Source organism: Nitrosomonas sp. JL21 (assembly GCF_009833095.1).
Lineage (GTDB): Bacteria > Pseudomonadota > Gammaproteobacteria > Burkholderiales > Nitrosomonadaceae > Nitrosomonas.
The window spans coordinates 1-56984 of sequence record NZ_QRCB01000028.1 but is presented as its reverse complement, the minus strand read 5'-3'; the positions used below and the strand labels follow the sequence as shown (position 1 = coordinate 56984).

Sequence of the window (56984 nt, the reverse complement as noted above, 5' to 3'; positions counted from 1 at the left end):
GGAATGCGTCTCCACAATTTGACCATGTTCATCCTGAATAAGATAAGTGCGATTGCCATGCAATACCCCCGGTTTACCCGTCGATAACGTCGCTGCATGCTGATGCGTATCGATGCCCCTGCCGGCCGCCTCGACACCAATCAAGCGGACATCAGCGTCATCAATATAGGGATAAAATAATCCGATCGCATTCGATCCTCCGCCGACACATGCAATAAGCGCATCCGGTTGACGCTGGAAGTCTTCTTGCATTTGTATCTTCGCTTCATTGCCGATCACAGCCTGAAAATCCCTGACCATCATCGGATAAGGATGAGGCCCGGCCACTGTGCCGATGATGTAGAAGGTATTTTCGACATTCGTAACCCAATCCCGCATGGCTTCATTCAGCGCATCCTTTAATGTCCGCGATCCGGATTCCACGGGAATGACCGTTGCGCCGAGAAGTTTCATGCGATATACGTTGGTCGCCTGACGCTTGACGTCCTCGGAACCCATATAGACAACACATTCCATGCCGTAGCGCGCCGCCACCGTGGCGCTTGCCACGCCATGCTGACCCGCTCCGGTTTCAGCAATGACGCGTTTTTTGCCCATGCGTCGCGCCAATAATGCCTGTCCGATAGTATTGTTGATCTTGTGTGCTCCCGTGTGATTCAGATCTTCACGTTTCAACAATATCTGTGCTCCGCCCAGATGCTCCGACCATCTTTTGGCGTGATAGATGGGACTCGGCCGTCCAACATAATGCTTTAATTCATAGGCAAACTCGGCCTGGAAATCTGCATCGTTACGGTAAAATTCATACTGCTGTCGCAGATCTTCCAATGCTGAAATCAATGTTTCAGCGACAAATATGCCTCCATACGGCCCAAAATGGCCATTTCTTGTGGGAAGATCATAAGCATTCACAATTGTTTGACTCCTTGCATGAAAGCAAAAATTTTCTTTTCATCCTTGATTCCCTTTGCAGCTTCGACACCGCTGGAAACATCGACTCCCCAAGGTTGAGTTTGTCTGATCGCTGCGGTCACATTCTCTGGATTCAAGCCACCGGAAAGAATGAGCGGCAAAGGCAATTGCCTGGGGAAGAGTTGCCAATCAAAAGTATGACCGGTGCCTCCCGGCATATTTTCGGCATAGGTATCAAGCAGCAACCCTCGCGCGCTCGCATAGCGTTGAGCGTATTGTAGCAAATCTGTCTCAGGCCTGACTCGAATTGCTTTGATATAGGGTTGGGAGAATTGAGCACAGAATTCAGGAGTTTCATCACCATGAAACTGCAGCAAGTTCAACTGAGCAACGCGAGCGCTCTCTTCCACCCAGCGGATATCCGGATCGACGTACACACCGACGGTACATACGAAGGGCGGGATTTCAGCACAGATCTGGCGTGCTGAATGAGGGTCAATATACCGTGAACTGTGCGGCCAGAAAACGAAGCCAATGGCATCAACGCCGGATTGCACTGCAATCCTTGCATCCTCGCTCCGAGTAATTCCACATACTTTTACGCGTATCGACATAAAAAACCAGCCGTCATCTTGAATTATTCATTGGCATCGACAAGTCTGGAAAAATCGGTGTTTCAGCAATTTCCGGTATCGACCAGCCGCTATCATATTTCACTCCAGCCAAGTACAAACCAGCAGGAGAAAAAGTGGGGGCTGCGTAGGTACGGTTGCAACTACTCAGCAACTCATGCATCCACCCGGGAGGATACTTTTCTTTGCCGACATACACAAGGCAACCAATGATATTTCTGACCATATGATGCAAAAATGCGTTTGCACGCAGATCAAACAGGAAGAAATTTCCTTGCTGAATAATGTTCAAGTGCGTAATGGTTCGGATAGGTGATTTGGCTTGGCATTCAGCGGCACGAAAAGCGGAGAAGTCGTGTCGGCCAATGAGATAATTGGCTGCGATCTGCATTTTCTCAAGCTCGAGCGATGAGTGATACCACCCCACTCTGCCATGATGAATCGCTGGTCGAACCGATTGATTCAGTAATACGTACAAATAGCGCCGCTCGACTGCGCTATATCGGGCATGAAACTGATCGGATGTCTCGGTCGCGCACAGCACTGCAATATCAGCAGGTAACAATGCGTTGACGCCTCTCACCCAGGCGGTGATGGGACGCTGCGCCTGAGTGTCGAAATGAACGACTTGGAAAAGTGCATGAACCCCTGTATCCGTGCGTCCGGCGGTGATGACCCTAATTTTCTCCTGTGCTATGCGCGATACAGCAGCTTCAAGCGCATCCTGTATCGAGCAGCCTTCAGGTTGACTTTGCCATCCACAGTAATGACTGCCGTCATATTCTAAAACGAGAACTATCCGCACAAATAACAGAATACCGTGTCATATCCGCTACCATGCAATAATGAAACAGGCGTCATTGCACGATTTACAAACTCTTTAATAATTTTCTGGCCGCTTTCTTTTGTTTTCCATCACCATCACGAATAACCTCTTCTAGCATTTCTTTGGCCCCTTCTTTATCATCCATTTCCTGGTAAGCCTTGGCCAGATCCAGTTTCGTCTCAACTTCTTGCCATTGCTCGCTTTTGGCACCTGAGTCCGCTGCTTCGTTTTTATCGTCAATCGAACCAGCATCCTCTTCCATATCCAGGCTGATATCCGCCAGTCCAAGATCGGGTAAGGTTGACGATGATTTAGATGAGGTATCCTGCTCTTCAGCATCTTGGAATTGGTCAACGTCATCCGTTTTCACTGCCAGCTTCGGTTCATCAGAATCGCCAGCAGCAAGATTCTCCGCTGTTTCCTCATTCGGATGAGTATCGTCCGTCAGATCAAAATCCTGACGCACAGGTTCATATTCAAGAGAATTTTCCTGCTCCACAACTATTTCATTCGGTTCTTCAGAAGTGAATGGCTGCTGAGCCTCCTCGAGATCCGCGCTAGTCTCATAATCGGATGCTTCGATAGATGGCAAATGTTCTACCGGTTCGTCCGATAACTCAATGCCACTCTTCAGACCACGACCGGCAACTGATGGACTATCAGCCAGATCTTTGTGAGGTTCATTCGCATCATCCGCTAGGTCAAAATCAATCGCATTCGGAAAATCAGCAGAAGCCTCTTCTTTCTCAGCATCGATAACTGCGTGATGGTTTGCCATGAAGTCTTTTTCATCATCGATGGAGATAGATGATTCGGGCTCCGTATCGGCTTCTCCTTCCCTCGAAAAATCATATGCAGACGTATCCGATGATGCATCAGTTTCAACCATTGCTCGAGTTTCACGGCCATCATCCGAAAAATCATGATGAGAGAAAGCCGCCGCAGCCCCCAAAGCCCCAGTAGAATATAAATTTTTAGCAGGTTCATCTTCATACTCATCTTTTTCAGGATAAGTATCCAGATCTTCCTCGATCGAATCTTCGAGTTTTTCCTGTCCCGCAAAGGCATGACTGGAGGCTGCCTGGGCGGCAGCCATCGTGGCCATTCTTGATTTCATCTCAGAAGAAAAATGGGAATTGTCTTCCTCCAGTTCTGCTTCTTCATTGAGTCGGTCCCGACGTTTCTTGAGAATCAACAGAACAACCAATAACAACGCAATCGCGGCAGCTCCGACATACTCGATATGAGCAAAGATCTGGTCGGTCAGAGAATCCTCATCTTCTTCCTGCACCGGAACCGGCTGAGATTGTAACGCATTGGCATCGGTAACTGCTTGAACAGGCGGTTGTGACACCGGTGGGTTTTGCTCTTGCTCAGGTAAAGCGCCAGTAGTCACTGCGGCACTCGCTTCCGGAGCAGGCTCAGTCGTTTCCACAGCTTTTACTGGAGGTTTCAATTCCTGTTTGACTTCTTGAGAAGACACCACTCCTGCCGCCTTGCTCTGCGCTTGCGCCAGAACTGAGTCTTTCAATTCCAGCAGATGCTTCATATTCGCGATGCTCTTTTCCAGCATCGCCACGCGTTCGTTCGCCTCTTTCAGCGCGAGATTACGCGCAATCGCATCTTCCTCCATCATGCGCAACCGGTCTGCCAGCGCCGACTCAGAACTCTGCCCCTCTTTGCTCGCTAATTGAGAGCCGCTTGATAATCGCAATACCTCTGTCGGCGCTTCACGAGATGAAACCGATTTTTTATCAATCGTAGTAGTGATTTTTCCTTGATCAGATTGACGGATACTTGCTGCCTCCGACTCACCCGAGGTTGCAGACATTCTGCTTTTATAGTTATGCCAGTCCGCAACTTGCATTCTGATTTCTGAGCGTGCAGTTGAGGAATCTATTGCATCCACTTCGTTTTTTTCAGGTATGCTCAATACTGCGCCGACCCGGAGCAAATTCATGTTATTTGCAATGAAAGCTTCCCGATTCGCCCGATAGAGCGCTACCAGCATCTGATTGAGATCGACGCCAGCGGGTAGAACCTGGCGCGCAATGGAAGATAGGGTGTCACCTCGCGCTACAGGCCCATAGGTATTCTTGTTCAGTGAAGTTGCAGCGCGATTGGAGGGTTTGCTTGTTTGCTGCTGGCTTTTCTTATCGTTGACTGTCTGTTCTGAATTTGTTTGTGCAACCACTGGAGCGGAACTTACCACGGGAGCCGCAACATTCTGAGCGTTTACTTCGACAGGATCCAACAACACGGCATATTCGCGCAAGAGCCGACCTGAGGCCCAGTTCAACTCTAGCAAAATGTTAAGAAAGGGATCGTTGACTGCCTGCGGTGAAGTAAGCTTTATGTAAGGACTGCCATTGGTTCTTGATTCGATTGAAATTTTGTAGGTTGAAAAGCTGGGCTCGTAATTGACGCCGGCTTGAGTGAATGCCTCTCGCGATGCAATACTGGCTTTTAGAGATGAAATCTCATCATTACTGGCGGTAACGATGTCGATTTCAGCACTGAGCGGTTGTCCCAGCGCTGAATTAAGCGTTAATTTGCCGAGGCCCGCTGCATGGAGTGCAGCCCATGGCAACATCAGAATGATTACAAACAAGCTTACTCTAAAAGAAGTCTTATACACTGAAATACCCTCTTTAGTTTTTAGAAAAATAAATATCGGCAGGCTAGCATTGTAAGGTAATCACATAAATTGAGATTATGCCTCGAATTATAGGTCAATTCATTCTGATATATCCTTTTTCATTTACTAATTTGCTGGTAATTACCTGAGGGGGTTGTAAATTTTCAACACACTTAGTGCTCGACCAGTATCCGTAGCATCCGACGCAAGGGTTCCGCAGCTCCCCACAACAGTTGATCGCCCACTGTGAAGACCGATAAATATTCCCCACCCATCGTCAATTTACGCATGCGGCCCACCGGTATCGACAAAGATCCGGTCACGGCGGTTGGTGTCAATTGCGCCGTGGTGGCTTCACGTTCATTGGGAACAACATGCACCCAATCGTTCGACTGAGCAATGATTTCTTCGACTTCGTCCAGGGGTACATCTTGCTTCAATTTAATGGTTAATGCCTGACTGTGGCATCGCATTGCGCCGACCCGGACACAAATCCCATCCACGGGTATCTGCCGGTCAGTCTGGCCAAGAATTTTATTGGTTTCGGCCTGACCCTTCCATTCTTCACGGCTTTGACCATTGGCGACTTCTTTGTCGATCCACGGAATCAGGCTACCCGCCAAAGGGACACCAAAGTTTTCAGTGGGGAATTTCTTATCACGTAATGTTCCCGCGACTTCCCGGTCAATATCAAGAATATTGGATGCAGGATCGTTCAGCAAATCCTTGGCGACTCTATGCGCTTCTCCCATCTGCTGCAGCAGCTCACGCATATTTTTCGCGCCGGCACCGGATGCCGCCTGATAGGTCATGGCGCTCATCCAATCCACCATTCCCTTTTCAAAGAGACCACCCACCGCCATCAACATCAAGCTTACGGTGCAGTTCCCACCGATGTAATTTTTCACGCCATCGTGCAGCGCTTGCTCAATGACTGGCTTATTGACCGGATCCAGAATGATCACCGCATCTTTTTCCATGCGCAAGGCCGAAGCCGCATCTATCCAATAGCCCTGCCAGCCGGATTGACGCAGTTGCTTGAAAATTTGATGGGTATAATCCCCGCCTTGGCAAGAAATGATGATATCCATCGAGCTCAATTGATCAAGGTCGAAAGCATCCTTCAGTGGAGGGATTACTTTGCCAATTTCCGGACCGGCACCTCCTTTTTGCGATGTCGTGAAGAAGACCGGATCAATCAGCGAAAAATCATCTTCTTCCCGCATTCTTTGCATGAGCACGGAACCTACCATTCCTCGCCATCCCACAAAACCAACTTGTTTCATCTTGTATATCTTCTCTTAAAATTGACGAACAATTAATCAAATAAAACTTTTTGGGTGATCCTGAAAAACGATTGCGTTCGATCTTGCTGCATTGAATTCAGGCTTGGCATATTCCGCGATTCATTCACGAACCGCTCATATTAAATCTAATTCCGTTTTACCTGGTTCACGCACGCTTTTTTTGGGATTCCCTATGAATATTAATTCACTTCATAAAATCTTCATCAGCGATATAACGCGGTAATTTCGCGGCTTATCTGAAAATACCATCAATCAATTTTGCTCATGAAACACGATGATTACAAGAATGACAGCACAGCATCGCCCATTGCCTTGGTTCCTATCAATGTCATGCCGGATTCGTTGATATCCTTGGTTCTGAAGCCAGCAGCCAAAACTTTCTTGACAGCATTCTCTATGCGCTGCGCAGTTTCTTCCTGATTAAATGTGTAACGCAGCATCATCGCAACCGACAAAATCGTAGCGAGCGGATTAGCAATATCTTTACCGGCAATGTCCGGCGCAGAACCATGAATCGGCTCATACAAACCTTTATTGTTTTCATCCAGCGATGCCGAGGGCAGCATGCCGATCGATCCTGTCAACATCGAAGCTTCATCGGATAAAATATCACCAAACATATTGCCGGTAACGATGACGTCAAACTGCTTGGGGTTGCGTACCAATTGCATGGCAGCATTATCGACCAGCATATGCGATAACGTAACCTGTGGATACTCTTTTGCCACTTCTATGACGATATCGCGCCATAATTGCGTGCATTCCAGCACGTTCATTTTGTCAACCGAGCACAGCCGATGTTGCCGCTTAGCCGCCGCTTTGAAAGCGACATGCGCAATTCGACGTATTTCAGCTTCGCTGTATATCATCGTATTGAAACCGACGCGCTGATGGTCGCGCATCTCGATACCGCGCGGCTCACCGAAATAAATGTCACCGGTCAATTCCCGCACGATCATAATGTCCAGCCCAGCCACGACGTCGTATTTCAGGCTGGAAGCATTCGCCAGTTCCGGATACAAGATTGCCGGACGCAAATTGGCAAACAAATGCAGCGCTTTGCGAATGGCCAGCAAGCCTCGTTCAGGTCGTTGATGTCGGGGCAGTGCATCATATTGCGGACCGCCCACTGCGCCCAGCAAGACAGCGTCTGCCTCACTCGCCAATTGGTGAGTTGCTTCAGGGTATGGCTCGCCGGTAGCATCCACTGCACATCCACCAATCAGTCCATGCTCCAACTCGACATCCAGCCCATTTTTCTTCAACGCATCCAATACGCGCACTGCCTGCGCAATGATTTCCGGCCCGATGCCATCGCCTGCCAACACAGCAATCTTCATCATATCCTTGTTTTTTTATAATGCGCTACGCAAACAACCAAGGTTGCTCAGTGCGTCGTTTTTGTTCAAATTGTTTGATTTTTTGCGCATGCTGCAATGTCAGGCCAATCTCATCCAATCCATTCAGCAGGCAGTGCTTACGAAACGCGTCCACTTCAAACACATAATTTTGATCGTCAGCAGTCACAACTGCCTGTTTTTGCAAATCCACCGTAAGCCGATACCCTTCTTTTTGCTTTACTTCTTCAAACAAACGATCCACGATCGCAGCATCGAGAACGATGGGCAGCAGACCGATCTTGAAGCAGTTATTGAAGAAGATATCTGCAAAACTCGGGGCGATAATGACGCGGAATCCATAATCCTGAAGTGACCAAGGCGCATGCTCTCGGCTCGAGCCACAACCGAAATTTGCCCGCGTCAACAATATTTCTGCGCGCTGATACCGCGGTAGATTCAACACAAATTCCGGATTTATTTGCCGTTGCGCCGAATCCATGCCCGGTTCACCATGATCCAGATAACGCCACTCATCAAAAAGATTCTGACCAAATCCAGAGCGCTTGATTGATTTGAGAAACTGCTTAGGAATGATGGCATCGGTATCCACATTGGCGCGATCCAACGGCGCCACCAATCCTGTAAAGGTATCGAATTTATTCATTGAGTTAAGTGATAATTAATAGTTCGAAAGGGCCGGATTGAATTTTTCTGGTCATTTTGCAAATCCGCTCAACCCGCGCACATCGACAAAATGCCCGGCGACCGCAGCCGCTGCGGCCATGACAGGACTTACTAAGTGAGTCCTGCCGCCCGGTCCTTGCCGGCCTTCGAAATTCCGATTCGACGTCGAAGCGCAACGCTCCCCCGCCACCAGACGATCATCATTCATTGCCAAGCACATGGAACAGCCGGGTTCGCGCCATTCAAAGCCTGCCGCACGAAAAATCTTATCCAACCCCTCTTGTTCAGCCTGTTGCTTAACCAATCCAGATCCTGGCACGACCAACGCTTGCTTGATATTGGCTGCAATATGCTTTCCGTTGATAATCCCTGCCGCTGCCCGCAAATCCTCGATGCGTGAATTGGTGCAGGACCCGATGAATACCTTGTCGAGATAAATCTGCTGAATTGGCGTATTGGCCTGCAACCCCATGTAATCAAGCGCGTGCTGCATGTCGTGGCGCTTGACTTCATCAGCGATAAGCGCAGGATCAGGCACTTTCCCATCGATCGTCGTCACCATCTCCGGAGAAGTTCCCCATGTCACTTGCGGGCTGATGTCCGCGGCCTCTAATGTTACGGTTCGGTTAAAAACGGCATCCGCATCGCTGTGCAGCGTACGCCAATAAGGAACTGCCTGCTCCCACAGATCGTCGCGGGGCGCGAACGGCCGTCCTTTGATGTATTTGATCGTGGTGTCATCCACAGCCACCATGCCGGCCCGCGCACCTGCTTCGATTGCCATATTGCACAGCGTCATGCGGCCTTCCATCGAGAGTGCGCGTATAGCGCTGCCAGAAAACTCGATCGCGTATCCAGTTCCACCCGCCGTGCCGATTTCGCCAATGATAGCCAGTGCAATGTCCTTAGCAGTCACGCCGAATCCCAGCTCACCTTCAACTGAAATACGCATCGACTTGGATTTTTTCATCAATAAACATTGCGTCGCCAATACATGTTCAACTTCCGAGGTACCGATACCGAATGCCAGACAACCAAATGCGCCATGCGTACTGGTATGAGAATCGCCACAGACCACCGTCATCCCAGGAAGGGTCGCGCCCTGTTCGGGCCCAATCACATGCACGATACCCTGACGCACATCCTGCATCTTGAATTCGGTAATTCCCAGTTCATCACAATTCTGATCGAGCGTATCGACCTGCAGGCGCGAAATGGGATCGTGAATACCATGACTGCGATCGGTGGTAGGTACATTGTGATCGGCGACTGCAAGAATGGAATTAAGTCGCCACGGTTTCCGCCCAGCCAGTTTTAAACTCTCGAAAGCTTGCGGACTGGTCACTTCATGAACTAAATGGCGATCAATGTAAACCAAAGCCATGCTGTTTGGATCAGCAGATTCTGTATGTACCACATGCTGATCCCACAGCTTGTCGTAGAGCGTTCGTTTCATGCAAATAGAAGTATTCGAATAGAGAAATAACGCGTAATTATCCCATAAAGTTTACTTGCACAACACACTTGGCGCTGAATGCCCCTTTACTGATCGGATGATTTCATTTTCAGCATGATTAACATCATTCCAGCTAATGCCGCTGCAGCGCTGATCAGGAAAGTCGTGTCCGCGCCCAACCAATCCCAGGTATAGCCGCTCGAAACGGCCCCCAGGGCACCGCCCACGCCATATGCCATACAAGTATAAATTGCCTGTCCTTTGGCTTGATGACGGCCACGGAAAAAATGATGAATGACCATCATCGCACTGACATGATGCGCACCATACGTGACTGCATGCAAAATTTGAGCAAATACGATGATGACCGGCCATTCGATGCATTGCCCTATCAGCACGAAACGGAGAATCGCGCATAAGAAGCTAAACATCAGAATATGCTTCAAGCTGAAACGCCGCATCAGCCACGGCATGATGAAAAAAATGCCGATTTCGCACATGACCCCGATAGCCCACAGCCATCCGACAAACCCTTTGTCATAGTCATGCTCAACCAGATAAATGGAAAAAAACGTATAGTAAGCGCCATGCGCGAACAACATTAATAAGCTCGATAACAAAAAAGCCATCACATTCGGGCGCAGGCAAATTTGGCGTACCGAATGCAGCCCGGCGGCATGGGGCAGGATATCTTTTTCTGGGATATGATAAGAAAATATCACTATGCCCGCCTTGAGCCCCAGAACTATCCACAGAAGCCCAATGATTTCAATCTCCTCCAACAGATAACCGATCCCTACCACAGCCAGCACAAACCCAACCGAGCCCCACGAGCGAATGCGACCATATTTCTCGGTAAAATCCCCCAGATGTGACAGTGTGATCGTCTCCATCAGAGGCAATGATGCGCTCCAGAAGAAACTCATCAGCGACATCACCAGAAAAACCCATAGAAAGGAATCACCGACGAAGAATCCGCAGTAACTCAAAAAACCACTGACCGCAGCTATTTGTACAATACGCACCCGTTTTCCCGTATGGTCAGCCAACCAACCCCATACTGCGGGAGAAAACATCCGCGTAACTAATAGCAATGACATCAACACACCAATCTGTAACGCATCAAACGACAGCGACTGCAGATACAGACTCCAGTAAGGTGAAAACGCACCTATAAAAGCAAAATAAAAAAAGTAGAACCCCGAGAGGCGCCAGTAAGGAATGAACGGCATACACCCATCAAAAATAGTTTGGAAAGACAATATCTTGCTAATTGAAAACCGATTGGAGTATTAACATGTGGTAAGCGTCACATCGGTCTCTGGCGTAAGTGCAGAGAAATTCACATCCAGCCTGGCACTTTCGCGATCTTGATTTTACAAGAAATCAATTCATTGATTTGTTTGAAAACGAGCAACAACACAGTGGATTTATTCGATTTAACCCTAATTCTCGAGGTTAAAATCCACATTTATCGTATCCTTTCAAGATAGAGAAACAGGCAATTGCGTTTCTTGACAAAACGCACAGCATCTCTATAATCCACCCTTTGTTTCTGATGTGGTCTAGTCCGCACGGAAACGTCATAGTGCGGGAATAGCTCAGTGGTAGAGCACAACCTTGCCAAGGTTGGGGTCGCGAGTTCGAGCCTCGTTTCCCGCTCCATTCTTATTCAGAATGGTTCTGATGAATTTTTTGCTGAAAAACGAGTAGCTTCTCACCTACTTTTTTCCGTAAATTACACATCGTTTAAAAGTCATATCTCATGGCGGGGTGGCAGAGTGGTCATGCAGCGGCCTGCAAAGCCGTCTACGCCGGTTCGATTCCGACCCCCGCCTCCATCCGTTGTTTTTGAATGGATTTTCAGCGCCCCTCATTCGGTTTCGTTAAATTTCAGAACATTAGAAAGAATGCAGTTCGCAGCATAAGCTGGTAATGTAATACACCCCAAGCTCCGTTTTCCTCCGCGCCTTATCGATCGAAAAAAACCTATTCCATCTTCTACAATGTTGAGTTAGAAACCGAACAGATATGCTTTGAAAGGATCGTTACACTGACATTTTAATCACAGGAGTAAAGATCATGGAAAAAAGTAAATTCTTTTTAAGCTTGGTGCTGGTCGGCGCTTTTCTCGCAGCAGGATCAGTCGTGGCAGAAGATAAAAGCCCTGATTCAGAGTCTAGCGTAGGGGAATTTGTCAAAGATTCAGCCATCACGACTCAAATTAAAGCCAAGATACTGACAGAAAAAGAAATTAATTCTCTGCACATCAAGGTTGATACCGATAACAGCGGAATTGTGGTACTCACCGGCGCAGTGAAATCAGCCGCTGAAAAAGAACGAATTCATGACCTCGCCCATTCGGTAGAGGGTGTTCGCAAGGTTATCAACAAGCTGACCATTGATCCGGAGCTATTCAAATAAACCGGCAGCACGGCGGCGTTGTGGAATAATGCTCTGAGCTTTCGAATCAAAGCCGCCTCCATACAATTAGTCGGGGGGGAGAGAAATTGCTGAAAATCGCTTGGTGACTCAGGTTTCGATCTTCTCTTTCAAAGCTTATAACCAACTGAGCATCTCCCTCCAATCTCGCCTTATTAGACCCCTTCTCGCTGTCTCCAGAGCTTGCCTAATATTTAACGCGTGCACGATAAGTGAGTTGAGCTTCGCTCTCCGCAGCAATGGTCACTTTCCACTCAACCAGCCCGGCGCCCAGTTTAGAATGCGGCAAGGATTCCGAAATCATTTCCCAGTCTCCCGGCATCGGTTCTTGAACCTTTACCATGACTTTTTCCTTTTTGGCATTCTTTAACGTGATTTGGTAAGCAGTCTCAAAGATGCTGGCGTAACGCGGAGTCCCTGCAATTTGCTTGAAATCGGTTTGTATTCGATCGGCGGTGATATCAAAGGCATTCCCCATTTTGAGGCGAACTAATTCGTTCTTGGGTGTATGGTTGATATGGTCTTCACCAACGAATTGCTGATTATCGAGCGCATCTTTTTTATACACGCGAATAATACCCTTAGGCAGAGGAATTCCCATTCCTTCGCCCTGATTACGGAACTGAATGAACACATGGACAGCGTGCTTCTGATGCAGCAAATCATGTTTACCTGCGTAATAATAATCTGCGCCTTTCAATATGTACTCCTTGCTGACGGGCACACGGGTAGCTGACATCAACGCAATTTGCTTGGTCTGATTTTCCGCCAGTGTCGTCGGATAGGGTACGGTATACAGATGATAATCGAAAAATGTCTCTGCCTTCATCTGCGCTACATCGGCAGATTCTGCCGTCAGAGCCATCATTTTCCGAGCAAGCGGTGGCTCGGATTGAACCTGATTCACATCGCCGGCAACCAGCTGCAGTTTTGCAGCGTGATACGCGATCCCGCTCCGGTTCGTTAGAGTGACCAAGCCATTCAGATCCAGATGATCCTCGGTGTTGTTCAAAGCCGCCACATAGTCGGCATGCCAGGATAACCCATGGGTCAAATAGGACAGTTCTAATTCGTGCTTGCCCGATGAGGGGCTCAGAAGCGATAGCAGCAAGGTGGGTTGGTCGCGAAGATGATGAGGCACTCCTGGAAAAACCAGCCGCCCTGGCACACCTGTTTCAATGCGATCATTAAATTTCAGAATAATGCCTTCATTGGTGGACAAAACCATGGCCGATTCACTGGTTTCCTGGCCGGTAGCAGGGTTGGTGCGGATCACTGTAATTTCCCTGCCGACATATTTTTCCACTAGCTTAGCAGGGGTCAACAGATCGAAATCAAAATTCTGTTCCAATAACTTAAACTTTGAAGGCGCCGTGATATTTCGCAACAATGCGGTTTCAGGACGAATTTTTGCCGATACGTCACGCCAAGCCAGGCGATTGAACTCCATATCCAGCACTACGCTACGCATGTCCTTCACTAGAGCCAGATTATCATTGTATATCGTCAGGGCGATACTTTCTTGATCCTGCTCTGTTGAAATCTTCTCAGGCGTTTCTGCAGCAAAGACGTGAGCTGCACCGAATTGAAAACACAACACAAAAACAATGACCTTGAATTGATTCAGAAAGTAGTTATTTTGGTTGAATTCTTTTAGACAGTTCCGGTGAATCGACTGGTGTTTTTTTGGATGATGCGTCATAACTAATCTCCTCTGAGGAGTCATGAAATATATTACCTTCTATGAATGAGAATTCCAGGGGCTATTTTCGGGGTGGCGCCCCCTCCATCGCCTATTCTATTAATATGCCCGTTTCCACGTTCCGCGATCGATTGCTTCATCTCATTCGCCCAATTAAGCAGTGCTTCCCTAACAAGCATGCAAAAAAAACCTGCTTCAGGGTATAATGCCGCCTGACTCTGCCATTCCAATTGTATAGCAATCCGTTTCAATCGCCCGGGTGGTGAAATAGGTAGACACAAGGGACTTAAAATCCCTCGGGCTTAAACCGCCCATGCCGGTTCGATTCCGGCCCCGGGCACCATCCGCAACGACATGTATTATCACTTCTTTTTCCTCAGGAGCAAGTATGAACCTTGATCGTGTTGGCTCAGGCATGGATATTCCGAATGACTTTAATGTCATTATCGAAATCCCAATGAATGCTGATCCCATCAAATATGAAGTCGATAAAAAAACCGGCGCGATGTTCGTCGATCGGTTCATGTCAACCTGTATGCATTATCCGTGCAATTATGGTTATATTCCTCATACTTTGTCGGACGATGGCGATCCGGTCGATGTGTTGGTGATTTCGCCGGTGCCGCTCATCACCGGCGTGGTTGTCCGTTGCCGTCCCCTGGGGGTGCTGAGAATGTCCGATGAAGCCGGGGATGATGCCAAATTACTCGCTGTACCTATCAACAAACTCTGCAATCTCTATAAAGATATCGAATCACATGATGATTTACCGCAGTTGATCCGCTCGCAAATTGCCCATTTTTTTGCGCATTATAAAGACCTGGAAGAAGGAAAATGGGTCAAGATCCAAGGCTGGGATGGCGTTGAGCCGGCAAAATCAGAAATCCTGGCGGGTATCCATCGCTTTAATTCCACCTCGAACAAGCCCATGTTCTAGGGCAAACACAGCCAAAGAACAGCGTCGGCCCGCTAAAACCAACCCATTCATGAGCATATCGTCTACGAAAGACAGGTGATCGCGTCGAGCTGGATTCCAGTGCAGCCCGCCTACTGAGCAGTAGTCGCTCTTCAAGTTTCCTTGATTTTAAGGTCTTCCTGAAGCGAATAAGTATTTATTACCTTTTCAGCACACTGATCAGCATGATATTCACTATAAACATGACCACACCAAGAATCAGCCAATTTCTTCCGGCTTTTCTCTCATCGGGATGGTCTTTCTTAAGATAGGTGTACCCCATTGCCACACCAATCACAGGAAAGAATATCGTACCGATGATAATCCCGATATTGACGCCCTGCGATACCCGTTTGACATGAGTATCGGATGGGTCTGTATTTTTAGCTTGTGAAGACTCATTCCCTGAGTCGAAAGGATGCGGAACCTCAGGCTGCTGAGAATTTCCTTGAGCAGACGCAGGTGTGAAATTTTCATTGCTGCGCGACGATGAATCCCCAGGCAAAGAGGTGTGGCACTGCGCGCAGGATTGCACCCCTTCTGGATTTTCCGCACCGCATGTTGGACAACGCATAAATACCTCATTAAAAAATTGGAACGAATTGAGTGTCACCCAATGAATACTATTTGTTGATCGGACTGAATTGAATCATCACCGCATCATTAATGAACCACTCAGGAAACTGCATGGCTACACCACTTGTCCCGCTGCGTAACCCGATGACCAAGCCCATTGAAAATTAAAACCTCCCAGATGTCCAGTCACATCTACGACTTCACCAATGAAATATAAGCCGGGAACATACCGGGACTCCATGGTCTTGGATGATAATTCATGAGTATCCACACCACCCAGCGTAACCTCCGCTTTTTTGTAACCGGCCGTGCCGGTTGGCGCAATTTGCCAATCCCGCAAGCGATCTACGATATGGCGCAATTCATGCTCACGATACTGACTCATCGGTTTTACCGGTAGTGAAAGTGGCGCCAGAACCGCTGAACACCATGCCTGCACGAACCGTTTCGGTAAATATTGGGCCAGCACATTAGTCAGCACGCGGGTACTGTCTTGATGTGCAGCTATCATATGTTCGGCATCTTCAGCAGGAAGCAAATTGACGCGCAACATGTTGCCCGGACGCCAGTAAGAGGAAATTTGTAGAATAGCAGGCCCGCTCAATCCTCGATGGGTAAATAGCACATTTTCGCGAAACTTCACACCTTCGCAGCTTACTTCAGCGTCAACCGATACTCCTGGAATATCCTTAAAAGCCGTAAAATCCTCAGTTGCAAACGTTAAACCCACCAATCCAGGTCGTAGGGACGTCACGTTAATCCCAAATTGATTGGCGATCTGATATCCCAATGCCGTGGCACCAATCTGTGGAATGGACAATCCACCCGTAGCAACTACCAAAGAACTCGCCGTGATCGAATTGCGTTCCGTGGTCACCCGGAACCGTCCGGTAGCGGAGGAAAAATCATCATTCGCTGAACACGGGTCGATCCGTTCAACCTGAGAAGACATGTGCCATAGCACACCCGCATCATCACATTCATTCTTCAGCATCTCGATGATGTGTTGCGAACTCTCATCGCAAAACAGTTGACCTAATTTTTTTTCGTGATAGCGAATGCCATGCTTTTCAAGCAGCGCAATAAAATCCTGTGGGGTAAAACGAGCAAGCGCAGAATGACAAAAATGCGGGTTATTCGAAATAAAGTGTTCCGCTTTGGCATGACGATTGGTGAAGTTACACCGGCCGCCCCCAGAAATACGGATTTTTTCCGCAAGCTTGCGGGCATGATCGATCAATACCACCCGGCGCCCGCGCTTTCCTGCTTCAATGGCGCACATCATGCCTGCAGCGCCTGCGCCAATGATGACCACATCTTTTGACAGCTCTTTCAAGGACGACCGCTACTTTCTTGAATGCGCGAAAATCACCCCTGACATAGGTCAGGTCAGTAAGTAAACTCCGGAGAAGACAGCATATCCAATCGAGCAGCTATCATCATGACGATAAATAGAAAAAGCGACAAACCGACACGAATGCTCAGCGACTTGACCATGCGAGTGGAATTGCCCTTGTCCTTAAACATGTAATAGAGTGCCGATCCCAGGCTATAGACTATAATGAGAAATAATATGGCCGCGAAGATATTCAATGTTCTGTTCCTGTAAGTTAGTTCTGCCGAAGTTTAGCCCAGTTTTACTGATTGTCCAATGACTATTTGACGGGAGCATTCACCTCACACCACGCCGTATTTTAGCGATCGTTAAAATTCCTTTTTTGAATTCTCCCATTCACACATATTGACACCGGGCGCCTTACATGAGTTTCCCTCCCGCCATTTTTATCATGGGTCCAACCGCCAGCGGCAAAAGCAGAATCGCTTTGGACATTGCAGCGCATTTTCCGGTAGAGATCATCAGCGTCGACTCAGCTCAGGTATTCCGCCTGATGAATATCGGCACTGCCAAACCTGATCAAACCACATTGTCGCGTATACCCCATCACCTTATCGATGTGATCGATCCGGATCAACACTATTCAGCAGCGGAATTTCGCCGCAGTGCATTGACGCTCATGCACGAAATCATAGGTCGCAATAAAATTCCCATATTGGTGGGTGGAACGATGCTGTATTTCCGCGCCTTGCAGGAAGGCTTATCGGTATTGCCCTCGGCCAACCCGCAGCTACGGCACAAACTGGAAAACATGGCCGAAGAGCTTGGCTGGCCAGCAATGCATCAAAAACTTATCGAATTGGATCCTGAAACCGCCGCACGCATCAAACCCACCGATAGTCAACGTATTCAGCGGGCGTTGGAAGTCTGTCATCTCACCCAGCAACCCATGTCGCAAGTCCTGAAAGCACCCAGACTGACAGATTTCCCTTTTGAAGCCATCTCGATTGCGCTGACACCAAGTGATCGCAGTCAACTACATCGGCGCATCGCCGAGCGCTTTGACGACATGATGGACGGCGGACTAATCGAGGAACTCGTATCGATTCTGCGGCAATTTCCCTCTCTTACTCCAGAAGCCCCGTCGATGCGCTGCGTCGGATATCGCCAGGCATATCTGTATTTGAATGATCAAATCAATATGATGCAATTACGCGACATGGGAATCGCAGCTACCCGGCAATTGGCCAAACGCCAACTGACGTGGCTGCGCAGCATGAACAATGAGCGACTGCAGGAATTCGATTGCCTTTCCCCAAACCTGAGCATTCAAGTCCGTTCTTTTTTGCAGCAGCGTTTGCATGCCCAATCCACATAATTGCCGTTCTCACCTGTACAGCAACTCATTGATGTGTTTTATTCCTGAATCTCCTGCCTTGTGTGCGGCCTGCCGATAGGGGTATGATCCGCACTATCCTGTATTCTTACAACCAGAACCAGAATTAAAATACACACTCGAATAACAAGAATGTTTTCATTGCAACACTGGTTCAACTGAGGAAGTTCTGAAAAGTTGCGCGACCATCAAGCCAAGCGATAACAGGTTCATGCGGCATACCGAAGCGCAATAGTTATTCCGAATTTCCCTAAAAACATCAATAGGAAAATCGCTATGCACATTCGCAACACATCACTTACGTTAATCTTATTTTTCATGATCGCGATCATACTGACCGGTTGCGAGAATTATGCGGAGCGGACTCATAAATCATGGGCTCCTCCACCTTCTGCGCCAGTCTATGATGATTCGACCATTTTTGCGCGCATCACGACCGCCGTGCAATCCGATCCAGCCCTGCAAGGCTCGAAAATCGATATCAAAGTCCAGGATGGTACAGTGACTCTGAGCGGTACAGTCAGTAATGAAGATCAGCTCACCCGCGTCAATATGCACACTTGGATCGTCGATGGCGTCAAGAAAGTCGACAATCAGATCGTAAAAAACTAACCACAATTCATACATCCATAAAAAATCCCCGTGATGGGGATTTTTTATGGCAGCACTCACGATGATGATCAAATACCCCGCAGCAACTCATTGATCCCCGTTTTAGAGCGGGTTTTGGCATCCACCTGCTTCACGATTACTGCGCAATAAAGACTGTATTTCCCGTTCTCGGCCGGTAAATTGCCGGATACCACGACCGATCCCGGCGGAACACGGCCATAACTGATCTCACCGGTTTCGCGGTTATAGATTTTCGTGCTCTGGCCAATATACACGCCCATCGAAATGACGGAGTTCTCACCCACAATCACGCCTTCGACAATTTCCGAGCGGGCACCGATGAAGCAATTGTCTTCGATGATCGTCGGATTCGCTTGCACCGGCTCAAGCACACCGCCAATCCCAACGCCACCCGACAAGTGCACATTCTTGCCGATTTGCGCACACGACCCCACCGTTGCCCACGTGTCCACCATGGTACCTTCATCGACATAGGCACCGATATTGACATAGGAAGGCATCAACACCACATTGCTGGCGATGAATGAACCTTTACGCACAGCCGCGGGCGGCACGACCCGGAAGCCGCCATCCCGAAAATCACGCGAACTGTAATCTGCAAACTTCGAGGGCACTTTGTCAAAATAATTGGAAAAACCACCTTTGATGAAGCTATTATCTTCGATACGAAAAGACAGCAGCACGGCTTTCTTGATCCACTGATGCGTCACCCAGTCACCATCCTTTTTCTCCGCGACGCGCAGTTTTCCACCATCCAACAGAGCGAGCACCTGCGCAACAGCCTCTTTCAGACTGGCATCAACATTGCGTGGCGTAATGTCCGCACGGCGATCAAATGCTTCTTCAATGATGGCTTTCAATTCATTCATAATTTTTCCTAAATAATTGGATTCGAATACTCAAATCCCAAGTTTCTCAAAAAATAACTTCATTCTCCGCATCGCTTCGGCGCATTCCTGCGGTGAAGCAACCAGCGCAACCCGGATGAAATTTTCGCCAGGATTCATGCCCTGCGCGTTGCGCGCCAGATAGCTGCCCGGCAATACGGTCACATTATAGTCTTGATAGAGTGTGCGGGTGAATTCGGTATCGCTGATGGGCGTTCTGATCCACAGATAGAAGCCGGCATCCGGCATCTGGACCGCTGTGACATCGGATAATATCTCGATGGCCTCAGAAAATTTTTGCGCATATAAGCGGCGGTTTTCCACCACATGCGTTTCATCATTCCACGCTGCACTACTGGCTGCCTGCGCAACCGGACTCATTGCAGAACCATGATAGGTCCGATACAACAGGAATTTTTCCAACAGCCGGGCATCACCGGCCACAAACCCTGAGCGTAATCCCGGCGCATTCGAGCGCTTGGACAGGCTATTGAAGACCACCAGTCGCGGGAAGCCGCTTCGCCCCAACCGATGCGCAGCCTCCAACGCACCGAGTGGCGGATTGTCCTCATCCGAATAAATTTCCGAATAACACTCATCCGAAGCCACGATGAAACCATGACGATCCGACAATGCGAATAATTCCTGCCAATCCGCCAGCGTCATGACACCACCGGTCGGATTATTGGGCGAACACACATACACCAACTGCACCCGCGACCATACCGCATCGGGCAATTGCGCATAGTCCAGCTTAAACTGATTATCAGGAAAAGTATTGATGAAATGCGGCACAGCGCCCGCCAATAATGCAGCCCCTTCATAAATCTGGTAGAACGGATTGGGGCACACCACCACCGGATCGGGGACGCTGCTGTCAATGACTGCCTGGGCAAACGAAAACAGCGCCTCGCGGCTGCCATTGACGGGAATGACTTCAGTCTCCGGATTGATTGCAGGCCCATTAAACCGCCGCTTCAGCCAACTAGCAATGCTGTTGCGCAGTGCCGGCGCCCCAAGTGTCGTGGGATACACCGAGAGTCCATCCAGATGATCGATGATGGCCTGACGGATGAAATCAGGAGTGGCATGCTTCGGCTCGCCAATTTGCAGATGGATAGGTTCCAGTGCGGCGGTGGGCGTTATTCCTTCCATCAGTTGCCGTAATTTCTGAAACGGATAAGGTTGTAGTTGATTCAAATGTGGATTCATGTGGCCATGGATTGCCGGGCTCAGTCAGCGACTGCTGAGCCGATTGCTCCGCAAAATTAAGATGGTTGAATGTGTGCGGATTATAAACGTACGCACCGGAATGGCCAAATGAAACACGTCACCCTATCGTTAACCAGTGCCTCCGCCCGAGAGCAACCACATGCCTGACTATCATTCAGCTCACGTCCTGTTTTCAGGTATTTTCCAAGCAAACTCAGCGATCCGGGAGCATCTTGCGGTCTTGGATCGTTCAATGATTTCTGGCGATTACAAACGCGTCATCCCAAATCCGCTGATTCAAGCTTTGCAATCTCGAGTTTCTCATGCGCAGCAACACGTTCATGGCACGTTGCGATTGTTCGCTTGTTCCATCGCCCAGCAAGTCACCCCATAATCCACTTCTTATTGCGTTTTGCAGGGCACCTGAACCGAGATGGCTTCATTGGAGCAAATGTCGATCCGCCGTGAAAGCTTGGCCATTTCGAATTCCACCGTCATGACCAAACCTGCAGGCCGACCGTGAAACTCGAAACCAGCGTATCCATAATAAGTTACTTTTTTGATGGTCGAGTTGCTGAAAATAGCGGTGTAAAATTCTGCCGCTTCTTCAGCTTGATCATCGAACCATGAGGAGTAATGGCCTACATCCGTTTTGTCCTCACCAGCATTCCGAAAATATCGCTCGCCGCAGTGGGTTTGGACGGGCATTCTCCTATAGAGCCAGCACACATCGAGTCTTAATTTTTCCGGGTATACACAACTTCCATCATTTTCATTTCTGCTGCGCCATGATGAGCCCCGTACATGACGAATTCCTGGTTATTGCCATCCACAATCTTCCAGACAGCGCGATGTGACATGTGTCCACCGCCCACTTCGGCATGTTGTCCGGTAAAGGTTATCGTCCTGCCGTCAGCGCTGGCCGTGCCATCCATCATGAAAATTTGCGTGCTCATGCTATCGATCCAACTCGACACATAACGTTTGAGCAAGTTGTCATATCCTACGGTCCAGATCCCGGTATGGGGTCTGCCATGCATAGTGCCGCTGATCTGCTGCTGAAGAAACCGCTCACCTAAAATCATCTTGGCTTCAACTGATCCGGTTGATTCGGTGGGTTGTTTTTGAGGATCCATCCATTCCTTGGTTGTGGTCGTCCAATTACCGGCCAGACTGGCCAATAATCGGTGTGGTTCGCCAGGCGCTGCCAATTTTGTGTAGATTTCCACCATTTCTTCAGAACTCATCGGCTTATTGCTCTTTTTCTCATCGGCTACGATAGGCGTCGCCACCAGCATAAAAAGCACAGCAATCCAGATCAATGATAAATATCGCATAACGTTCTCCTTTATCAATAAGAATCCATAAGCGCTCGCTTGACAAAAAACGAGCTACATATCGACAATCGTTTTAAAACCGCCATATACCATTCGCTTGCAATCGAAAGGACCAGAATCAGGATTCATCATTTCCTTTAAACGCGGATCGCTCATTACCGCTTGATTGACTCGATCGCGATGCTCTTTTGATTCGAATATGATCCACGAGAAAATCATCGTTTCGCCTTCGATTGCATTTGCAGCCTGATGGAATGAAACCAAACCTTCATGATTGAGATCATCCCCGCAACATTCGGTGTAGGCCAGCGCACCATGCTCCATCCAAATCGATCCAGCCAATTCTGCAAGACGCGTATATTCTTCTAATTTGTTATGGGCAATGGGTATCACAAATCCATCCACATATTTTTCCATAAGCTCTCCTGTAAGTTTTTTCTCCGACGAGCAACACCGGTTCAACCGATCGCTCACCGATAATAGTACAGGCAATCAAAGCGCGTCTTCGTTCAGTAGAATTTCCAACTAAAACACTCCTTCCATATTCAATATGCAATCAATGCGATATCTGGATTTCGCGACCTTCGGTAAAACTTGCTCTTTCGTGAGCGCCTGATTGCAAGTATAATCCGATCACTTTTTCCCATATTTGCCGCCGGTTTATCAATCTAGTAGCGGCTCTCCGAGGATTGGAAAAAATGAAACCGCCTATTCGTATTGCTGTTACTGGGGCAACCGGACAGATTTGTTACAACCTGCTGTACCGCATTGCAGCAGGTGACATGTTTGGCAACGATCAACCAGTCATACTGCAATTACATGATATTACTGATGCGCAACCGATGTTCGATGGCATCGTGATGGAACTGTATGATTGCGCCTTTCCCTTACTGGCCGGTATTGTCACTACCGATAATGCAGAAGTAGCCTTTGATGATGCGGATATTGCCCTATTGGTCGGTGCACGTCCAAGGGGAGAAAATATGGAGCGCAAGGATCTTCTCGCGGCCAACGGACCGATTTTCATCGAACAAGGCAGAGCGCTGAATGCCGCTGCCAAACGCAGCGTCAAGGTGCTGGTGGTGGGAAATCCTGCCAATACCAATGCCTATATCACGATGAAGCATGCGCCTGATCTGGATCCCAGCAATTTTTCAGCAATGCTGCGGCTCGACCATAACCGCGCCTTATCGCAGGTTGCGCTCAAACTACGCGTTCCGGTATCGGACATCAAGCGCATGATCGTATGGGGCAATCATTCCAATACCCAATTTCCAGATCTAAGTCATGCGATGGCCGGCAATGACAAAGTATTATCGTTATTAGGTGATCAAGCCTGGATCGAAAATCACTTCATCCCGACAGTTCAAAAACGTGGCGCAGCCATCATCGAAGCACGCCGCGGCAAATCAAGCGCCGCCAGTGCAGCGAATGCGATCATCAATCATATACAGGACTGGGTATTTGGTACTGCAGAGGGAAATTGGGTCTCGATGGGTGTGCCCTCGAACGGTAGTTATGGCATCCCAAGCGGCGTCATGTATAGTTTTCCGGTAACCTGCAAGAACGGTCACTATCAGATTGTCCAGGGACTGGAAACCAGTCAATCTGATCAAGACAAAATGCAGGCTAGTTACCAGGAATTAATTGCTGAGCAAGAAGCGATTAAACACTTGGTCGCTTGAGCGCCTGCATGTTCAGCCTGCAACTCTCTGCAAAGCTTACTTAATATTATTCTCAAGGTGTTAGGGTACGCGCGGCTTCCCGAATCGCATGCAACAATGTCGCATCCAGATGTCCATCGGCAATGCGCTGTGTGCTCTGCTGGAAGCGGCTGATGGCTTGACGGGTAGCACTGCCCATGACACCATCCGCTTCCCCGGCATCAATCCCCAGTGCTGATAGATCCTTTTGCAATTGACGCACCTGCTCGCGCGATATTTTTACCGTCTCCACTTGGGGCGGGCGATGTAATCCTCCCGCTCCGGCAATGCGATCAGCCAAATGACCCACCGACAATGCATAGAATTCCGACCGATTCCAGCGCATGAGAATTTGAAAATTCCGCGTGACTAGAAATGCCGGGCCTTGGTGGCCAGCAGGAACGAGCAAGGTCGCCTTGTGTTCCGACGACGCATCCAGCGGCGCTCCAGAAGTCGTGGTAACACCCAATGTTACCCATTCCGCCAGACTGAGCATGTGCCCCCTACCTGCCAGCGAATAATCAAAGCCTGGTGGTAATCGAACTTCTTGCCCCCAGTTCAGCCCGGAAACCCAGCCTAGTTGGCGCAGAAAATTAGCCGCCGACCCTAAAGCATCCGGAATACTTCCCCATAGATCACGCCGCCCATCCCCATCCATATCTTTTGCATAACTGAGATAGGTCGACGGCATGAACTGCATATGACCCATCGCACCGGCCCATGAACCCATCATGCGTTCTGGAGCAATATCGCCAGCATCGATGATACGCAATGCATTCAGCAATTCCTGCGTAAAAAAACTGCTGCGGCGCGGATCACAGGCAAGTGTTGCCAATGAATCCGTTACCGACCATTCACCAAAATGGCCGCCATAATTTGATTCCAGGCCCCAGAATGAAATAAGGAATTGCGCCGGCACGCCAGTTTCAGAATGAATCTTATCCAATAATGAGCGGTGCTTAGCCAATAACTCCCGGCCACGTTGTACTCGTTCATCGTTGATGCGGGTATTGAAGTAATTGGCAAATGTCTGGGTGAATTCAGGTTGACGCCGGTCCAGTTCGATGATGCGCGGGATATGTTTTACCTTGCCTAATACGTATTGAACGGTTTTATCCGAAATACCTTCGGTTTTTGCCTGAGAACCGATCTTGGTCATGCATTCATCAAATGAGTAATTGGCCTGAACAGCATGGGCCGGCAACCAGCCAGCCATGAACAACACAAATACGCCCAAGTACCTGCGACTCATTCGCGCAGAACGACGAAAAGCAACTGCTCGAGCGCAGCCTGATGCAAGCGTTGGCATGATGTTATTTTCGATGCGGACACGCCGGTTTGATGCAGTCTGCGTACAGCGACAACGAATGCTCCTGCAATTTAAATCCACGCTCCTTGGCGATGGCAATCTGACGCTTTTCTATGTCGGCATCATAAAACTCTTCCACCCGTCCGCACTGCAGACATACCAAATGATCATGATGACCATCGCGCTTCAGTTCAAAAACTGCCTTGCCACTTTCGAAATGGTGGCGTTCCAATAAACCGGCTTGCTCGAATTGCGTCAGAACGCGATAAACGGTCGCCAATCCAATATCCTCGCCCTCGCTCAGAAGAACCTTGTACACGTCTTCAGCAGACATATGCCGCACACTGCTTTGCTCAAACAGATTGAGAATCTTTAGACGCGGCAGGGTTGTTTTAAGGCCACTATTCCTAAGCCCTATGCTTTTCAGATCGCCGGAGTTGCTCATGGTTATCTCTGTTAGGAAAATGATTTGCTGTATCATATAGTGCTCAGCGCACTTTGGAAACAGATAATATCAACAAAATGATTGCAAAAACTCTCGTATTGACGGTTTTATTGTTCTTGACAGGGTGTTCGTATCTTCCGCCTATTTTATACAAGATCGACGTTCAGCAAGGCAATGTCATCACCGAAGAAATGCTGGACAAGCTCAAACCGGGCATGACCAAATCTCAGGTTCTTTTTGTGCTGGGATCTCCACTCATCGTCGATACGTTTCGCGATAACCGCTGGGATTATGTGTATATATTCCGCGAAAAAGGAAATTTGGTCGAACAAAAACGGCTTACCGTTTTCTTTGAAAATGACAAAATCGTCCATATCGAGAACCACCTGACATTCTCCAAGAACCCGACAACAGCCCAACCCGCTGCAGCCAATTCCAAAACCGAACCGGCTCAGGTCGATACCGCAACCACTAAATAAGCTCTTCATAAATAATCTACAGACACTACCAAATGACTAACCAAAAAATTGCCGTTGCAGGCAGCTCTGGACGCATGGGGCGCACATTACTGGAAGCCATTGCACAAGCCCCTGACATGCAACTGGCGGCAGCCCTGGAACGAACCGACAGCCCCTATTTATCAAAAGATGCCGGCGAGCTTATCGGAGCGCACTGTGGCGTCCCCATTGTCAGCGATTTTGCGACTGCCTTGAAAAATTGCCAGCACTTGATTGACTTTACCCGACCGGAAGGCACACTCGCGCATCTCGCCGTTTGTCGTGAGTCTGGCGTCAAAATGATCATCGGAACCACCGGCTTCTCTGCTGCACAAAAGGAACAACTCCAAGATGCCGCTCGAGACATCGCCATTGTTTTCGCCCCCAACATGAGTGTCGGCGTCAACGTAACGTTCAAGTTGCTGGAAATCGCAGCCAGAGTCCTCAATGAAGGATATGACATCGAAATCATCGAAGCGCATCACCGGCATAAAGTCGATGCTCCCTCGGGCACAGCACTGCGGATGGGGGAAGTCATCGCGGAAGCCATTAACCGCGATTTGAGCAAAGTTGCCGTCTATGGTCGAGAAGGAGTGACTGGTGAACGCAAGCCTGAAACCATCGGGTTTGCGACCATTCGCGCCGGCGATATCGTCGGTGATCACACGGCGATGTTTGCTGGCATCGGCGAGCGCGTGGAAATCTCGCACAAAGCCAGCAGTCGAATGACATTTGCGATGGGTGCATTGCGAGCAGTGCGTTTCCTGGCGGATAAGCCGAATGGCCTGTTCGATATGCAGGATGTATTGGGTTTGCGCTGATTGCCTTCACCCTTTCTCTACCATACTTAATAGCGCGTAATCATGGCAACATATGCCATTGGCGATTTGCAAGGTTGTTTTACTGCCTTTCGCCACCTGCTCGATATCATCCGGTTCGATCCTGTGCATGACAAGCTTTGGCTGGTCGGCGACATCGTCAATCGCGGGCCGGATTCTCTATCGCTATTGCGGTATATCAAGCAGGCAGGAAATTGCATGTTGATGGTGCTAGGCAACCATGATCTGCATTTATCGATGATTGCTGCCGGCATGGCGAAAAGCCATCCCAGTGACACCATCCAGTCCATTCTGGACGCGCCTGACCGGGACGAATTATTGGCATGGTTACGCCAGCAAAAGCTATTTCACGTCGAAAATCAATTTGCGATGGTCCATGCAGGTCTGTTACCTGGCTGGTCAATTACCCAAGCACAGCTACTGGCCCAGGAAGTGGAAGTCGCATTGCGCCACGACAACGGCCGGGAATTGCTGGCTCACATGTACGGAAACGAGCCCAATCATTGGCAAGACAACTCGAGTGGCTACGATCGTTTGCGGGTCATTATCAATGCCATGACGCGGATGCGTATCTGTACGCTCGACGGTCGCATGGATTTTGCGTTCAAAGGAGATCCGCAATCACTACCGACCGGTTATGTTCCTTGGTTCGACCATCCGCAACGGGCCAGCCGGGATCACATCGTCATCTGCGGCCATTGGTCGGCGCTTGGATTGCATATCACAGACAATTTGATTGCACTCGACACAGGATGTGTCTGGGGCAGGCAGTTGACGGCTATTCGGCTGGAGGATCGGAAAGTTTTTCAGTTTTCTTGTGGGGAATAGGCAAAGACAAGGTATCTGCGATCGCTCTTTCCGCCAATCGTGCCAGTTCGCGTCGATTCTTGGTGCCGCACGCAATCGGCTCGTTAAATGTCAACTCCACGACAATACCGGGTTGGCGAAGAATGTTCTGTAACGATATCCACAAGGATGAATCGATATAAGCAGCGTCCTCGCACACTTCTCCAGTCGTATTGCGATAGCCAATAGCCACGGGATACAGCAATGCATCCGCGGTAATTGCGGATTGCAATAAGGATGCATGAAAGTGATACAACTGCTTGCCATTGGTTGTGGTTCCTTCCGGAAACACAGTGACACGTTGACTGGTTTCCAACACATCACTGATGTGCCGATTGATGCGCACGGTATCGCTTCGTTTCGAGCGCTCGATGAAAAGCGTGCCGGCATTTTTACTCAATAGTCCCAATAACGGCCATCCATTGATTTCCGCTTTAGCGACGAAACGGGTCGGACACGCCGCCATTACTACGCACACATCCAGCCACGACACATGGTTGGCCGCGAATAACGCCCGCGGAATCTCCCAGCCGGGCACACGCCCTTGACACTTCAATTTGATATTAAGAATGGTCAACAAGCGCTCAGACCATCGCTGCATCATAGAGCGCTGAATAAAAACGGGAAAATACGGATAAACAATGGATTGCAGATATCCTGAAGCCACATGGCAGCATAATTGCAGCAGCCGGATCATACGCAATAAAAGTGGTGTGGTTTTTTGCATGCAGGTAAATAACGCGATCGCTCAAACACGTATTCAGTACATATTTACATAATAAAATATTATTATCAATAAGTTATGTACTATTAATTGATGAAGATGATTAATTTAAATAGATAACCTTTTATAAATAAAAAATTTATTATCATTAATTCTTATTCATATCGGTACAAATCTGGCGTAAAATACGCGCAAATTTTTATGCTGCAAACTGCTTCACAGCGTGAGCGTTCATTTGAATGATCGATTATATCGTAATACATCGCAAATCTTGATTTGAATCTGATCGATTGGCAGTACCGTCCGGCCGATCGGATTGTTGCAGAAGATTTTTACTAACTATTGGAGATGAGAGCAAATGAAGCAAGCCATCCTGCTTTTTAGTGCGCTATTGTTATGTCCTCACGCCGCATTAGCCCAGAAAAACAATCTGGATCTCAAATCACAGGCGGCTATCGTCTTCAACGCGCATAATGCCCGAATCATCTATGACAAAAATGCCGATAAAGTAATGCCCATCGCTTCCATCACCAAACTCATGACCGCGATGGTCACACTGGATGCACGCTTGTCTCCGCATGAGCGGATCACCATCAGCAAGGAAGATGTCGATACGCTGAAACGCACGTCATCGCGCCTGCCGGTCGGCAGCAGTTATGCGCGCCACGAATTGCTGCGCCTGGCGCTGATGTCATCGGAAAACCGTGCGGCAGCTGCATTGGGTCGTGCTTATCCTGGCGGCATCAATGCATTCATCAAAGCAATGAATCATAAAGCCAAACAAATCGGCATGACCAACAGTCGATTCGTCGATTCGACTGGACTGAACAGCAATAATGTGGCCACGGCCCGCGATTTGGCAAAACTCGTGACTGCATCCAATAAATATACCGTTATCCGCGAATTTTCCACCACGTCCAAGCATATCGTTTCCTCGAGCAATAAACGCGGCCCCTTGCAGTACGTCAACTCCAACAGCTTGGTGCGCCATCAGGATTGGGCAATCAATGTATCCAAAACAGGTTATCTGAGCGAAGCCGGACGCTGTTTGGTGATGCAAGCCAATATTTCCGGCCAGCCCACTGTCATCGTGCTACTGAATTCCTGGGGTAAAAATACCCGTATCGGTGATGCCAACCGTGTCAAAAAATGGATAGAAAGCAATCACAAGGTTGCGGATACTTCTTCCAGAATCAAACGCATCTAAGAAGCTCTAAAAAGAATCAAAAGCAACAGCCAAGCGCCGATTTTCCGCCTAACCCAAACCGTATATGTCACGGTATTTATGTTGCAAATGATCAATGAAATGATCAGGATTCAATGACTCGCCAGTCACCTGCCGCACCAGTTCCTGAGGCGTATGTAGCCGGCCCTGACGGTGAATTTTGTCATTCAACCAAGCCTTGATGGGCGCAAAGTTACCTGCCGCAATCTGATCTTCGGTATCCGGCTGCTCGCGCAGCAACGTCCTATAAAACTGGCATGCGTACATCGCCCCCAGCGTATACGAAGGGAAATACCCAAAAGCGCCGCTGCTCCAATGTGAATCCTGCAACACGCCAAGCGCGTCAGAAGGAGGAATGATTCCGAGATACTTCTGCATCAGCTCATTCCAGATCTGCGGCAACTCATCAACCTGCATCGTGTCGTCAAACAGCCCGCGCTCGATTTCATAGCGCAGAATGATATGCAACGGATAAGTCACTTCATCTGCTTCCACCCGGATGAAATCCGGCTTGCAGGTATTGAGCGCGCGATAAAACGCATCGATCGTCACATTCTGGAAATTGTCGGGAAACACCTCACGAATCGCAGCAAAATAATGCGAGCAAAAAGGCTTGCCCTGCGCAATCATGCGTTCCCAGAACAGTGATTGCGACTCATGAATTCCCATCGTGAGCGATTCTGACGCCGGCACATCGCCCCATGCATAAGGGCGTCCTTGTTCATACAGTGCATGGCCTGTTTCATGAATGACCGCATACAATGAGTCGATGAAATTACTCTTTTTGTAGCGCGTCGTAATACGCACATCCGTCGGATGACTACCGCCGCAGAAAGGATGCACCGACACATCCATGCGTCCTTTTTCAAAATCGAAACCAATATCCCGGCTGATTCTGCGCGCCAACGCTTCCTGTCGATCGACTGCAAAATGGCCTTGCAAGAACGATGTATCCGGTTGATTCACTTGTTCTTGAATGATATGAATGAAGGGTATCAACTCCTGTTTCAACCGATCAAAGACCGGCGTGATCATCGCCATCGTCGTGCCTCGCTCAAATAGATCAATATTGGCGTCATAGGGTTGCGATTCTGGCGCCACGCAATGCGCCCATTCCTTCTTCAAGCTTAAGAAACGCTTCAATACGGGTGCAAAATCGGCAAAGCGGTTTTCCTGTCGCGCCGTGACCCAATTACCATGCCCAAGCGAACTCAATTCCGTCAATTCCTGCACCAATTGTTTCGGTACCTTGGTTTCCAGCTCATAGCTGCGCAATGCCTCATGAATATTGCACCGCTCCACGGTACCCAAGGTGTCAGTATTTTTTTCCCTAAGTTCACGCAAGCAATCGCCCAGCGCCGGATCCGTCATACGCTCATGCAGCACCCCAGCCAAAGCCGACATTTGTTTGGCACGTGCTTCATTCGCACCGATCGGCATCATCACTTCCTGATCCCATCCAAGCGTGCTCATGACGCCACTTAAATGGGAAATTTCTTCAAGCTTCTGAACTAATTCCTGATAGTGTTGATTCATCGTCATCCTTTCCAATCTTATTGCCTACGATATTCTCGCCGACCTCAGCAGAAGGATAGCATCAAGGCCTCAAGCCCAGTATCATAGCAATTTTGTCACGTATCATTCATAGAGACATCACAATGCTCTGGATAAAATCACTGCATATTATTTTCATGGTCACTTGGTTCGCCGGTTTATTCTATCTGCCGCGCTTGTTTGTTTATCATGCCCTATGCGAAGACCAACCCGGCAACGAACGCTTCAAGATCATGGAACGCAAGCTGTATTATGGCATCATGACGCCGGGTGCTGTGCTGACAGTGGTTTTCGGCGTATGGCTGTGGCTGGGTTATGGCTTTTCGGGAAGTTGGTTGCACGCCAAGCTGGCGCTGGTACTGGTGCTGATCATTTATCATTATTACTGTGGAAAGTTCGTCACTGCTTTCAAAAATGATGCCAACCGGCACGGCCATGTGTTTTACCGCTGGTTCAACGAATTTCCCGTACTGATCCTGTTTGCGGTAGTCATGCTGGTGGTGATCAAGCCGGATTTGGCAGAATTGGTCACTCTCATCAGTAGTAAAAGCTGACAAACACATACCAGGATATGTCTCAGGGAGCACAAAATATTAGTCAGTCATTCTGTGAGTCATTATGTTTTTGAGCATCATCCACAGTCTATTGCAGACTCCATGAGTCGATCGATTACCTGCATTTCATAGCCTAATCGTCAATCACGACTTGCCCAGGAAACAGCACATCGGTGAATCCGAATTGCCGGAAATTCCTGATGCGCATCGGATAGAGTATGCCTTGCAGATGGTCGCATTCATGTTGCACGACCCGGGCATGAAAGCCGCTGACTGTGCGGTCGATAGGTGTGCCGTACTGATCCACGCCTTGATATCGCAACTGCGTATAGCGCGGCACCATTCCCCGCATGCCAGGAACACTCAGACAGCCTTCCCAGCCTTCTTCCTGCTCTTCGGATAACGGCGTCAAGCGTGGATTCAGCAACACCGTAAAAGGTACTTCGTCGGCATCGGGATAGCGCTGGTTCTTGTCAAATCCAAAAATCACCACTTGCACGCTCACGCCGATCTGCGGCGCAGCCAGGCCTGCGCCATGGAGTGACGCCATGGTATCCTGCATGTCTTTGATCAAGCTATGCAATTCGAGCGTATCAAATCGTTCTACGGGCTTGGCCACTTGCAACAACACGGGTTCACCCATTTTAAGGACTGGTTTAATCGCCATGACAACTCACCACATGTTCTAAAATAGTTCTGACACCGACCATCGCTTTTTCGAGTACAGCATAAATTTCCTTGAGCGGAATCGCGGTGACGTTGGTGCCCCGCCCAGCCGCATGATTGGCAACCACTGCGATGGTAGCGTAATTTAACCCTAATTCTCTCGCCAGTGCAGTCTCCGGCATACCGGTCATCCCCACCATATCCGCACCGTCGCGTTCGAGCCGGTTGATTTCCGCAGCCGTTTCCAGCCGCGGCCCTTGCGTCGCAGCATAGACACCGCCCTTGACAACGGCCTCTTGAGCAAGCTCGGCAGCCTGCAACAATAGCACGCGCGTTATTTGACTGTACGGCAGCGTAAAATCAATATGCCGGACACGCTGGTCTTTATCACCAAAATAGGTAAACTCTCGCCCATAGGTGTAATCGATGATCTGATCGGGGACCACCAAACGGCCCGGCGCCAGGTCTGCGTGTATGCCTCCGACCGACGCCACTGCGATCACGTGCGATGGCTGCAGAGAATGCAGCGCCCAGAGATTCGCACGATAATTAATGGCATGTGGCGGAATCGTATGACCGTGGCCGTGCCGGGCCAGAAACACAATATCCCGATCCCTTATCTTGCCAAATGTCAGAGGCCCAGAAGGTTCGCCATAGGGAGTACGGATAATCTGCCGATGGGATATTTCCAGACAGGATAATTGTGTCAACCCACTGCCGCCAATGATTGCCAACATGTTAGTCCTTTACCGCATAAATGGCGGGCAAATTCCGCCATGCACCTCGAATATCCATGCCGCACCCAAACACATACCGATCGGGCACCCTTAGCCCGACAAAATCAGCCTGAAATGGTTTAGGCTCAGCCGTTTCTTTTTCTACCAGCACCGCACTATAAAATGCCTTCGCGCCATTTTTCAATATCTGTTCGCGAATAGCCGCCAATGTTATACCTTCATCGAGAATGTCATCCACTACCAGAACAGTCTGGTCGTTTAAGACCGCGGGAGGTGCAACCAACCATTGAATCTCGCCACCTTGCATACGGTTGTGATAGCGGGTGACATGTACATAATCGAAATCAAGCGGAAATCGTAGTTGCGGCAATAATTGCCCGGCAAATACCACTGCGCCGCGCATGACACAGATTATCAATGGCCGTTGCTGGGATAATTCCTTCGTGATGTCTGCAGCCAAGCGTTTCACTGTCTGCATGATCGTTGACTCGGTATGGATAAGCTCCGCCCCTGCTAATATTTGTTCTGCCTCATGAGCATTCATCATGAAAAATTTTTGCACTCATTGAAAAGGTAAGGTAAGGTAAGGAAACAGAATCGATATCTTCATTATCCAGACTGCTCCTGCTTGTAAGGATGAATTTTACGCAAAATGAGGCAACCGTGAGCACCTACTTGCATATATAAGCCGCAGTCATCAGCAGGAAGCCGGGATTGCGTAGCCGCACAAGTTGATTCACGGCTCATCTGGCTTTAAAAAATGAGCGCTACCGTTGAATAGGAGAGAAACTGTTATGACGGTTAATCAATTTTCTGAATCAGATGATCAGCAGCGATCATTTAGAATGTTCTTGCTGGCTAGGTTGAATGCCCACCCCATATTGATAGACCAGTTTGCCCCCCATCCATCCCGCACTGCACAGGAAGATGAAGCCCGCCACCGATAGAATGACGGCAAGAGTGCCCGGTTGTTCGAGTACAGTGCCGTTCAGACGCATAAATAAGCTCGCTGCGTAAAAAGACCAGCTCGTCATGATCAATACCATATGCTGGTTGGCTATCTTCATGGCAGGGCTCTGCGCATCGATTTTTCCAAGCTCGACTAGACCGGTAATCATGGCAAGCAATGCGGTGATTGTTCCAATAACCAGCAACACCCCGGCTACCCAACCGACTTGTTCATTGGTGAACAGACTGGCAAGGTCGGCCAGCGTGGCAAGAAACCAGGTCGCTATCGGGAAATGAACCAACATTGGGTGGATAGGGTGTTTCATGGTTTCGTCTCGTATTTGATTAAAGGAACATGCTCAATAATGTGAGAAACCCCGCTACTGCGAGACCAGCATGAATGAGAACGACATTTTTGGGAGCAACATTGCCTTTGACATGAATCGAGGCCAGATAAAATCCGCCCAATGCAGCAACGACGAGTAATCCCAACGCGGCTGTCAGGCGATTATCCCCCGAGCCTTCCAGGATAAGCATGATCAGCATGACCAGGCCGGTCGCCCCTAATAAAGCATGAACAATCGATAAGGACCACGGCGCCAACTGCCCAGCAAATACTTTCAGAGCCAATACCACACCGCCAACAGCCGCGATTGCTAAGACTATGATTAAATACGTAAGCATTAATTCCTCCTTTTTATAACTTATACTGTAGGGACTTTTACTTTACTTGATATGTTATAACTTTTGCAATAAAAATATGTCAAAAGAAACAAAATCAATCTTTACAGAAAGTTAGCATGTCTGCTCTACCATTTCTAGGCGAAAGCCAACAGTCGTTGATCACCGCTTTGCTGCGTCATCGTAAGGGGCTTACCGTCGATGAGCTATCGCGGATATTATCCATTTCCCGCAATGCCGTTAATCAGCACCTTTCAAATCTTGGAAGCAGCGGTTTCATACAGAGCGCCATGCTGGACAGTACCGGCGGCAGGCCCAGCAAAATTTACTCACTGTCTCCAAAAGGTCTGGAGCTTTTCCATAGACGCTATTCATTCATTGCGAAATTACTGCTTTCGTGGGTCGATAAAAATCTCGGGGAAGAGGAACTCCAAACGTGCTTACAATCTTTAGGTAAGCACATGGCGATAGAATTCGAGGAACGTGTAGCCAAGCACTCATCTTTAAGTGACAAGCTTCGCGAAGTCGCGGCAATAATGTCGGAGCTGGGCTATGACGCCAGCGTGAAACCCGGCATCGGCAATCCTATCGAAATCGTCGCCCATAATTGCATTTTTTATCAATTGGCCGAAGAACACCCGGTATTCTGCACCTTGGATTTGAGTTTCCTGACTGCCTTATTGAAAACCGACATCCAGCACAAGGAATGCATCGTCCGGCAAGGAAATCATTGTTGTTTCGCAATTGCCGGCCCTATCGGTTAAACAAGCTCTGAGAAACCACCGCGCTCAATTTTTTCGCGGGAAATCAAGCCCAACTTTTCTCACTCGCTTGGCATGAACCTCTTTTTCACTTCAGTCCGCCTGGCCTGAGGCTCCTCCCGCTTATTCATGATCTTTGGTTACCTGCACCCATCCATTTTTCCTACAAAATTTACCGCTCTCGTTAATAATTCTTACACCTGTCAATGTTTTATGATTAAATGAAAAACCTCATTGAAAGGAGAAATCGGTATGAACAAATTTATCGTCGAGTTTATTGGTACGTTCTTTCTGGTTCTGACGATCGGTCTGACCGTCATTCCCGGCAATGCCGGTGTCATTGCGCCGTTGGCGATCGGATCGGTGTTGATGGTCATGGTGTATGCCGGCGGGCATATTTCCGGCGCTCATTACAATCCTGCGGTGACGTTGGCAGTGTTGATCCGAGGAAAATGCTCTATCGCCGAGACCCCGGTATATATGATTGCCCAGATCGCGGGAGCCGCAGCAGCAGCCTTCACGGCCCAATTCCTGGTAGGCCCAGGATCAGCCGCTGCCACGATCGACGTCACTAAATCGTTGCTCTCCGAATTCTTGTTTACCTTCGCACTTGCTTATGTAGTGTTGAATGTGGCCACGGCCAAAGGCACCAGCGGCAATTCCTTTTACGGCCTAGCGATCGGTTTTATTGTCATGGTCGGCGCCTTTTCGGTCGGCGGAATATCCGGCGGCGCGTTTAACCCCGCCGTGGCCATTGGCGCACCGCTGATGGGTTTGATGGACTGGAACAACATCTGGATACATATTTCTGCCGACTTTACTGGCGGCGCATTTGCAGCGATCGTTTTCAACTTGCTCAATGCAGAGGATAGATAATAAAAATGAAATTACAGTCCCTATTGCCCGCATTCGCTATCACCACGATGTTGATGAGCAGTCCGGTTATTTCAGCGGATTTGCCAACCATTATCGAACATCCTACTTATCATGATGGAACGCTTTATATTCCACGTGTAGATACCGAGCAGCAAGCCGGTCATTATCTCGATGCGACGCTTCAGTTTGATAATGCATCCGGGATGTGGAAATTGCTTGATTTTTATAACACTTTTCCCACGGAAGATATAGCGAAAGCAGGATTGATGAATCCTGAAAAATTGGAAATCATTGTGACCGATTCCTCACCCATCCAAGTATTTTTGAAAACCACAGTAAAATTTGGAGATGGTTGCATACGCTATGGCCAGATTAATCAGCGAAGAGTCGGTAGCACATTCGAGATTGTGATGCACAGGGATCATGGGATCTACCCAGCTGTGGTATGTGCAGACCCTGTGGCGGACGAAAAAGTGATTCCTCTGCAGGTGTATGGCTTGCCAGCCGGAACCTATGACTACATTTTCAACGGTCAGCAAACCGGCACATTCACGCTTTCAAAGGACAACACGTTGTAATTCAGGCAACTCAGCCGATAAAATGGCAGCTCAACGCTGTCATTTTATTCCTTCAAGCTGATCGATGATCCGAGTAATGAAGCCAATCCAGCTTCATCCAGAATAGCCACGTCCAGATGTACAGCCTTGTCATATTTGCTGCCGGGATCGATGCCGACCACGACATAATCAGTTTTTTTTGAAACACTGCCGCTGACTTTACCGCCCAGCGCTTCTATTTTTTCTTTGGCTGCTTCGCGGCTCATCGTCGGCAATGTACCCGTCAAAACGAAGGTTTTTCCGTTGAGCGGCGCCATTGCGCCGACAGATGCCGATATACCCGCGTGCTCTTCCCAATGCACGCCACAGGCGCGAAGTTGTTCGATGACTTCGCGGTTATGCGCTTCGGCAAAAAAATCCACGATACTCTGCGCCACGATCGGCCCGATGTCGGGGATCTGCTGCAACTGCTCGCTGCTCGCCTGCATCAGGCGATCCAGAGAACCGAGATGCGCCGCCAAATCCTTGGCAGTCGCTTCACCCACGTTCCGAATTCCCAATGCATAGATGAATCGCGCCAGCGTGGTGCGTTTGCTACGTTCTATCGCTTGCACCATATTACTGGCGGATTTTTCCGCCATCCGCTCCAGATTGGCAAGTGCTGTGAGCCCTAACCGATATAAGTCCGCGGGTGTACGCACGATGGCTTGATCCACGATTTGATCAACCAATTTGTCGCCCAGCCCTTCGATATCCATGGCACGGCGCGAGGCAAAATGCAAAATCGCCTGTTTGCGCTGCGCCGGACAAAATAATCCGCCGGTACAACGCGACACAGCCTCACCCGGAAGTCGCACAGCCTTTGCGCCGCACACCGGACACACGATAGGCATGGTAAAACTGCCCGCGTTGACGGGGCGTTTCTCCACGATCACGGATACGATTTCCGGGATCACATCACCGGCACGGCGAACGATCACGATATCACCGATGCGCACATCCTTGCGCTCTATTTCATCGGCATTGTGCAAGGTCGCATTGGTGACCGTCACACCGCCGACGAATACCGGCTTCAAGCGCGCCACCGGCGTCAGAGCCCCGGTTCTGCCGACCTGCACATCGATACCCAGCAGTTCCGTGACCGCCTCTTCCGCCGGGAATTTATGGGCTATAGCAAATCGCGGTGCACGCGACACGAATCCTAATTTTTCTTGCTGTGACAGCACATTGACTTTATACACCACGCCATCGATGGCATACGGCAAGCGCTCACGCTGCGCCGCAATGGCATCAAAATAATTCAATAATGCCGGCAAACCGGAGACAACCCGGCATTCTCTGGCCACCGGAAAATGCAAACCGGTGAGATAGTTCAGCACCTGGCTATGGGTGCTATGGGTATCATGCGGCAGGTGTTCATCTTCATATAATCCAACCCCATAGGCAAAGAACGTCAATTGCCGGCTTGCGGTAATACCAGGATCCAGTTGCCGCAAGGAACCCGCGGCAGCATTGCGCGGATTGGCGAACTCTTTTTCACCCCTGGCCAGTTGGCGCTGATTGAGTTTCAAAAAATCCGCTTTCAGCATCAGCACCTCTCCTCTCACTTCTAGAAAAGCAGGAGGATGAATGACTGGCAACGACAGCGGAATCGATTTGATGGTTTTCAGATTCAACGTGATGTCTTCGCCGGTATAGCCATCACCGCGTGTCGCGCCGGTCTTGAACACACCATACTCATAGCACAGACTGACGGCGAGTCCATCAAATTTAGGCTCAACCGCATAATCCACACTATCCACGACCAGTCCTTCACGAACCCGCCGGTCAAATGCTTCCACTTCTGCTGCATCAAAAGCATTATTTAAGGACAACATGGGCAAACGATGAGTAATTTGAGAAAAGGCCGCGACGGGGGCAGCTCCAATGCGTTGCGTCGGAGAAGTGTTTGTGATCAGTCGCGGATGATCGTGCTCCAGTTGCTGCAATTCCCGGAACATTCGATCGTATTCGGCATCCGGTAACGTAGGATTGTCCAGCACATAATAGCGGTAGTTATGCAGTTCAATCGCAGTACGCAACACCTGCATGCGCAATTTTAAATTCTCGATGTCTTCATTCATACTCTGTCACTGTGACCGAAGTGGAAGTCTCTGAAAACTACACTGATTAATTTGACTGTACGAGCGAACCGCTTCATTGCGCGGCATTCACTCGCCTATCTTGTCGATAGGACCCGGTTGCTGCATTCCGTGTGTTCATCGCTTCTGCGTTTGCAGAATTCATTAGTGTTTCACTAAGACGCTTGGCATAGTCATCAACCATCGATTGCCTGCCGTTTCGTCTCAACGTTAAGAAAATTCGTCATCCAAGTCAGCAGGGCAGTCGTTACTTTCTAAAATCCTTTATACTGGAGATTAACTCGGATATTCACTTTTCAGATGTTTCTATCTTCTAACCGCCTCGCTTATGAACGATAATAAATTAAAAATCCGCATCCAGATCCAACAACAACCGCCTCAAGCCATTGAACAACTCTATCCCGACTTGGCGGAACCTGAAATCACTTACGAACAAACCTATGATTGGCGAAGAATCGCTATCGTCGCAGTCGGACTGCTATGCGTTATCGTATTGATCAGCTATTTAATTTTCCGCAGCAGCGAAGAACCTGCCGCAACTGCAGCTTTACCTGCTGAACATCAGATTTCTTCCCCCCCAAACAACCCTGTTGCGCCGGAAGTCGGTCAACCCAATTCTGAGCTCGGCAATGATGCCAGCATCACCGATTTGAATCAATCACCCGCAAAAATGCCATCTGCCGAAGGTGATACCACTGCTGCACCATTGATGAGCGTTCCTGCGGCAAAGCCAAAATCAGGCACGTCCATCCATAAACCGATCATCATGCCGCGCAAAAAACCCGCAGCCTCTGCCAAAATCAGTTCGCACCGAACATCGGATCGGCCTGAAATTCTCCGGGCACAGCTCAGTCATGCCATCAAAGCGCGTGAACCGGTGGATATCGTCGAATCAATCCAATTACAGCCTGGCGAGTCCAAGCCAATTTTTTTTTATCTTCATTTAAGGGATCTTCAGGATCAGGAAGTCACCATCCATTGGTATCACGGCGACAAACTTGATTCCCAATTACCATTGAGGATACGCGCCAATAATTGGCGAACGAATGCGCGCAAGCAATTGGATCATGAACGACTTGGCGCCTGGCGCGTTGAAGTCGTGGATGACTCGGGAAATTTGCTGGCGGCACGGCATTTTGACGTGACCCAATATTGACTCTACCTCATCAAAATATGGATTCCTATGAAATATTGTAGTAATTGCAGCGCCGCAGTTGAATTATTGATACCTGAAGGCGATTCTCTTCCACGCTATGTGTGTACCGTCTGCCATGTCATTCATTATCAGAACCCCAAAGTCGTGGTAGGGTGCATCCCTGAATGGGAAGACAAAATTTTGTTGTGTCGCCGCGCCATCGAGCCTCGATTGGGATGGTGGACATTACCGGCAGGTTTTATGGAAAACAGCGAAACACTGGCCCAGGCCGCTGCTCGTGAAACCTTGGAAGAAGCCAATGCGCGTGTTGAGATCGGCAATTTATATGCCATCTACAGCCTTCCGCATATCAGTCAGGTATACGTGCTGTTTCGCGCCCAGCTCCTTGATCTGGATTTCAAACCCGGTATCGAGAGCCTGGACGTGAAATTGATGAATGAAAGCGAAATTCCATGGGAAGAAATGGCGTTCCGGGTCATTCATGATCCATTGCGGCGCTATTTCAACGAACGCCGCCACGGCAAACCGGGGTTCCACATAGGAGTGATCGAACGCCCGCCCGGCGCAACCTGATGCACACTCCCAAAATATAGTCCTTCCTTCCCAACCGATGGTTTAAGATTCTCTGAGAGCACGATATAATGTATTTTTTTTACTTATCTCCCATGAAGCATTTATTCTTATCACTGCTGTTGTATTGTGTTGTTTCTTCAGCATTGGCCCAAGCAGACAACTTATCGATAGCAGCGAAAGCCTATTTGCTTTCTGATTTTCAGACCGGACAAACCTTAGCCAGCCAAAATGCGCATGAGCAAATCGAGCCGGCTTCACTGACCAAACTGATGACGGCATATGTGGTGTTTTCAGCACTGAAACAACATCGATTGGAGTTGAATCAGGCTGTGCCCGTGTCTCAAACCGCGTGGAAAATGATTGGCTCGCGCATGTTCATCGAACCCAACAAGCAAGTCACGGTGGATGAGCTCATCCGCGGCATGATCGTCCAATCCGGCAATGACGCATGTATCGCATTGGCGGAAGCTGTCGCGGGATCGGAAGCCAATTTTGCCGGAATCATGAACAAAGAAGCCGCGCGGCTGAGCATGAAGAATACTCATTTCACGAATTCCACCGGCCTGCCGGATCCGAATCATTACACCACAGCCTATGACCTTAGTTTGCTGGCAACAGCGATCATCCGCGATTTTCCGGAATTCTATCCGTTGTATTCGCAGAAGGAATATACCTACAACAATATTACGCAACCCAACAGGAACCGGCTGCTGTGGATCGACCCTCATGTGGATGGCATGAAAACCGGCTGGACCAAAAATGCAGGTTTTTGCTTGATCACCTCTGCAATGCGCGACAAACGGCGGCTGATTTCGGTGGTCATCGGGGCCAAATCTGCCAATGCGCGCAGCGCGGAAAGTCAGCGATTACTGAATTACGGATTTCAGTCCTACGATACGTTGCAGCTATACAAAAAGAATGATTCATTAACGACGATTCATCTATGGAAAGGCGCACAGAATGAATTGAAGGCAGGATTTGACCGGGATGTGTATTTCACATTGCCCAAAGGCCAGTCCGATCGGCTCAAAGCCACGATGGAATATAAGCAACCGCTGATCGCTCCGGTTCAACGGGGGCAGGAAGTAGGCACGGTCAAATTTACGCTCGACGACAAGCTGATAGAAACCTATCCATTAGTTGCCCTGGAGGAAGTTGGAGTGGCTAATATCTTCGGCCGCACCTGGGACAGTGTTAAACTGCTGCTCAACTGATTTTCTGCTGACTTTGTACACTCATTGAAAAGGGCTCGCCATGATATATCTGAACGGTAAATTTATGCCTATCGAAGATGCATGTATCCCGGTTCTGGATCGTGGTTTTATTTTCGGTGACGGTGTGTATGAGGTGATTCCAGCGTATTCACGCAAGCTATTTCGGCTCGCGGAGCATCTTGACCGGCTTCAACACAGCCTTGACGGCATTCGTCTGAAGAATCCATTTCAAAATGAAGAGTGGAAAACTATCTTGGAGCAAATCATCGCTCAAAATGAGGGCGACGATCAGTATATTTATTTGCACATTACCCGCGGTGTGGCTAAACGGGATCATGCATTTCCGGTGAATGTTCCGCCCACTGTGTTCATCATGAGCAATCCATTACTGCCTCCGCCCTCTGAGTTGCTTGCCAGCGGCGCTTCTGCGATCACCGCGCTTGATAACCGCTGGATACGATGTGATGTCAAAGCCATTTCATTATTGCCAAACGTGCTGTTACGGCAGCTGGCCGCGGACGTGCGCGCACTGGAAACTGTGCTGATCCGGGATGGGTTCCTGACTGAAGGCGCAGCCAGCAACATTTTCATTGTCAAGGATAAGGTATTGCTGGCCCCCCCAAAAAGTCATCTGATGCTGCCTGGAATTACCTACGACGTCGTGCTGGAACTGGCTGCGAGCAATCAAATTCCCCATGAAATCCGGGAAATTACAGAATCTGAGGTACGCAATGCCGATGAAATTCTGCTGACATCATCCACCAAAGAAATCATGCCGATCACGTTGCTTGACAATAAACCCGTCGGCAGCGGAAAACCGGGAGAAATCTTCGCGCGATTGCACACTCTGTATCAGCATTACAAGGCCACACAGATGCGCGGTCAGCTTGCTTGATGTGCGGCAAGGCATTAGTTCAAACTGAAATTCAGCATCAATTGAGTGTTACTGCATATGACCGAACAAGCTTCCCTCATCGAATACCCCTGCGATTTTCCGATCAAAATCATGGGAAAAGCGGAACAGGACTTTGTGCAGACGGTCGTCGCCATTGTTAAAGTTCACGCACCGGATTTTGATGCCGAAACGGTGTCGATCAGAACCAGTAAAAATGGTACGTATCTAGGTCTCACCTGTACCATCCGCGCCACGTCACGAATGCAACTGGACGCACTCTATCGGGCGTTGTCCGATCACCCGCTGATCGCCGTGGTGCTATGAATCACCCTGCCGGTAATTTTTCCGGTCCAACGATCGATGATCCGCATTTCATCGTCAAATCGCTGGGTTTGTGCGATTTTCAGCCCACCTGGCAGACGATGAAATCATTTACCGAGCGTCGAACCGCGGAAACGCAGGATCAAATTTGGTTGTTGCAACATCCGCCGGTGTTTACTCAAGGCATCGCCGGCAAGCCCGAACATCTATTGGATGCTCATGGAATTCCACTGATAGAAACAGATCGAGGCGGACAAATAACCTATCATGGGCCCGGGCAAATCATCGCTTACTTACTATTGGATATCCGCCGTCTCAAATTGACCGTGCGCGAACTCGTCAGAAGTATGGAGAATGCCGTGATCGATGTGCTAAAAACGTATCAAATCCCTGCAACCGGTCGTGTTGAAGCACCCGGTGTTTATGTCGATAAGGCCAAAATTGCCTCGCTGGGACTGAAAATCAAGAAAAATTATTGCTATCATGGCATAGCATTGAATGTCGATATGGATCTCACACCCTTTTCGTACATTAATCCCTGTGGTTATAAAGGATTACGTGTCACGCAAGTCAGGGATTTTAGCGTTGATTTCACACTGGAACAGGTCGGTTTTCAATTGGCCAATCAATTACAGAAAAAACTTTTAAAAGGACCTCTTAATCATCATCATGACTGATACTCGCCAGAAAGGTGCAGACAAAACAGCGCGCAACCCCATCAAAGTCACCCCTCAATCCCGCAGCGATCTTTTGCGCAAGCCCTCCTGGATCAGGGTTCGTTCATCCAATAGCGAAAATTTCTATGAAGTCAAGAGATTGTTACGCGAGCACAAATTACATACGGTGTGTGAAGAAGCCTCATGCCCCAACATCGGTGAATGCTTCGGCAAAGGAACCGCCACATTCATGATACTGGGCGATTTGTGCACCCGTCGCTGTCCATTCTGTGATGTCGCGCACGGCAGACCCAAGCCTCCGGATGCCAATGAGCCACTTCATCTGGCGCAATCCATTGCCGCGATGAAATTAAAGTATGTCGTCATCACCAGCGTTGACCGGGACGATCTGCGCGACGGTGGCGCACAGCACTTTGCCGATTGTATCCGCGAAATACGCCAGCATTCACCGCAGACCAGAATAGAAACGCTGGTACCCGATTTCCGTGGACGGCTGGAAATTGCATTGGAAAAACTGGCCGTTTCCCCTCCCGACGTGCTCAATCATAATCTGGAGACAGTGCCGCGACTGTATAAGCAATGCCGGCCCGGGGCAGATTATGCGCATTCGCTTAAACTCCTGAAGGATTTCAAATTGCAATTTCCTCAAATTCCCACTAAATCGGGACTCATGCTCGGACTTGGCGAAACCGACGAGGAAATTATGGACGTATTGCGAGATCTGCGTGAACATAACGTCGAAATGCTGACGATCGGGCAATATTTACAGCCCAGCATCGGTCATTTGCCGGTCATGCGCTACGTATCCCCTGAAAACTTTAAGGCCTTCGAGCGCGCAGCGTTTGACATGGGATTCAGTCATGCCGCCTGTGGGCCGATGGTGCGTTCTAGTTACCATGCCGATCAGCAAGCTCATGAATCAGGCTTGTTCGAGCAAACCTGAGCCTCAAATAAGCCCGGCTGAATCGCTCACTGACATTAATGACGCGTCATAAGGAAGAAATAGCTTTAATTCGGCATGTTTTTTCTTTGATCACTGCTCCATCGCTTAGGGTAACCTGAGGTTATCAATATGGAAGAGGTATGGTTGAGTCAGCCTCAACGGGAGTGTTCATGGAAAAAAGCGCAATTTTGAGTGTATTGGCCAGTGAAATCGAACAAGGTCGATTGATCTTTCCGACATCGACCAATACTGCAATGAAGATCAAAAAAACTTTGGAAGACCCTGATTGCAGTCTTGATGCTGTCATTCGGCTCGTTCAGGCCGAGCCGCTGTTATCGACTAAAATTGTCGCGATTGCGAATTCCATCGTTTTTAACCGTTCCGGAAAAAGAATCACAGACGTAAGATCAGCGGTCACACTAATCGGCATGAGAACGGTGCGCAATATTGCAACCGCCGTTGTTGTCCAGCAGCTTGCAGGATCTCAGGCAAAAAATGAACTAGTGACCCAGCTTTGGCAACACTCTGCCCATGTTGCAGCCCTTGCTCAGGTCATTGCAAGGCGCATCACACATCAAGATCCTGATACCGCGATGTTTGCAGGCATTATCCACGAAATCACGTGGTTTTATCTGTTAGCTCGGGAAAAACATTACCCCGGATTAGTTGATGAAAACGCCGCAAGCTCCTGGAACAGCGATGAAGACTTGGAGGATGAGACGGAAGTGGAATGTGAAGTAAAGATCGGAACTGCCATCCTCAAAGCGCTATCCGTTCCTGAACCCATCATCGAAGGCATCGTTTATTTGTGGCAAGGCTACTTGGCGTTCCCACCGACTTCTCTGGGAGATACGCTGCTGTGCGCCGACCAATTGTCCCCGATTAAATCCCCCTTTGCGCTGCCCTCTCAGCAAGCAGGTCATCACATTAGCAGTAATATCGACTTATTGGCGGATCAAGAAACGCTCAGTGACATTCTCAAGAATTCCGAAGAAGAAGTGAAATCGCTCACGCAAGCCTTGTGCAGTTGAAAGGTTATTCTCAGCTATTCTTCAGTCACAGGGTACGCGACATTATTCATCACTGCTTGTTCTGAATTACATAGAGTTTCCGAAAAATGCCATGAAAAAAGGGAATCCGCAGGATTCCCTTTTTATTCAGTAAAGCACTGGCGCTATAAAAATCAGTGCTTGATCACATTTTCAATCAATTTATCCTCTGTCGCTGCTTGAATGGGCGCTTGCGCAATCGGAACGGGCAGCAATTCCGGTTTATGCTCCAACGCCAAATCCAACACTTGGTCGATCCACTTGACAGGATGAATCGTCAATTGATTCTTCACATTCGCGGGTATATCAGCAAGATCCTTCATGTTCTTTTCGGGAATAATAACGGCTTTGATTCCGCCGCGATGCGCTGCCAACAATTTTTCCTTCAACCCGCCAATAGGAAGAACTTCTCCTCGCAGGGTAATCTCTCCAGTCATTGCCACATCGGCCCTGACTGCAATATTTGTCAGCACGGACACCATCGCTACGCAAATACCGATTCCCGCACTGGGTCCATCTTTGGGCGTTGCCCCTTCCGGCAAATGAACATGAATATCATTTTTTTGATAAAAATCCTCCGGTATTCCTAATGAGTGAGAGCGACCACGCACTACAGACAACGCAGCCTGGATGGATTCCTGCATGACTTCACCCAGCTTGCCGGTGGTAATGGTCTTCCCTTTACCAGGCAGCACAACAGCCTCTATGGTCAATAACTCGCCACCCACTTCCGTCCATGCCAATCCCGTGACTTGTCCCACTTGGTTTTTTTCCTCGGCTATACCGTAGGTATAACGCCTTACACCCAGGAATTTATCCAAATTACGAGACGTAACCACTACCTTACTCTTGCCTTTCTTGAGCAGCATGATTTTCACGGCTTTCCGGCAAATTTTTGAAATTTCCCGCTCGAAAGCACGTACACCCGCTTCTCTGGTGTAATAACGGGCAATATCCTGGAGCGCCGAATTGGACACAACCAGTTCATTTTCCTTCAGGCCATGATTCTGCATTTGTTTTGTTAGCAGATAACGCGTGGCAATATTGAGTTTCTCATCTTCCGTATAGCCCGACAGTTGAATGACTTCCATGCGGTCGAGTAATGCCGGAGGAATATTCAACGTATTCGCGGTGGCTACGAACATCACATCGGACAGGTCATATTCAACCTCGACGTAATGATCGACAAAGGTATTATTTTGCTCAGGATCAAGCACCTCCAATAACGCAGAAGATGGATCACCACGAAAATCCATACCCATCTTATCGACTTCATCCAATAAAAATAATGGATTTTTGACACCTACCTTGCTCATGTTATGCAGAATCTTACCGGGCATGGAACCAATATAAGTGCGCCGATGTCCGCGAATTTCGGCTTCGTCCCGAACGCCACCCAGAGACATGCGAACAAATTTCCTGTTGGTAGCGTGCGCAATTGACTGACCCAATGAAGTCTTACCGACACCGGGAGGACCTACGAGGCACAAAATCGGTGCCTTCATCTTATTGACACGTTGCTGTACCGCTAAGTATTCAACAATTCGTTCCTTAACTTTTTCCAGACCATAGTGATCCTTTTCCAGTGCAGCTTCGGCGGCTTTCAAGTCGTTATTGATCTTGCTCTTCTTTTTCCACGGCAATGCCACCAACGCATCAATGTAATTACGCACTACGGTGGCTTCGGCTGACATCGGGGACATCAACCGAAGTTTCTTCAATTCTGATTCTGCTTTCGCCAAGGCCTCTTTCGGCATTTGTGCAGATTTGATTTTCTTTTCAATCTCTTCTAAATCTGCGCCATCTTCACCCTCGCCCAGCTCTTTTTGGATAGCCTTGACTTGTTCATTCAGATAATAGTCGCGCTGACTTTTTTCCATCTGACGTTTGACTCTGCCACGAATCCGCTTCTCAACCTGAAGTATGTCCAGTTCGGTTTCCAACAAGCCCAACAGATGTTCAAGGCGCTTGGGAATATCAAAAATTTCCAGTACTTCTTGCTTTTGCTCCAATTTTAAGGGCAAATACGCGGCAATGGTATCTGCTAACCGCCCGGCGTCGTCGATACCGCTCAGCGAAGTAATAATTTCGGGAGGAATCTTCTTGTTGAGTTTCACGTATTGATCAAACTGAGTCAGAATCGCGCGACGCATTGCTTCCGCTTCGGGATTATTGTCAGTATCTGATTGAACATGCGATGCTCTACCTACAAAATGACTTTCCGAATCAATCAGTTCTAGAATTCTGGCGCGATAATTACCTTCTACTAGAACTTTGACAGTTCCATCGGGTAATTTGAGCATTTGCAATAAGCTTGCAACACTGCATACATCGTAAAGATCCTCTGGCGCCGGATCATCTTTAGATGCAATTTTCTGAGCAACGAGCAGAATATTTTTATTCGACTCCATCGCAAGTTCAAGCGCTTTAATGGATTTTTGCCTTCCTACGAATAAAGGGATAACCATATGCGGAAACACTACAACATCACGCAGTGGTAACAGAGGCAAAATTAACTGTTCGGGGTTTTCATCCAAAGAAGTCATAATTTACTCATCTATAAAGTTAGAGTGTGTGCGAATAATGCCTAAGTATGAATACCTATCTGAAATTCAAGACTGGAAGTATTCAAATAATACACTAGCACATCTTTATTAAATGAAAACAACTAAAATAGGGGGGAAATTCTCGCATTTATGAGTACCGCTTCAAATGCGAAGTCATCACTTCACAAATTTTTACTTGGAACGCTTTGCAACCTTGGGTTGATCAGAATAAATCAAGATTGGTTTAATATCGTCATTAACAGAATTGTAATCAATCACAACCTTAGAAATATTTTCCAAGGATGGGAGATCATACATAATATCCAACAAGATCTCTTCCAGAATCGAACGCAATCCGCGCGCACCGGTTTTGCGGGTCAGGGCTCTGCGAGCTATTGCTTTGAGAGCCGCTTCTCGAAATTCCAAATCAACCCCGCCTTCCATATTGAACATTTTCCAATATTGCTTAACAAGTGCATTCTTAGGTTCTGTCAGAATTTGAATCAGGGCGGCTTCATTCAACTCTTCTAATGTGGCAACAACCGGCAAGCGTCCGACGAATTCCGGAATCAAGCCAAACTTAACCAGATCCTCAGGCTCGACCTGTTGCAGAACCTTATTGATATCTTTCTTCGAGTGACTCTTGACATCCACTCCGAAACCAATTCCGCCTTTTTCAGTACGTGATCTGATCACTTTATCAAGACCATCGAACGCTCCACCGCAAATAAACAGAATATTAGTGGTATCAACTTGAATAAATTCCTGGTTGGGATGTTTCCTTCCTCCTTGAGGCGGAACCATAGCAACGGTGCCTTCAATCAATTTCAGCAACGCTTGCTGCACGCCTTCTCCTGAAACGTCCCGAGTAATCGATGGATTGTCCGATTTGCGTGAAATTTTATCAATCTCATCAATGTAGACGATGCCTCGTTGTGCTTTCTCAGCATCATAATTACATTTCTGCAGCAATTTTTGAATGATGTTTTCAACGTCTTCGCCAACGTAACCGGCTTCAGTCAAAGCAGTGGCATCCGCCATGATGAAAGGCACATCGAGCAATCTTGCCAATGTTTGCGCCAACAGCGTTTTACCGGAACCCGTGGGGCCAACCAGCAAAATATTACTTTTTGAAAGCTCGATTTCATCTGTTTCATCGACCTTCGTAACATTTCTCAAACGTTTATAATGATTATAGACCGCAACAGACAGAATTTTTTTTGCAGACTCCTGCCCAATCACATATTGATCAAGTATCTGGCAGATTTCACGAGGTACGGGCAAAGTGGATTTAACCAGTTTAGTGGCTTCGTCACCTTGCATTTCTTCACGGATAATATCATTACACAGGTCAATGCATTCATCGCAGATAAATACGGAGGGACCTGCAATGAGCTTTCTTACTTCATGTTGACTCTTGCCGCAAAACGAACAATAAAGAAGTTTCTCACTACTAGCTTTGTCTGGCATATTAATATCCCACAGTAATCAAGTGTTAACACCCGTCGTTAAAATGATTCAACTCTAACCCGCGCCATCTTCTCTTTGTGCCAATACTGCATCAACCAAACCATAATTTACTGATTCAGTTGCACTCATAAAATTATCACGATCAGTATCTTTTTGAATATCCGACACTGGTCGTCCTGTATGCTTGGCCATAATCTCGTTTAATCGGCCTTTAAGAAATAGAATCTCACGCGCATGGATTTCAATGTCAGAAGCTTGACCCTGAAAACCGCCCAGAGGTTGATGGATCATGACACGTGAATTGGGCAAACAATACCGCTTCCCTTTGGCACCCGCCGTTAATAACAATGCGCCCATACTGGCCGCCTGGCCAATGCATAGCGTACTCACATCCGGCTTGATATATTGCATCGTGTCATAAATAGCCAAACCGGCTGACACCATACCCCCCGGTGAGTTGATATAAAAATGGATATCCTTTTCTGAATTTTCAGATTCTAAAAATAAAAATTGAGCGACAACCAGATTCGCACTACTTTCAGTAACCGGACCAACTAAAAAGACGACTCTCTCTTTTAATAAACGCGAATAAATGTCATACGCACGCTCTCCTCGCCCACTGGTTTCAATTACCATCGGGATCAATCCCAAATTTCTGGGTTCTAGATCTCGCATACTATCAGGTTGTTGCATCATTTCATGAAATCCCCATCAGTTCATCAAACGTTAATGGTTTATCGACCAGATTTATTTTACCTAGTACCCAATTTACAACATTTTCTTCCAAAGCCAATGATTCAGCTTCTTGCAAACGATCTGAAGAAGCATAATGCCATTTAATCACTTGTTCCGGATTCTCGTAGCTTTGCGCCGCATCCTCAATGATAGCGCGAACTTGTTCGCGCGAAGCCTTCAATGCATGTACCTTTACGAGCTCAGCAAGAATCAACCCTAACTTGACGCGATATTCAGCTCTTTCTTTAAAAGATTCAGAGGTAAATGGAATTCCATTCGTATCCATTCCACGGGCCTCAAGATTATTTTTAGCGTCTTGCATCAAACGTTCAGCTTCTTGATTAACCAACACATTCGGAGCCATTACTTGTGCAGTATCGAGAAGTAACTGCATCACTTGTTCTTTAACTTTCGATTTGATCCGTTTAGTGACTTCACGTTCCAAATCCTGCTGAATTCCTTCGCGCAATTTTTTGAGATCACCATCTTGAATACCGAGTTCCTTGGCAAAATTGGCATCTATCGCCGGTAATTCAGGTTCATCGATTGTTTTCAAATTCACTTCAAAAGTAGCGGTTTTTCCAGCTATTTCTTTGCCATGATAGTCTTCAGGAAAAACAACTTCAAATGATTTATTCTCCCCCACTTTCATACCCATCAGAGCTGTCTCGAAATCCTTGAGAAATCTTCCTTTTCCAATTACTAACTCAACGTCATTGGCTTTTCCCCCTGCAAATTCGCTGCCGTCAATGACGCCATGAAAATCAATTTTTACTCGATCACCCATTTCCACCGGACGATCGACTGGTTTATACGCGACATGCTGTTTGCGAACCATCTCAAGAGTTTTATCAATATCGGCATCAGCTACTGTTACATGAGGTCGCTGCAGGCTTTGTTGACTAACATCCCCAATGATTATTTCTGGATACACTTCAAATGTTGCGCTAAAGGCATAAGCATTCTCCGTGGTCGATGGCTTTGTCTCAAACTTTGGATACCCGGCAACACGTAAATTCTGATCTTTGACGGTTTCTCTAAATTCTTTGTGCACTGCATCATTCAGCACATCTTGTTGAACTTGTGTGCCATACATTTGCGTGATCATTTTTAATGGAATTTTGCCTGGCCGGAAACCATGTAACTTCGTTGTTCTCGACAGTTGCTTTAAGCGTTTTTCCACCTCGTTCTGCAATTGATCGGAAGAAATTAGAATATCGAAGCGACGCTCCAGCCCTTCTAGATTTTCTATGATTGATGCCATTAAAATCCTTAAATGATGAAATTTTTAAGACTCTTTTTGACGATCGTTGCATATGCAAAGCGTCAAGAAAGTAACTCTTTAATAAAACAGAAGATAAATATTTGGTGCGAAAGGGGGGACTCGAACCCCCACACCTTTCGGCGTCAGAACCTAAATCTGGTGCGTCTACCAATTCCGCCACTTTCGCTTCTATTCAAATGCGCTGATTATACCTTCTAATGCTCCAAATCGCAGCCAGGATCATTCAATTACCTTGACAAACCATGATTTGCCCTCGCACACTTCTGCTATCCGGTCCCATCAGATACAAATAGGCATTCATTAAATCCTCAGGCTGCCGCATCGTTTGCTTGACTTCACCAGGATGAGTTTTAATACGCTGGGGCGAATTAACGATACCCGGTATCAAGGTATTAATTCTCAGGTTTGTCATCGATTCCCACTCATCAGCTAATACTTTGGCAAGGGCCTCAGTACCCGCCTTTGCAACCGAGAATCCTCCCCAATAGGCCGAGGGTTTATGCCCGCTGGAATTTGATGTCATGATGACACTGGCATCAGGAGCAGATTTGAGCAAAGGCAAACATGCTTTGGTTAAGGCAAAAGGAGCAATTAAATTCACTTGCAACAGCGTCTTCCATTGTGCAATTGTTTGATTTTCAATCGGGCTCAAGCTATAGAGAAATGCAGCATTATGCAATATCCCATCCAATCGACCCAACTGCTGCGATATCGCTTCTGACAGCGCAAAGAAATCTTTTTCTTCGGCTTGCTCGAGGTTAAGAGGATAAATTAACGCTTGCGATTTTCCCATCGCTTCAATTTCATCATAGACACGCTCCAACTTTTCGACTTTGCGCCCATGCAAAATCACTGTCGCTCCATGTTGTGCATAAGTCAATGCTGCTGCGCGTCCTAATCCCTGCCCAGCACCGGTGACTAGAATCACACGATCTTCTAAGAGATTTTCAGAAGGGGCGTAATTTTTTATTTCTTCCATAAGTGAAATTTATCATGATTGGACGCATTGAGAAAAAAATTAAACCACCCATAAATCCCTCTATTCGCGATTATCAGCAATGAAGACAAAAAAACAGATCCCGAGTAGATACCGGGATCTGTTTTGAATTTGACACGTTCTGGTTATGAAGCGAATCGCTTACATATCCATACCGCCCATTCCACCCATACCGCCCATTCCACCCATGCCTCCCGCAGGCGCGGCATCTTCCTTCGGCAACTCGGCAACCATGGCATCGGTAGTTAACATCAAGCTTGCAACTGAGGCTGCATTCTGCAAAGCGGAGCGCGTCACTTTGGTAGGATCCAGAACACCCATTCCGACCAAATCGCCATACTCACCGGTGGCCGCATTGTATCCAAAATTACCTTGCCCTTCGGTTACTTTGTTTACCACTACTGACGGCTCATCACCACAGTTTGTCACAATTTGACGCAATGGTTCTTCGAGCGCACGCAAAACAATCTTGATGCCGGCGTCTTGGTCGTGATTATCGCCTTTGGTGTTTTTAACAACTGAAATGGTTCGGAGCAATGCCACACCCCCACCAGGAATCACGCCTTCTTCAACTGCCGCACGTGTAGCATGCAGTGCATCTTCAACGCGAGCTTTTTTCTCTTTCATTTCCACTTCAGTTGCAGCACCTACTTTAATGAGAGCAACACCACCGGCCAATTTAGCAACGCGTTCTTGGAGTTTTTCACGATCATAATCACTGCTGGCTTCGTCAATTTGGGTGCGTATTTGCTTGACACGACCTTCAATATTGGCAGCATCGCCTGCGCCATCAATAATAGTGGTATTTTCCTTGCCAACTTCCACTCGTTTGGCTTGACCCAAATCATTCAGGGTGGCTTTTTCCAACGTTAAGCCTACTTCTTCAGCAATTACGGTTGCACCCGTTAAAATCGCAATATCCTCAAGCATCGCTTTGCGACGATCACCGAAGCCCGGGGCCTTCACAGCACACGTTTTGAGAATGCCACGAATATTATTGACAACCAGGGTTGCAAGCGCTTCGCCATCGACATCCTCTGCTATGATCAGTAAGGGTTTGCCAGCTTTGGCAACCTGCTCCAGTACTGGTAACAAATCGCGAATATTGGAAATTTTCTTGTCATGCAGCAAAATGAAAGGGTTATCTAGTAAAGCAATCTGTTTTTCGGCACTGCTGACAAAATAGGGTGACAGATATCCACGATCAAATTGCATACCCTCAACAACTTCCAATTCGTTTTGTAATCCCGATCCATCCTCTACGGTGATCACACCTTCTTTACCCACTTTATCCATAGCATCGGCGATGATCTTACCTATTTCGGTATCAGAATTGGCCGAAATACTTCCAACTTGTGCAATTTCTTTAGCAGTCGCACAAGGTTTCGAAAGCTTTTTCAATTCACCGACAGCAGATGCTACTGCTTTATCAATACCGCGTTTCAGATCCATCGGATTCATACCCGCAGCCACATACTTCATGCCTTCTTTAACAATAGACTGCGCCAACACAGTTGCGGTCGTTGTGCCGTCACCAGCCACATCTGACGTTTTACTCGCCACTTCTTTCAGCATCTGAGCACCCATATTCTCAAACTTATCTTTCAGTTCGATTTCTTTAGCAACTGAGACGCCGTCTTTGGTAATTGTTGGGGCACCATATGAACGATCCAATACCACATTTCGGCCTTTTGGTCCTAATGTAACTTTTACGGCATCAGCCAGAACATTAACTCCTGCTACCATTCTATGACGGGCCGAATCACCAAATTTCACTTCTTTTGCTGACATAACTATTCTCCTAAATACTCAAATATCGTTTAGTAAACCGATCGGATTGATATGATTAACCTTCAATTACACCCATGATATCTTCTTCCCGCATTACCAAAAGTTCCTCTCCTTGAACTTTCACGGATTGACCAGCATACTTTCCAAACAATACCTTATCACCCACTTTAACTTCCAGAGAACGCACTTTTCCATCTTCTCCAACTTTACCTTTACCTACAGCTACGATTTCACCTTGATCCGGCTTTTCTGCAGCACTATCGGGAATAACAATACCTGACGCGGTTTTACGCTCATCTTCCAATCTTTTGACAATTACACGATCGTGCAATGGACGAATTTTCATGCCGTTTCTCCTATTGAAATTAATAAGTTGAAATTTATAAATATTTGGTTTGATGAATTCCTCAATTGAGGAATTCGAATATCAATGATAAAAAATCAATATTAGCACTCACCATTTAAGAGTGCTGATTATAATAAGTTCTATCTTTTATAATTTCAAGACAGGAAATCAATAAATATTTTTTTTATATTGCATAGTGATAGCGTCCAAAAATTTCCTTTTGCATTTCGATATGGATTTTGAGAAGTTAGAATGGGTCTAAACATAGCAAATAAGACTCTCATAACAGAAATTATCAGTGCGATGATTAAACAAAATTTGACTTCTGCTTTATCAAGTAAAAACGAACAGACCCGTTAAGCGACTTTTTTCAATTTTCCGTTTCTCCCTAAATAGTGTAGTCACGAAATAAGGAATATGAGATTCTTGTAAAAAACGAAAGGATTTCATATGACCCATTCCCATCGCAGACATGACATATCAGACGAAGTTTGGTCACGGCTTGAGGTACATTTGCCAGGCCGCCAAGGTAGCTGGGGAGGAATAGCCAGAGATAATCGTCAGTTCATCAATGCTGTTTTCTGGATTATGCGCACAGGTGCACCGTGGCGGGATTTACCACCGGATTACGGTGATTGGAGCAATACGCATCGCCGTTTTATTCGTTGGCGCGACAAGGGCATGTGGGAAAGATTACTGGAAGTTCTGATTGACGATCCGGATTACGAATGGCTGATGATCGATACCAGTCATTGCAAGGTTCATCCCCATGCTGCCGGGGCCAGAGGCGGAAATCAGGACATGAGCCGCACAAAAGGGGGCTCAACAGCAAGATACATCTGGCCGTGGATGCGCATGGTATGCCGGTCAGAGTTTTTATTACGCAAGGTACCACAGCGGATTGCGCGCAGGCTGGTCGCCTGATCGAGGGGTTTGATGCGGATTATTTGCTGGCGGATCACGGTTATGACAGCGATACGATCATTGAACAGGCAAGAAAACAGGGCATGGAAGCCCTAATCCCTCCAAAGAAAAACCGTAGAACACAAAGGTTTTACGATAAAGAACTGTATAAATTGCGGCATCTTGTCGAGAATGCTTTTCTGCACCTTAAGAGATGGCGAGGCATCGCCACAAGATACGCCAAAAACACCGCTTCTTTCCTTGCCGCTGTGCAAATCAGATGTATCGCTCTCTGGGCAAATATCTTGTGACTGCATTATCTAATATGGATCCGGTTTTTTGTATCCAAGTATGAACGCAATCGACGTCTGTTATAAAACATGAGGATACTGCAGTACATTTTGCTGTGCCGCATGAGGCGCTTGATAGCTCCGCCGGTAAATACGGTTCCTGTTTAAGATTACTTTCGATACTTTCTGCCACGTGACTACAATGGTTTAGTAGTTGTCGGATACCCCAAGTATTTTCGGGCTATCGCATGGTGATAATCAGTTTGTTCGGGCTGGACATTACCATATCAACGGTATCGAATCGCTCTGGAGCTTTACTAAACGATGGCTGACAAAGTTTAGTGGTGAATCAGTTAACTTTGAGCTGCATCTAAAAGAATCTGAGGGGCACTGGAAGAAACAACCCGAGGAACTTATTCTTGAAACTCAATAAAGCACCCCGCCGCAAGCAGCGGAGTA

58 protein-coding genes, 4 tRNA genes and 1 pseudogene (1 of these 63 running past the window's edge) are annotated in these 56984 nt (G+C 47.9%); 27 read left to right on the top strand and 36 right to left on the bottom strand.

Annotated features, from left to right (window positions below):
- The 9 genes from trpB to ABF87_RS09825 form a co-directional block, all read right to left on the bottom strand.
- Window positions 1-912: the 5' portion of a tryptophan synthase subunit beta gene (gene trpB / locus ABF87_RS09865; protein ID WP_160828956.1), read on the bottom strand. 288 nt of this gene lie to the left of the window's left edge; the window shows 912 of its 1200 coding nt (coding positions 1-912); its start codon is at window positions 910-912; the stop codon falls past the left edge of the window.
- On the bottom strand, window positions 909-1526 hold the full coding sequence (locus ABF87_RS09860; RefSeq protein ID WP_160828955.1) for a phosphoribosylanthranilate isomerase: 618 nt from the start codon (window positions 1524-1526) through the stop codon (window positions 909-911). Before ABF87_RS09860 ends, trpB begins: the two co-directional genes overlap by 4 nt.
- Before the next feature lie 13 nt (window positions 1527-1539).
- On the bottom strand, window positions 1540-2349 hold the full coding sequence (gene truA / locus ABF87_RS09855; protein ID WP_160828954.1) for a tRNA pseudouridine(38-40) synthase TruA: 810 nt from the start codon (window positions 2347-2349) through the stop codon (window positions 1540-1542).
- 64 nt (window positions 2350-2413) lie between these two features.
- Complete coding sequence (locus tag ABF87_RS09850) at window positions 2414-4981, bottom strand: FimV/HubP family polar landmark protein (protein WP_240143620.1); 2568 nt, start codon at window positions 4979-4981, stop codon at window positions 2414-2416.
- Between the two features lie 200 nt (window positions 4982-5181).
- The gene (gene asd / locus ABF87_RS09845; protein WP_160828952.1) at window positions 5182-6294 is read right to left on the bottom strand and encodes an aspartate-semialdehyde dehydrogenase; all 1113 of its coding nucleotides are present in this window, start codon (window positions 6292-6294) and stop codon (window positions 5182-5184) included.
- A gap of 299 nt (window positions 6295-6593) precedes the next feature.
- Window positions 6594-7655, bottom strand: coding sequence for a 3-isopropylmalate dehydrogenase (gene leuB / locus ABF87_RS09840; protein ID WP_160828997.1), 1062 nt, complete (start codon window positions 7653-7655; stop codon window positions 6594-6596).
- Between the two features lie 25 nt (window positions 7656-7680).
- Window positions 7681-8319: a 3-isopropylmalate dehydratase small subunit gene (gene leuD / locus ABF87_RS09835; protein ID WP_160828951.1), complete on the bottom strand. Its 639-nt coding sequence runs from the start codon at window positions 8317-8319 to the stop codon at window positions 7681-7683.
- 51 nt (window positions 8320-8370) lie between these two features.
- On the bottom strand, window positions 8371-9795 hold the full coding sequence (leuC, locus tag ABF87_RS09830; protein ID WP_160828950.1) for a 3-isopropylmalate dehydratase large subunit: 1425 nt from the start codon (window positions 9793-9795) through the stop codon (window positions 8371-8373).
- An 86-nt stretch (window positions 9796-9881) separates the two neighbouring features.
- On the bottom strand, window positions 9882-11027 hold the full coding sequence (locus ABF87_RS09825) for an MFS transporter (RefSeq protein ID WP_160828949.1): 1146 nt from the start codon (window positions 11025-11027) through the stop codon (window positions 9882-9884).
- Window positions 11028-11385: 358 nt separating this feature from the next.
- On the opposite strand from ABF87_RS09825, the gene ABF87_RS09820 reads away from it, so the two are divergent.
- The 3 genes from ABF87_RS09820 (at window position 11386) to ABF87_RS09810 (ending at window position 12219) form a co-directional block, all read left to right on the top strand.
- Window positions 11386-11460: transfer RNA gene (locus ABF87_RS09820), tRNA-Gly, on the top strand.
- Window positions 11461-11562: 102 nt separating this feature from the next.
- Window positions 11563-11636: transfer RNA gene (locus tag ABF87_RS09815), tRNA-Cys, on the top strand.
- A gap of 241 nt (window positions 11637-11877) precedes the next feature.
- Window positions 11878-12219, top strand: coding sequence for a BON domain-containing protein (locus ABF87_RS09810; protein ID WP_160828948.1), 342 nt, complete (start codon window positions 11878-11880; stop codon window positions 12217-12219).
- A gap of 205 nt (window positions 12220-12424) precedes the next feature.
- Here the strand turns inward: ABF87_RS09810 and ABF87_RS09805 are convergent, their stop codons facing one another.
- The gene (locus ABF87_RS09805; RefSeq protein ID WP_160828947.1) at window positions 12425-13939 is read right to left on the bottom strand and encodes a DUF4139 domain-containing protein; all 1515 of its coding nucleotides are present in this window, start codon (window positions 13937-13939) and stop codon (window positions 12425-12427) included.
- A gap of 253 nt (window positions 13940-14192) precedes the next feature.
- On the opposite strand from ABF87_RS09805, the gene ABF87_RS09800 reads away from it, so the two are divergent.
- Both ABF87_RS09800 and ppa read left to right on the top strand, forming a co-directional pair.
- A tRNA-Leu gene (locus ABF87_RS09800) sits at window positions 14193-14282 on the top strand.
- Window positions 14283-14327: 45 nt separating this feature from the next.
- Window positions 14328-14876 (top strand): inorganic diphosphatase, encoded by a 549-nt coding sequence (gene ppa / locus ABF87_RS09795; RefSeq protein ID WP_160828946.1) that lies wholly within the window; start codon window positions 14328-14330, stop codon window positions 14874-14876.
- Window positions 14877-15054: 178 nt separating this feature from the next.
- Here ppa and ABF87_RS09790 read toward each other — a convergent pair whose 3' ends face one another.
- The 3 genes from ABF87_RS09790 to ABF87_RS09780 all read right to left on the bottom strand — a co-directional run bounded on the left by ABF87_RS09790 (window position 15055) and on the right by ABF87_RS09780 (window position 17063).
- The gene (locus tag ABF87_RS09790) at window positions 15055-15468 is read right to left on the bottom strand and encodes a zinc ribbon domain-containing protein (RefSeq protein WP_160828945.1); all 414 of its coding nucleotides are present in this window, start codon (window positions 15466-15468) and stop codon (window positions 15055-15057) included.
- Window positions 15469-15585: 117 nt separating this feature from the next.
- Window positions 15586-16797 carry an NAD(P)/FAD-dependent oxidoreductase gene (locus ABF87_RS09785; RefSeq protein WP_160828996.1) on the bottom strand — a complete coding sequence of 404 codons (1212 nt, stop codon included), beginning with the start codon at window positions 16795-16797 and terminating at the stop codon, window positions 15586-15588.
- Between the two features lie 62 nt (window positions 16798-16859).
- Window positions 16860-17063 (bottom strand): twin transmembrane helix small protein, encoded by a 204-nt coding sequence (locus ABF87_RS09780; RefSeq protein ID WP_160828944.1) that lies wholly within the window; start codon window positions 17061-17063, stop codon window positions 16860-16862.
- Window positions 17064-17230: 167 nt separating this feature from the next.
- Between ABF87_RS09780 and miaA the strand changes: the two genes are divergently transcribed.
- Complete coding sequence (gene miaA / locus ABF87_RS09775) at window positions 17231-18184, top strand: tRNA (adenosine(37)-N6)-dimethylallyltransferase MiaA (protein WP_160828943.1); 954 nt, start codon at window positions 17231-17233, stop codon at window positions 18182-18184.
- 294 nt (window positions 18185-18478) lie between these two features.
- Complete coding sequence (locus ABF87_RS09770) at window positions 18479-18814, top strand: BON domain-containing protein (RefSeq protein WP_160828942.1); 336 nt, start codon at window positions 18479-18481, stop codon at window positions 18812-18814.
- A gap of 68 nt (window positions 18815-18882) precedes the next feature.
- Here the strand turns inward: ABF87_RS09770 and dapD are convergent, their stop codons facing one another.
- Together dapD and dapC are read right to left on the bottom strand one after the other, a co-directional pair.
- Entirely contained in the window at window positions 18883-19704 is an 822-nt protein-coding gene (gene dapD, locus ABF87_RS09765) for a 2,3,4,5-tetrahydropyridine-2,6-dicarboxylate N-succinyltransferase (RefSeq protein ID WP_160828941.1), read from the bottom strand.
- Between the two features lie 30 nt (window positions 19705-19734).
- Window positions 19735-20934, bottom strand: a complete 1200-nt coding sequence (gene dapC, locus ABF87_RS09760; protein ID WP_160828940.1) for a succinyldiaminopimelate transaminase — start codon at window positions 20932-20934, stop codon at window positions 19735-19737.
- 160 nt (window positions 20935-21094) lie between these two features.
- On the opposite strand from dapC, the gene ABF87_RS14775 reads away from it, so the two are divergent.
- Entirely contained in the window at window positions 21095-21328 is a 234-nt protein-coding gene (locus ABF87_RS14775) for a hypothetical protein (protein ID WP_205012682.1), read from the top strand.
- An 8-nt stretch (window positions 21329-21336) separates the two neighbouring features.
- On the opposite strand, the gene ABF87_RS09755 is transcribed toward ABF87_RS14775, so the two are convergent.
- The 3 genes from ABF87_RS09755 to ABF87_RS09745 are packed head-to-tail and all read right to left on the bottom strand — an operon-like array spanning window position 21337 to window position 22688.
- Window positions 21337-21642, bottom strand: coding sequence for a VOC family protein (locus ABF87_RS09755; protein WP_205012681.1), 306 nt, complete (start codon window positions 21640-21642; stop codon window positions 21337-21339).
- Window positions 21643-21671: 29 nt separating this feature from the next.
- Window positions 21672-22271 (bottom strand): DUF1579 domain-containing protein, encoded by a 600-nt coding sequence (locus ABF87_RS09750; protein ID WP_160828939.1) that lies wholly within the window; start codon window positions 22269-22271, stop codon window positions 21672-21674.
- 54 nt (window positions 22272-22325) lie between these two features.
- Window positions 22326-22688: a DUF1428 domain-containing protein gene (locus tag ABF87_RS09745; RefSeq protein ID WP_160828938.1), complete on the bottom strand. Its 363-nt coding sequence runs from the start codon at window positions 22686-22688 to the stop codon at window positions 22326-22328.
- 281 nt (window positions 22689-22969) lie between these two features.
- On the opposite strand from ABF87_RS09745, the gene ABF87_RS09740 reads away from it, so the two are divergent.
- Window positions 22970-23956, top strand: coding sequence for a malate dehydrogenase (locus tag ABF87_RS09740; protein ID WP_160828937.1), 987 nt, complete (start codon window positions 22970-22972; stop codon window positions 23954-23956).
- A 52-nt stretch (window positions 23957-24008) separates the two neighbouring features.
- Here the strand turns inward: ABF87_RS09740 and ABF87_RS09735 are convergent, their stop codons facing one another.
- Both ABF87_RS09735 and fur read right to left on the bottom strand, forming a co-directional pair.
- Window positions 24009-25226, bottom strand: coding sequence for a lytic murein transglycosylase (locus ABF87_RS09735; protein WP_160828936.1), 1218 nt, complete (start codon window positions 25224-25226; stop codon window positions 24009-24011).
- 61 nt (window positions 25227-25287) lie between these two features.
- Window positions 25288-25728, bottom strand: a complete 441-nt coding sequence (fur, locus tag ABF87_RS09730; RefSeq protein WP_160828995.1) for a ferric iron uptake transcriptional regulator — start codon at window positions 25726-25728, stop codon at window positions 25288-25290.
- Window positions 25729-25805: 77 nt separating this feature from the next.
- Here fur and ABF87_RS09725 point away from each other — a divergent pair, with 77 nt between their 5' ends.
- Genes ABF87_RS09725 through ABF87_RS09715 form a run of 3 tightly spaced genes read left to right on the top strand, consistent with a single transcriptional unit; the run spans window position 25806 to window position 27892 of the window.
- Complete coding sequence (locus ABF87_RS09725; protein WP_160828935.1) at window positions 25806-26207, top strand: outer membrane protein assembly factor BamE; 402 nt, start codon at window positions 25806-25808, stop codon at window positions 26205-26207.
- A gap of 32 nt (window positions 26208-26239) precedes the next feature.
- On the top strand, window positions 26240-27046 hold the full coding sequence (gene dapB, locus ABF87_RS09720) for a 4-hydroxy-tetrahydrodipicolinate reductase (protein ID WP_160828934.1): 807 nt from the start codon (window positions 26240-26242) through the stop codon (window positions 27044-27046).
- 42 nt (window positions 27047-27088) lie between these two features.
- A complete protein-coding gene (locus ABF87_RS09715) occupies window positions 27089-27892 on the top strand; it encodes a symmetrical bis(5'-nucleosyl)-tetraphosphatase (RefSeq protein ID WP_160828933.1) in 804 nt (267 codons plus the stop codon).
- Here ABF87_RS09715 and ABF87_RS09710 read toward each other — a convergent pair.
- Window positions 27843-28637, bottom strand: coding sequence for a lysophospholipid acyltransferase family protein (locus ABF87_RS09710; RefSeq protein ID WP_160828932.1), 795 nt, complete (start codon window positions 28635-28637; stop codon window positions 27843-27845). The two genes, ABF87_RS09715 and ABF87_RS09710, sit on opposite strands and share 50 nt — an antisense overlap.
- Window positions 28638-28992: 355 nt before the next feature.
- Between ABF87_RS09710 and pbpG the strand changes: the two genes are divergently transcribed.
- Window positions 28993-29841, top strand: coding sequence for a D-alanyl-D-alanine endopeptidase (gene pbpG / locus ABF87_RS09705; protein WP_160828931.1), 849 nt, complete (start codon window positions 28993-28995; stop codon window positions 29839-29841).
- Between the two features lie 48 nt (window positions 29842-29889).
- On the opposite strand, the gene ABF87_RS09700 is transcribed toward pbpG, so the two are convergent.
- Window positions 29890-31395, bottom strand: coding sequence for a carboxypeptidase M32 (locus tag ABF87_RS09700; RefSeq protein ID WP_160828930.1), 1506 nt, complete (start codon window positions 31393-31395; stop codon window positions 29890-29892).
- A gap of 122 nt (window positions 31396-31517) precedes the next feature.
- Between ABF87_RS09700 and hemJ the strand changes: the two genes are divergently transcribed.
- On the top strand, window positions 31518-31967 hold the full coding sequence (gene hemJ / locus ABF87_RS09695) for a protoporphyrinogen oxidase HemJ (protein ID WP_160828929.1): 450 nt from the start codon (window positions 31518-31520) through the stop codon (window positions 31965-31967).
- Window positions 31968-32100: 133 nt separating this feature from the next.
- On the opposite strand, the gene def is transcribed toward hemJ, so the two are convergent.
- From def to ABF87_RS09670, 5 genes are all read right to left on the bottom strand, one after another.
- Window positions 32101-32634, bottom strand: a complete 534-nt coding sequence (gene def / locus ABF87_RS09690) for a peptide deformylase (RefSeq protein WP_160828928.1) — start codon at window positions 32632-32634, stop codon at window positions 32101-32103.
- The gene (locus ABF87_RS09685) at window positions 32624-33370 is read right to left on the bottom strand and encodes an S-methyl-5'-thioinosine phosphorylase (protein WP_160828927.1); all 747 of its coding nucleotides are present in this window, start codon (window positions 33368-33370) and stop codon (window positions 32624-32626) included. Before ABF87_RS09685 ends, def begins: the two co-directional genes overlap by 11 nt.
- Window position 33371: 1 nt before the next feature.
- Window positions 33372-33917, bottom strand: a complete 546-nt coding sequence (locus ABF87_RS09680) for a hypoxanthine-guanine phosphoribosyltransferase (RefSeq protein WP_160828926.1) — start codon at window positions 33915-33917, stop codon at window positions 33372-33374.
- A gap of 289 nt (window positions 33918-34206) precedes the next feature.
- Complete coding sequence (locus ABF87_RS09675) at window positions 34207-34644, bottom strand: DUF2231 domain-containing protein (RefSeq protein WP_160828925.1); 438 nt, start codon at window positions 34642-34644, stop codon at window positions 34207-34209.
- A 19-nt stretch (window positions 34645-34663) separates the two neighbouring features.
- On the bottom strand, window positions 34664-35002 hold the full coding sequence (locus ABF87_RS09670; RefSeq protein ID WP_160828924.1) for a hypothetical protein: 339 nt from the start codon (window positions 35000-35002) through the stop codon (window positions 34664-34666).
- 116 nt (window positions 35003-35118) lie between these two features.
- Between ABF87_RS09670 and ABF87_RS09665 the strand changes: the two genes are divergently transcribed.
- The 3 genes from ABF87_RS09665 (at window position 35119) to ABF87_RS09655 (ending at window position 37214) form a co-directional block, all read left to right on the top strand.
- Entirely contained in the window at window positions 35119-35763 is a 645-nt protein-coding gene (locus ABF87_RS09665; RefSeq protein ID WP_160828923.1) for an ArsR family transcriptional regulator, read from the top strand.
- 249 nt (window positions 35764-36012) lie between these two features.
- Window positions 36013-36636 carry an aquaporin gene (locus tag ABF87_RS09660; RefSeq protein WP_160828922.1) on the top strand — a complete coding sequence of 208 codons (624 nt, stop codon included), beginning with the start codon at window positions 36013-36015 and terminating at the stop codon, window positions 36634-36636.
- A 5-nt stretch (window positions 36637-36641) separates the two neighbouring features.
- Window positions 36642-37214, top strand: a complete 573-nt coding sequence (locus ABF87_RS09655; RefSeq protein WP_160828921.1) for a hypothetical protein — start codon at window positions 36642-36644, stop codon at window positions 37212-37214.
- Between the two features lie 44 nt (window positions 37215-37258).
- Here ABF87_RS09655 and ligA read toward each other — a convergent pair whose 3' ends face one another.
- A complete protein-coding gene (gene ligA, locus ABF87_RS09650) occupies window positions 37259-39316 on the bottom strand; it encodes an NAD-dependent DNA ligase LigA (protein WP_160828920.1) in 2058 nt (685 codons plus the stop codon).
- 346 nt (window positions 39317-39662) lie between these two features.
- Here ligA and ABF87_RS09645 point away from each other — a divergent pair, with 346 nt between their 5' ends.
- From ABF87_RS09645 to ABF87_RS09610, 8 genes are all read left to right on the top strand, one after another.
- Complete coding sequence (locus ABF87_RS09645; RefSeq protein WP_160828919.1) at window positions 39663-40490, top strand: DUF2914 domain-containing protein; 828 nt, start codon at window positions 39663-39665, stop codon at window positions 40488-40490.
- A gap of 27 nt (window positions 40491-40517) precedes the next feature.
- Window positions 40518-41063 carry an NUDIX hydrolase gene (locus tag ABF87_RS09640; protein ID WP_160828918.1) on the top strand — a complete coding sequence of 182 codons (546 nt, stop codon included), beginning with the start codon at window positions 40518-40520 and terminating at the stop codon, window positions 41061-41063.
- A gap of 92 nt (window positions 41064-41155) precedes the next feature.
- Window positions 41156-42277 carry a D-alanyl-D-alanine carboxypeptidase family protein gene (locus tag ABF87_RS09635; RefSeq protein ID WP_160828917.1) on the top strand — a complete coding sequence of 374 codons (1122 nt, stop codon included), beginning with the start codon at window positions 41156-41158 and terminating at the stop codon, window positions 42275-42277.
- 40 nt (window positions 42278-42317) lie between these two features.
- On the top strand, window positions 42318-43172 hold the full coding sequence (locus ABF87_RS09630; protein WP_160828916.1) for a D-amino acid aminotransferase: 855 nt from the start codon (window positions 42318-42320) through the stop codon (window positions 43170-43172).
- A 57-nt stretch (window positions 43173-43229) separates the two neighbouring features.
- Window positions 43230-43496 carry a DUF493 family protein gene (locus ABF87_RS09625; RefSeq protein ID WP_160828994.1) on the top strand — a complete coding sequence of 89 codons (267 nt, stop codon included), beginning with the start codon at window positions 43230-43232 and terminating at the stop codon, window positions 43494-43496.
- Window positions 43493-44170 carry a lipoyl(octanoyl) transferase LipB gene (gene lipB / locus ABF87_RS09620; RefSeq protein ID WP_160828915.1) on the top strand — a complete coding sequence of 226 codons (678 nt, stop codon included), beginning with the start codon at window positions 43493-43495 and terminating at the stop codon, window positions 44168-44170. Before ABF87_RS09625 ends, lipB begins: the two co-directional genes overlap by 4 nt.
- Window positions 44160-45113, top strand: coding sequence for a lipoyl synthase (gene lipA, locus ABF87_RS09615; protein WP_160828993.1), 954 nt, complete (start codon window positions 44160-44162; stop codon window positions 45111-45113). The genes lipB and lipA overlap by 11 nt, the downstream gene beginning before the upstream one ends.
- A 170-nt stretch (window positions 45114-45283) precedes the next feature.
- Window positions 45284-46144, top strand: coding sequence for an HDOD domain-containing protein (locus ABF87_RS09610; RefSeq protein WP_160828914.1), 861 nt, complete (start codon window positions 45284-45286; stop codon window positions 46142-46144).
- Window positions 46145-46296: 152 nt separating this feature from the next.
- Here ABF87_RS09610 and lon read toward each other — a convergent pair whose 3' ends face one another.
- The 8 genes from lon to groES all read right to left on the bottom strand — a co-directional run bounded on the left by lon (window position 46297) and on the right by groES (window position 55332).
- Window positions 46297-48708, bottom strand: a complete 2412-nt coding sequence (lon, locus tag ABF87_RS09605) for an endopeptidase La (protein WP_160828913.1) — start codon at window positions 48706-48708, stop codon at window positions 46297-46299.
- A 192-nt stretch (window positions 48709-48900) separates the two neighbouring features.
- On the bottom strand, window positions 48901-50178 hold the full coding sequence (clpX, locus tag ABF87_RS09600; protein ID WP_160828912.1) for an ATP-dependent protease ATP-binding subunit ClpX: 1278 nt from the start codon (window positions 50176-50178) through the stop codon (window positions 48901-48903).
- A gap of 54 nt (window positions 50179-50232) precedes the next feature.
- Entirely contained in the window at window positions 50233-50874 is a 642-nt protein-coding gene (gene clpP / locus ABF87_RS09595) for an ATP-dependent Clp endopeptidase proteolytic subunit ClpP (protein ID WP_160828911.1), read from the bottom strand.
- Between the two features lies 1 nt (window position 50875).
- On the bottom strand, window positions 50876-52177 hold the full coding sequence (gene tig, locus ABF87_RS09590) for a trigger factor (protein ID WP_160828910.1): 1302 nt from the start codon (window positions 52175-52177) through the stop codon (window positions 50876-50878).
- 102 nt (window positions 52178-52279) lie between these two features.
- Window positions 52280-52364: transfer RNA gene (locus ABF87_RS09585), tRNA-Leu, on the bottom strand.
- Window positions 52365-52421: 57 nt separating this feature from the next.
- Window positions 52422-53177 carry a YciK family oxidoreductase gene (locus ABF87_RS09580; RefSeq protein WP_160828909.1) on the bottom strand — a complete coding sequence of 252 codons (756 nt, stop codon included), beginning with the start codon at window positions 53175-53177 and terminating at the stop codon, window positions 52422-52424.
- Between the two features lie 159 nt (window positions 53178-53336).
- Entirely contained in the window at window positions 53337-54986 is a 1650-nt protein-coding gene (gene groL / locus ABF87_RS09575; RefSeq protein ID WP_160828908.1) for a chaperonin GroEL, read from the bottom strand.
- 55 nt (window positions 54987-55041) lie between these two features.
- A complete protein-coding gene (gene groES / locus ABF87_RS09570; RefSeq protein ID WP_160828907.1) occupies window positions 55042-55332 on the bottom strand; it encodes a co-chaperone GroES in 291 nt (96 codons plus the stop codon).
- A 450-nt stretch (window positions 55333-55782) separates the two neighbouring features.
- Here groES and ABF87_RS09565 point away from each other — a divergent pair.
- Both ABF87_RS09565 and ABF87_RS09560 read left to right on the top strand, forming a co-directional pair.
- A protein-coding gene (locus ABF87_RS09565; protein WP_160828906.1) for an IS5 family transposase occupies window positions 55783-56546 on the top strand; the annotation gives its coding sequence in 2 pieces (ribosomal slippage) (window positions 55783-56143 and window positions 56143-56546; 765 coding nt in all).
- Window positions 56547-56717: 171 nt separating this feature from the next.
- Window positions 56718-56958: pseudogene (locus tag ABF87_RS09560) on the top strand (IS1595 family transposase); the annotation flags it as partial.
- Window positions 56959-56984 lie beyond the last annotated feature (26 nt).

What these genes read in the sequence shown, in the direction of transcription:
- ABF87_RS09790 (WP_160828945.1), bottom strand. Translation starts at nt 15,468, where the DNA reads ATGCGTTGTCCAACATGCGGTGCGGAAAATCCAGAAGGGGTGCAATCC.
- ABF87_RS09630 (WP_160828916.1), top strand. Translation starts at nt 42,318, where the DNA reads ATGATATATCTGAACGGTAAATTTATGCCTATCGAAGATGCATGTATC.
- ABF87_RS09665 (WP_160828923.1), top strand. Translation starts at nt 35,119, where the DNA reads ATGTCTGCTCTACCATTTCTAGGCGAAAGCCAACAGTCGTTGATCACC.
- ABF87_RS09670 (WP_160828924.1), bottom strand. Translation starts at nt 35,002, where the DNA reads ATGCTTACGTATTTAATCATAGTCTTAGCAATCGCGGCTGTTGGCGGT.
- fur (WP_160828995.1), bottom strand. Translation starts at nt 25,728, where the DNA reads ATGAGCAACTCCGGCGATCTGAAAAGCATAGGGCTTAGGAATAGTGGC.
- ABF87_RS09745 (WP_160828938.1), bottom strand. Translation starts at nt 22,688, where the DNA reads ATGGAAAAATATGTGGATGGATTTGTGATACCCATTGCCCATAACAAA.
- ABF87_RS09660 (WP_160828922.1), top strand. Translation starts at nt 36,013, where the DNA reads ATGAACAAATTTATCGTCGAGTTTATTGGTACGTTCTTTCTGGTTCTG.
- ABF87_RS09640 (WP_160828918.1), top strand. Translation starts at nt 40,518, where the DNA reads ATGAAATATTGTAGTAATTGCAGCGCCGCAGTTGAATTATTGATACCT.
- dapB (WP_160828934.1), top strand. Translation starts at nt 26,240, where the DNA reads ATGACTAACCAAAAAATTGCCGTTGCAGGCAGCTCTGGACGCATGGGG.
- ABF87_RS09770 (WP_160828942.1), top strand. Translation starts at nt 18,479, where the DNA reads ATGCACATTCGCAACACATCACTTACGTTAATCTTATTTTTCATGATC.
- tig (WP_160828910.1), bottom strand. Translation starts at nt 52,177, where the DNA reads ATGGCATCAATCATAGAAAATCTAGAAGGGCTGGAGCGTCGCTTCGAT.
- ABF87_RS09725 (WP_160828935.1), top strand. Translation starts at nt 25,806, where the DNA reads ATGATTGCAAAAACTCTCGTATTGACGGTTTTATTGTTCTTGACAGGG.
- ABF87_RS09680 (WP_160828926.1), bottom strand. Translation starts at nt 33,917, where the DNA reads ATGATGAATGCTCATGAGGCAGAACAAATATTAGCAGGGGCGGAGCTT.
- ABF87_RS09580 (WP_160828909.1), bottom strand. Translation starts at nt 53,177, where the DNA reads ATGGAAGAAATAAAAAATTACGCCCCTTCTGAAAATCTCTTAGAAGAT.
- ABF87_RS09700 (WP_160828930.1), bottom strand. Translation starts at nt 31,395, where the DNA reads ATGAATCAACACTATCAGGAATTAGTTCAGAAGCTTGAAGAAATTTCC.
- clpP (WP_160828911.1), bottom strand. Translation starts at nt 50,874, where the DNA reads ATGATGCAACAACCTGATAGTATGCGAGATCTAGAACCCAGAAATTTG.
- ABF87_RS09715 (WP_160828933.1), top strand. Translation starts at nt 27,089, where the DNA reads ATGGCAACATATGCCATTGGCGATTTGCAAGGTTGTTTTACTGCCTTT.
- ABF87_RS09710 (WP_160828932.1), bottom strand. Translation starts at nt 28,637, where the DNA reads ATGCAAAAAACCACACCACTTTTATTGCGTATGATCCGGCTGCTGCAA.
- lon (WP_160828913.1), bottom strand. Translation starts at nt 48,708, where the DNA reads ATGACTTCTTTGGATGAAAACCCCGAACAGTTAATTTTGCCTCTGTTA.
- pbpG (WP_160828931.1), top strand. Translation starts at nt 28,993, where the DNA reads ATGAAGCAAGCCATCCTGCTTTTTAGTGCGCTATTGTTATGTCCTCAC.
- ABF87_RS14775 (WP_205012682.1), top strand. Translation starts at nt 21,095, where the DNA reads ATGCCTGACTATCATTCAGCTCACGTCCTGTTTTCAGGTATTTTCCAA.
- dapD (WP_160828941.1), bottom strand. Translation starts at nt 19,704, where the DNA reads ATGAATGAATTGAAAGCCATCATTGAAGAAGCATTTGATCGCCGTGCG.
- leuD (WP_160828951.1), bottom strand. Translation starts at nt 8,319, where the DNA reads ATGAATAAATTCGATACCTTTACAGGATTGGTGGCGCCGTTGGATCGC.
- groL (WP_160828908.1), bottom strand. Translation starts at nt 54,986, where the DNA reads ATGTCAGCAAAAGAAGTGAAATTTGGTGATTCGGCCCGTCATAGAATG.
- dapC (WP_160828940.1), bottom strand. Translation starts at nt 20,934, where the DNA reads ATGAATCCACATTTGAATCAACTACAACCTTATCCGTTTCAGAAATTA.
- lipB (WP_160828915.1), top strand. Translation starts at nt 43,493, where the DNA reads ATGAATCACCCTGCCGGTAATTTTTCCGGTCCAACGATCGATGATCCG.
- hemJ (WP_160828929.1), top strand. Translation starts at nt 31,518, where the DNA reads ATGCTCTGGATAAAATCACTGCATATTATTTTCATGGTCACTTGGTTC.
- ABF87_RS09740 (WP_160828937.1), top strand. Translation starts at nt 22,970, where the DNA reads ATGAAACCGCCTATTCGTATTGCTGTTACTGGGGCAACCGGACAGATT.
- clpX (WP_160828912.1), bottom strand. Translation starts at nt 50,178, where the DNA reads ATGCCAGACAAAGCTAGTAGTGAGAAACTTCTTTATTGTTCGTTTTGC.
- asd (WP_160828952.1), bottom strand. Translation starts at nt 6,294, where the DNA reads ATGAAACAAGTTGGTTTTGTGGGATGGCGAGGAATGGTAGGTTCCGTG.
- ligA (WP_160828920.1), bottom strand. Translation starts at nt 39,316, where the DNA reads ATGAATGAAGACATCGAGAATTTAAAATTGCGCATGCAGGTGTTGCGT.
- ABF87_RS09655 (WP_160828921.1), top strand. Translation starts at nt 36,642, where the DNA reads ATGAAATTACAGTCCCTATTGCCCGCATTCGCTATCACCACGATGTTG.
- leuB (WP_160828997.1), bottom strand. Translation starts at nt 7,655, where the DNA reads ATGAAGATTGCTGTGTTGGCAGGCGATGGCATCGGGCCGGAAATCATT.
- ABF87_RS09860 (WP_160828955.1), bottom strand. Translation starts at nt 1,526, where the DNA reads ATGTCGATACGCGTAAAAGTATGTGGAATTACTCGGAGCGAGGATGCA.
- miaA (WP_160828943.1), top strand. Translation starts at nt 17,231, where the DNA reads ATGAGTTTCCCTCCCGCCATTTTTATCATGGGTCCAACCGCCAGCGGC.
- groES (WP_160828907.1), bottom strand. Translation starts at nt 55,332, where the DNA reads ATGAAAATTCGTCCATTGCACGATCGTGTAATTGTCAAAAGATTGGAA.
- def (WP_160828928.1), bottom strand. Translation starts at nt 32,634, where the DNA reads ATGGCGATTAAACCAGTCCTTAAAATGGGTGAACCCGTGTTGTTGCAA.
- ABF87_RS09685 (WP_160828927.1), bottom strand. Translation starts at nt 33,370, where the DNA reads ATGTTGGCAATCATTGGCGGCAGTGGGTTGACACAATTATCCTGTCTG.
- ABF87_RS09625 (WP_160828994.1), top strand. Translation starts at nt 43,230, where the DNA reads ATGACCGAACAAGCTTCCCTCATCGAATACCCCTGCGATTTTCCGATC.
- ABF87_RS09675 (WP_160828925.1), bottom strand. Translation starts at nt 34,644, where the DNA reads ATGAAACACCCTATCCACCCAATGTTGGTTCATTTCCCGATAGCGACC.
- ABF87_RS09645 (WP_160828919.1), top strand. Translation starts at nt 39,663, where the DNA reads ATGAACGATAATAAATTAAAAATCCGCATCCAGATCCAACAACAACCG.
- leuC (WP_160828950.1), bottom strand. Translation starts at nt 9,795, where the DNA reads ATGAAACGAACGCTCTACGACAAGCTGTGGGATCAGCATGTGGTACAT.
- ABF87_RS09825 (WP_160828949.1), bottom strand. Translation starts at nt 11,027, where the DNA reads ATGCCGTTCATTCCTTACTGGCGCCTCTCGGGGTTCTACTTTTTTTAT.
- ABF87_RS09805 (WP_160828947.1), bottom strand. Translation starts at nt 13,939, where the DNA reads ATGACGCATCATCCAAAAAAACACCAGTCGATTCACCGGAACTGTCTA.
- ABF87_RS09755 (WP_205012681.1), bottom strand. Translation starts at nt 21,642, where the DNA reads ATGCCCGTCCAAACCCACTGCGGCGAGCGATATTTTCGGAATGCTGGT.
- ABF87_RS09750 (WP_160828939.1), bottom strand. Translation starts at nt 22,271, where the DNA reads ATGCGATATTTATCATTGATCTGGATTGCTGTGCTTTTTATGCTGGTG.
- ABF87_RS09735 (WP_160828936.1), bottom strand. Translation starts at nt 25,226, where the DNA reads ATGAGTCGCAGGTACTTGGGCGTATTTGTGTTGTTCATGGCTGGCTGG.
- ABF87_RS09610 (WP_160828914.1), top strand. Translation starts at nt 45,284, where the DNA reads ATGGAAAAAAGCGCAATTTTGAGTGTATTGGCCAGTGAAATCGAACAA.
- ABF87_RS09635 (WP_160828917.1), top strand. Translation starts at nt 41,156, where the DNA reads ATGAAGCATTTATTCTTATCACTGCTGTTGTATTGTGTTGTTTCTTCA.
- ABF87_RS09810 (WP_160828948.1), top strand. Translation starts at nt 11,878, where the DNA reads ATGGAAAAAAGTAAATTCTTTTTAAGCTTGGTGCTGGTCGGCGCTTTT.
- ppa (WP_160828946.1), top strand. Translation starts at nt 14,328, where the DNA reads ATGAACCTTGATCGTGTTGGCTCAGGCATGGATATTCCGAATGACTTT.